The sequence below is a fragment of the Streptomyces sp. CC228A genome, assembly GCF_021390935.1.
Taxonomy (GTDB): Bacteria; Actinomycetota; Actinomycetes; order Streptomycetales; family Streptomycetaceae; genus Streptomyces.
Map to the genome: position 1 here is coordinate 1,199,656 of NZ_JAJPUI010000001.1, position 57,671 is coordinate 1,257,326.

Annotated in this window: 38 protein-coding genes and 7 pseudogenes (1 of these 45 running past the window's edge); 16 read left to right on the forward strand and 29 right to left on the reverse strand. The window is 74.1% G+C overall.

Translation table 11 applies throughout. The annotated features are described in order from the left end of the window. Window positions 1–66: 66 nt before the first annotated feature. From L6E17_RS31370 to L6E17_RS05275, 4 genes and pseudogenes are all read right to left on the reverse strand, one after another. Window positions 67–1,050 (reverse strand): annotated as a pseudogene (locus L6E17_RS31370) (ATP-binding cassette domain-containing protein); the annotation flags it as partial. 165 nt (window positions 1,051–1,215) lie between these two features. Then, window positions 1,216–1,986 carry an NUDIX domain-containing protein gene (locus tag L6E17_RS05265; protein ID WP_236239540.1) on the reverse strand — a complete coding sequence of 257 codons (771 nt, stop codon included), beginning with the start codon at window positions 1,984–1,986 and terminating at the stop codon, window positions 1,216–1,218. A gap of 74 nt (window positions 1,987–2,060) precedes the next feature. Next, window positions 2,061–3,954 (reverse strand): annotated as a pseudogene (locus L6E17_RS05270) (glycogen debranching N-terminal domain-containing protein). A gap of 352 nt (window positions 3,955–4,306) precedes the next feature. Further along, on the reverse strand, window positions 4,307–6,250 hold the full coding sequence (locus L6E17_RS05275) for a DUF4192 family protein (RefSeq protein ID WP_308315827.1): 1,944 nt from the start codon (window positions 6,248–6,250) through the stop codon (window positions 4,307–4,309). Window positions 6,251–6,420: 170 nt separating this feature from the next. Here L6E17_RS05275 and L6E17_RS05280 point away from each other — a divergent pair, with 170 nt between their 5' ends. Next, complete coding sequence (locus L6E17_RS05280; RefSeq protein ID WP_236239541.1) at window positions 6,421–8,592, forward strand: RecQ family ATP-dependent DNA helicase; 2,172 nt, start codon at window positions 6,421–6,423, stop codon at window positions 8,590–8,592. A 214-nt stretch (window positions 8,593–8,806) separates the two neighbouring features. Continuing rightward, window positions 8,807–9,436: a hypothetical protein gene (locus tag L6E17_RS05285; RefSeq protein ID WP_236239542.1), complete on the forward strand. Its 630-nt coding sequence runs from the start codon at window positions 8,807–8,809 to the stop codon at window positions 9,434–9,436. Window positions 9,437–9,867: 431 nt separating this feature from the next. Here the strand turns inward: L6E17_RS05285 and L6E17_RS05290 are convergent, their stop codons facing one another. The 4 genes from L6E17_RS05290 to L6E17_RS05305 all read right to left on the reverse strand — a co-directional run bounded on the left by L6E17_RS05290 (window position 9,868) and on the right by L6E17_RS05305 (window position 13,438). After that, window positions 9,868–10,476 (reverse strand): hypothetical protein, encoded by a 609-nt coding sequence (locus L6E17_RS05290; RefSeq protein WP_236239543.1) that lies wholly within the window; start codon window positions 10,474–10,476, stop codon window positions 9,868–9,870. Window positions 10,477–10,570: 94 nt separating this feature from the next. Further along, window positions 10,571–11,281 carry a ribonuclease HII gene (locus tag L6E17_RS05295; RefSeq protein ID WP_236239544.1) on the reverse strand — a complete coding sequence of 237 codons (711 nt, stop codon included), beginning with the start codon at window positions 11,279–11,281 and terminating at the stop codon, window positions 10,571–10,573. 236 nt (window positions 11,282–11,517) lie between these two features. Then, on the reverse strand, window positions 11,518–12,429 hold the full coding sequence (locus tag L6E17_RS05300) for an ADP-ribosylglycohydrolase family protein (protein WP_236239545.1): 912 nt from the start codon (window positions 12,427–12,429) through the stop codon (window positions 11,518–11,520). 403 nt (window positions 12,430–12,832) lie between these two features. Continuing rightward, on the reverse strand, window positions 12,833–13,438 hold the full coding sequence (locus tag L6E17_RS05305) for a YdbC family protein (protein ID WP_236239546.1): 606 nt from the start codon (window positions 13,436–13,438) through the stop codon (window positions 12,833–12,835). 284 nt (window positions 13,439–13,722) lie between these two features. Between L6E17_RS05305 and L6E17_RS05310 the strand changes: the two genes are divergently transcribed. Next, window positions 13,723–14,253 carry a TerD family protein gene (locus tag L6E17_RS05310; RefSeq protein WP_236239547.1) on the forward strand — a complete coding sequence of 177 codons (531 nt, stop codon included), beginning with the start codon at window positions 13,723–13,725 and terminating at the stop codon, window positions 14,251–14,253. A 239-nt stretch (window positions 14,254–14,492) separates the two neighbouring features. On the opposite strand, the gene L6E17_RS05315 is transcribed toward L6E17_RS05310, so the two are convergent. Beyond that, window positions 14,493–17,375 (reverse strand): vitamin B12-dependent ribonucleotide reductase, encoded by a 2,883-nt coding sequence (locus tag L6E17_RS05315; RefSeq protein WP_236239548.1) that lies wholly within the window; start codon window positions 17,373–17,375, stop codon window positions 14,493–14,495. A 169-nt stretch (window positions 17,376–17,544) separates the two neighbouring features. Continuing rightward, entirely contained in the window at window positions 17,545–18,057 is a 513-nt protein-coding gene (nrdR, locus tag L6E17_RS05320) for a transcriptional regulator NrdR (RefSeq protein ID WP_236239549.1), read from the reverse strand. Between the two features lie 570 nt (window positions 18,058–18,627). Between nrdR and lexA the strand changes: the two genes are divergently transcribed. Then, window positions 18,628–19,428: a transcriptional repressor LexA gene (gene lexA / locus L6E17_RS05325; RefSeq protein ID WP_236239550.1), complete on the forward strand. Its 801-nt coding sequence runs from the start codon at window positions 18,628–18,630 to the stop codon at window positions 19,426–19,428. A 418-nt stretch (window positions 19,429–19,846) separates the two neighbouring features. Here lexA and L6E17_RS05330 read toward each other — a convergent pair whose 3' ends face one another. Both L6E17_RS05330 and L6E17_RS05335 read right to left on the reverse strand, forming a co-directional pair. After that, the gene (locus tag L6E17_RS05330) at window positions 19,847–21,817 is read right to left on the reverse strand and encodes an ATP-dependent DNA helicase (RefSeq protein WP_236239551.1); all 1,971 of its coding nucleotides are present in this window, start codon (window positions 21,815–21,817) and stop codon (window positions 19,847–19,849) included. Window positions 21,818–21,854: 37 nt separating this feature from the next. Further along, window positions 21,855–23,113 (reverse strand): annotated as a pseudogene (locus tag L6E17_RS05335) (aminotransferase class III-fold pyridoxal phosphate-dependent enzyme). A gap of 239 nt (window positions 23,114–23,352) precedes the next feature. Here L6E17_RS05335 and L6E17_RS05340 point away from each other — a divergent pair. Continuing rightward, window positions 23,353–24,537: a serine protease gene (locus L6E17_RS05340; RefSeq protein WP_236239552.1), complete on the forward strand. Its 1,185-nt coding sequence runs from the start codon at window positions 23,353–23,355 to the stop codon at window positions 24,535–24,537. A 121-nt stretch (window positions 24,538–24,658) separates the two neighbouring features. Here the strand turns inward: L6E17_RS05340 and hflX are convergent, their stop codons facing one another. From hflX to miaA, 6 genes and pseudogenes are all read right to left on the reverse strand, one after another. After that, entirely contained in the window at window positions 24,659–26,164 is a 1,506-nt protein-coding gene (hflX, locus tag L6E17_RS05345) for a GTPase HflX (protein WP_236239553.1), read from the reverse strand. Between the two features lie 242 nt (window positions 26,165–26,406). Further along, window positions 26,407–27,888: a M1 family metallopeptidase gene (locus L6E17_RS05350; RefSeq protein WP_236239554.1), complete on the reverse strand. Its 1,482-nt coding sequence runs from the start codon at window positions 27,886–27,888 to the stop codon at window positions 26,407–26,409. A 311-nt stretch (window positions 27,889–28,199) separates the two neighbouring features. After that, a pseudogene (locus tag L6E17_RS05355) lies at window positions 28,200–30,292 on the reverse strand (bifunctional (p)ppGpp synthetase/guanosine-3',5'-bis(diphosphate) 3'-pyrophosphohydrolase). Between the two features lie 189 nt (window positions 30,293–30,481). Beyond that, window positions 30,482–31,378, reverse strand: a complete 897-nt coding sequence (dapF, locus tag L6E17_RS05360) for a diaminopimelate epimerase (protein ID WP_374108988.1) — start codon at window positions 31,376–31,378, stop codon at window positions 30,482–30,484. 313 nt (window positions 31,379–31,691) lie between these two features. Continuing rightward, entirely contained in the window at window positions 31,692–32,138 is a 447-nt protein-coding gene (locus L6E17_RS05365) for a hypothetical protein (RefSeq protein WP_374109003.1), read from the reverse strand. A 329-nt stretch (window positions 32,139–32,467) separates the two neighbouring features. Continuing rightward, window positions 32,468–33,406, reverse strand: coding sequence for a tRNA (adenosine(37)-N6)-dimethylallyltransferase MiaA (miaA, locus tag L6E17_RS05370; protein WP_236239556.1), 939 nt, complete (start codon window positions 33,404–33,406; stop codon window positions 32,468–32,470). Between the two features lie 181 nt (window positions 33,407–33,587). Between miaA and L6E17_RS05375 the strand changes: the two genes are divergently transcribed. Both L6E17_RS05375 and L6E17_RS05380 read left to right on the forward strand, forming a co-directional pair. Beyond that, window positions 33,588–33,962 (forward strand): hypothetical protein, encoded by a 375-nt coding sequence (locus tag L6E17_RS05375; RefSeq protein ID WP_236239557.1) that lies wholly within the window; start codon window positions 33,588–33,590, stop codon window positions 33,960–33,962. 45 nt (window positions 33,963–34,007) lie between these two features. Then, entirely contained in the window at window positions 34,008–34,256 is a 249-nt protein-coding gene (locus tag L6E17_RS05380) for an antitoxin (RefSeq protein ID WP_236239558.1), read from the forward strand. Window positions 34,257–34,362: 106 nt separating this feature from the next. On the opposite strand, the gene L6E17_RS05385 is transcribed toward L6E17_RS05380, so the two are convergent. Then, window positions 34,363–35,127 (reverse strand): class III extradiol dioxygenase subunit B-like domain-containing protein, encoded by a 765-nt coding sequence (locus L6E17_RS05385; RefSeq protein WP_236239559.1) that lies wholly within the window; start codon window positions 35,125–35,127, stop codon window positions 34,363–34,365. A 180-nt stretch (window positions 35,128–35,307) separates the two neighbouring features. Then, a complete protein-coding gene (gene miaB, locus L6E17_RS05390) occupies window positions 35,308–36,825 on the reverse strand; it encodes a tRNA (N6-isopentenyl adenosine(37)-C2)-methylthiotransferase MiaB (protein WP_236239560.1) in 1,518 nt (505 codons plus the stop codon). 153 nt (window positions 36,826–36,978) lie between these two features. Between miaB and L6E17_RS05395 the strand changes: the two genes are divergently transcribed. Further along, window positions 36,979–37,995 carry a TAXI family TRAP transporter solute-binding subunit gene (locus L6E17_RS05395; protein ID WP_236239561.1) on the forward strand — a complete coding sequence of 339 codons (1,017 nt, stop codon included), beginning with the start codon at window positions 36,979–36,981 and terminating at the stop codon, window positions 37,993–37,995. Window positions 37,996–38,316: 321 nt separating this feature from the next. Here L6E17_RS05395 and L6E17_RS05400 read toward each other — a convergent pair whose 3' ends face one another. Further along, entirely contained in the window at window positions 38,317–39,738 is a 1,422-nt protein-coding gene (locus tag L6E17_RS05400) for a HAMP domain-containing sensor histidine kinase (RefSeq protein ID WP_236239562.1), read from the reverse strand. An 83-nt stretch (window positions 39,739–39,821) separates the two neighbouring features. Beyond that, window positions 39,822–40,541 carry a response regulator transcription factor gene (locus tag L6E17_RS05405; protein ID WP_236239563.1) on the reverse strand — a complete coding sequence of 240 codons (720 nt, stop codon included), beginning with the start codon at window positions 40,539–40,541 and terminating at the stop codon, window positions 39,822–39,824. Between the two features lie 504 nt (window positions 40,542–41,045). Here L6E17_RS05405 and L6E17_RS05410 point away from each other — a divergent pair. The 6 genes and pseudogenes from L6E17_RS05410 to L6E17_RS31375 all read left to right on the forward strand — a co-directional run. Continuing rightward, window positions 41,046–41,831, forward strand: coding sequence for an amino acid ABC transporter ATP-binding protein (locus L6E17_RS05410; RefSeq protein WP_308315828.1), 786 nt, complete (start codon window positions 41,046–41,048; stop codon window positions 41,829–41,831). A gap of 145 nt (window positions 41,832–41,976) precedes the next feature. Then, window positions 41,977–42,807, forward strand: coding sequence for a glutamate ABC transporter substrate-binding protein (locus L6E17_RS05415; protein WP_236239671.1), 831 nt, complete (start codon window positions 41,977–41,979; stop codon window positions 42,805–42,807). Window positions 42,808–42,929: 122 nt separating this feature from the next. Further along, window positions 42,930–43,604 carry an amino acid ABC transporter permease gene (locus L6E17_RS05420; RefSeq protein ID WP_236239564.1) on the forward strand — a complete coding sequence of 225 codons (675 nt, stop codon included), beginning with the start codon at window positions 42,930–42,932 and terminating at the stop codon, window positions 43,602–43,604. Further along, complete coding sequence (locus L6E17_RS05425) at window positions 43,601–44,527, forward strand: amino acid ABC transporter permease (RefSeq protein ID WP_236239565.1); 927 nt, start codon at window positions 43,601–43,603, stop codon at window positions 44,525–44,527. The genes L6E17_RS05420 and L6E17_RS05425 overlap by 4 nt, the downstream gene beginning before the upstream one ends. A 192-nt stretch (window positions 44,528–44,719) precedes the next feature. Then, window positions 44,720–46,421: pseudogene (locus L6E17_RS05430) on the forward strand (FAD-dependent monooxygenase); the annotation flags it as partial. 226 nt (window positions 46,422–46,647) lie between these two features. Then, window positions 46,648–46,921 (forward strand): annotated as a pseudogene (locus tag L6E17_RS31375) (transposase); the annotation flags it as partial. 532 nt (window positions 46,922–47,453) lie between these two features. Here the strand turns inward: L6E17_RS31375 and recX are convergent. The 4 genes from recX to L6E17_RS05455 form a co-directional block, all read right to left on the reverse strand. Further along, window positions 47,454–48,023, reverse strand: a complete 570-nt coding sequence (gene recX, locus L6E17_RS05440) for a recombination regulator RecX (protein ID WP_236239566.1) — start codon at window positions 48,021–48,023, stop codon at window positions 47,454–47,456. Window positions 48,024–48,026: 3 nt separating this feature from the next. Next, window positions 48,027–49,166, reverse strand: coding sequence for a recombinase RecA (gene recA, locus L6E17_RS05445; protein WP_236239567.1), 1,140 nt, complete (start codon window positions 49,164–49,166; stop codon window positions 48,027–48,029). Window positions 49,167–49,419: 253 nt separating this feature from the next. Continuing rightward, window positions 49,420–50,682, reverse strand: coding sequence for an AI-2E family transporter (locus tag L6E17_RS05450; RefSeq protein WP_268984709.1), 1,263 nt, complete (start codon window positions 50,680–50,682; stop codon window positions 49,420–49,422). Between the two features lie 936 nt (window positions 50,683–51,618). Then, on the reverse strand, window positions 51,619–51,813 hold the full coding sequence (locus L6E17_RS05455; protein WP_236239569.1) for a DUF3046 domain-containing protein: 195 nt from the start codon (window positions 51,811–51,813) through the stop codon (window positions 51,619–51,621). A gap of 92 nt (window positions 51,814–51,905) precedes the next feature. Between L6E17_RS05455 and L6E17_RS05460 the strand changes: the two are divergent. Beyond that, window positions 51,906–52,865 (forward strand): annotated as a pseudogene (locus L6E17_RS05460) (hypothetical protein); the annotation flags it as partial. Window positions 52,866–52,897: 32 nt separating this feature from the next. Here the strand turns inward: L6E17_RS05460 and L6E17_RS05465 are convergent. Genes L6E17_RS05465 through L6E17_RS05475 form a run of 3 tightly spaced genes read right to left on the reverse strand, consistent with a single transcriptional unit; the run spans window position 52,898 to window position 54,871 of the window. Beyond that, the gene (locus L6E17_RS05465) at window positions 52,898–53,218 is read right to left on the reverse strand and encodes an AzlD domain-containing protein (RefSeq protein WP_236239570.1); all 321 of its coding nucleotides are present in this window, start codon (window positions 53,216–53,218) and stop codon (window positions 52,898–52,900) included. Next, complete coding sequence (locus L6E17_RS05470) at window positions 53,215–54,051, reverse strand: AzlC family ABC transporter permease (protein WP_374108989.1); 837 nt, start codon at window positions 54,049–54,051, stop codon at window positions 53,215–53,217. Before L6E17_RS05470 ends, L6E17_RS05465 begins: the two co-directional genes overlap by 4 nt. A 10-nt stretch (window positions 54,052–54,061) precedes the next feature. Further along, window positions 54,062–54,871: an AraC family transcriptional regulator gene (locus tag L6E17_RS05475; protein WP_236239673.1), complete on the reverse strand. Its 810-nt coding sequence runs from the start codon at window positions 54,869–54,871 to the stop codon at window positions 54,062–54,064. A 481-nt stretch (window positions 54,872–55,352) separates the two neighbouring features. Between L6E17_RS05475 and L6E17_RS05480 the strand changes: the two genes are divergently transcribed. Further along, a protein-coding gene (locus L6E17_RS05480) for an ATP-dependent helicase (RefSeq protein WP_236239571.1) crosses the window boundary here: on the forward strand, window positions 55,353–57,671 show its beginning. 2,346 nt of this gene lie beyond the right edge of the window; only the first 2,319 of its 4,665 coding nucleotides appear in the window; the start codon lies at window positions 55,353–55,355; its stop codon lies beyond the right edge, outside the window.

A 57,671-nucleotide genomic window follows, 5' to 3' on the forward strand; every position in this document is an offset into this window, starting at 1 on the left:
GGGCGTGGTGCCCAGTCCGCGAGTGGTCGCCCCCGGCCTCTGGGCCACCGAGGGCCGCCGCGGGGCCGGGGTGAGCCCGCCGCGCCGGTTCGCCGCGGAGGCGGGCGCCGTGTCCGCTTCCGACCGCGTGCCATCGCGGCGGGCGGCTTCGCCGTGCGGCACCTGTGCGACGGCCGCCGGGGCGGGGCCGGTCTCGTCGGCGAGGCGGTGCAGGAGGATCCCGTGCCGGAACGCCACCTCCCCCACGTCGGCGCAGCTGCCCCCGTACACGTGGAGCAGGTTGCCGGCCTCGGTGACGACCTCCAGGGCGCGGCGGGCGGCCCGGGCCTCCCGGCCGAGCAGTGCGGCGAGGCGGGCGGCGTGCGGGGTGTGGACGGCGACGCGGGGGCGCAACCGGGTGGCGGCGAAGGACCGCACGTCCTGGTCTGCGACCAGCCGCCCCGCGCTGACAGCGACGACGCGGTCAGCGATGCGCGCGGCCTCCCGGGGGTCGGAGGTGGTGAACAGGACGGTGCCCCCGTGGGCGGCGTGGGCCCGCAGCACTCCGCTCAGCCAGCCGGCCTCGCGCGGGGAGAGCCCGGCGGCGGGTTCGTCGAGGAGGAGGGTGTGGGGGTCGCCCAACAGGGCAGCGGCGATGCCGAGTCGGCGTTCCATCCCGAGGGAGAGGGTGCCGAGCCGCTGGTCGCGGAGTTCGGCGAGGCCCACCACGTCGAGGAGTTCGTCCGCGCGCTCGGCGGGGACTCCGGTGGCCGCGCAGAGCATCCGGAGCTGACCGCGGGCGGTGCGGGCCGGGTGGCCGGGCACGTCGCCGAGGAGGACGCCGACCTCGCGGAGCGGGTGGGCGATCCGGTGCAGGGGGCGGCCGCGGAAGTACGTGACGCCCCGGCCGCGTTCCAGGCCGAGCATCAGCCGCAGGGCTGTGGTCTTGCCCGCGCCGGGCGCGCCGAAGAGGGCGGTGACGCGGCCCGGCCGCGCCTCGAAGGTGAGGTCGTGCACGGCGGGCGGCCGGTTGCGGCGGGGGATGCTGGTAAGTCCGATGGCCTGGAGCATCGCTTCTCTCGCGGTAGATGAGACCGCTCGGCGGCAGGGCGGGTACCGCAGCACGATAACGCCACATTTCGGACTTTTTGCGCAGCGCGTCGGAAGCTCGGTCGGCGTCGGCGCACGGCCGGACGGCCGGAGGAAGGAGCCCGCGGCGGCCCGCGCCGACCGCCGTCACACCTCCGGGCGCAGCATCGGAGGGTTGAGGAGGGTCGCGCCGCCGGCGCGGAACAGCTGGGCGGGGCGCCCGCCCTGCCGTGTCGTGGTGCCCCCCGTGGGCACCAGGAAGCCAGGCGTGCCGGTGACCTTGCGGTGGAAGTTCCGCGGGTCGAGGGCGACGCCCCAGACCGCTTCGTACACCCGCCGCAGCTCTCCCACGGTGAACTCCGCCGGGCAGAACGCGGTGGCCAGCGAGGAGTACTCGATCTTGGACCGCGCCCGCTCCACACCGTCGGCCAGGATGCGCGCGTGGTCGAAGGCGAGCTGCCCCGCCTCCTCGCCGTTCCTGTCGGCACCGCTGTCGGGGCTGAGCAGCTCCTCCACAGCGGCCCAGCGGACACTGTTGGCGTCGCCGCCGGGCCGGGGCGCCGGCAGGTCGGGGGCGAGGGCGAGGTGGGCGACGCTGACCACGCGCATGCGGGGGTCGCGCCGGGGGTCGCCGTAGGTGGCGAGCTGCTCCAGGTGGGCCCCGGCTCCGGGCGCGGGTTCCGGATCGCCCGGCTCATGCACGCACAGCCCCGTCTCCTCGGCCAGCTCGCGGGCGGCGGCCGCGTCCAGGTCCTCGTCGGGCCGTACGAAGCCCCCGGGCAGCGCCCAGCGGCCCTGGAACGGCGGTTCCCCCCGTCGCACGACCAGCGCGCACAGGGCGTCACGGCGGACCGTGAGCACGACCAGGTCGACGGTCACAGCGAAGGGCGGGAAGGCCGAGGGGTCGTAGGGGGGCATGCCGCGATCATAGTCGTCTTCCTGACGATAAACACGCCCCCGGCGATCTTCCCGCGACACTGCGCGCACTGTGGTCACACCCCCAACTGGAGTCCGGCGGCCGCCTCCTCCACCATGCCGAGGCCCAGCCTGCTCACGCGCACGGCGAACGATTCCCCCGCAATGCGCAGCCCGGCGAGCCTGATCGCCCCCAGCGGAGCGCAGCGTACCGGCTGGAGGGCCACCGTGCGGGCCGGAGCGTCCGGCCGGATGCCCGCCAGCGCCACCAGCACGTGGACGGCGGCGGCCGCCGCGACGGCGGCCGGGCGGCAGGCGGACGGGTGCGGCACGGGCGCGCCTCCCGCGGTGCGCTGCTCCCCCGCGTACATCTCGGGGAGCCGGTACGCGAAGGCCTCGGCGGCGTCCAGCAGTCCTCGCAGCAGTCCGGCGGCCTCCTTCTCGTATCCCGCGGCTGCGAGCCCGGCGACGGCGACAGCGGTCTCATGGACCCGGACGGCTCCGGCGCGGTGCCCGAACGGGTTGTACGCGGCCTCCTTGGCGGCCAGCCCCCGCAGACCCCAGCCGCTGTCGCAGGAGGGGCTACCCAGCAGCCTCGCGAGCTGTTCCGTCTGGACCTTGTCCAACAGTCCGTCGGCCGGCCGCCCTCCGCCCAGCAGACCGGTGTCCAGCAGATGGGCCGCTCCACCGCCGAGCACCGGCACGGGCCGTCCGTCCGCGGTGAGCGCCGCCGCGGGCCGTCCGCCTGCGGGGTCGTCGCACCAGAAGTCCGCACCGAACCGGAGGCGCAGCGCCCGCGCCCAGTCCCGCCAGTCTTCGGCACCGGGCCGGTTGCACGCCTCCAGCAGGTCGGCGCCGAGCAGCGCCGCGCGGTGGGCGTGGGCCTGGGTCTCGGCGCGGCTGACCCCGGCGCCGGGCCCCGGCTCGGCGACGAACCCGTCCTCGCCGGCCGCGCCCCTCAGCCAGCTCAGGCAGCGCTCCGCAGTGGGCAGCAGCTCGGACAGGTCCTGCTCGGGGAGCCCCCACAACCGGGCCTCCGCGAGCACGGCGGGGAACGCCAGGGTCGCCTCGATGCCGGTGCACGCCGGCGGAAGGCAGGGCCCGGCGTCTCTCAGAGGCCCGGCCAGCCGCCCCTCCGATGCGCCCGCGCCGGTCTGCACGGCCCGAGCGGCGCTGCGCAGCGTGCCCGCCGCGAGCTGCGTCCCCAGGGGGAGCAGCATGCGCGCGGCCCACAGCGCCTCGGCGGGGGCCGGGCCGCAGCGCCACGGCACCCCGGCGGCGAGGTGGAGGTCCCCGGGTGTGCCGGGTCCCGCACCAGGAGGGCCCGCAGGTCGTCGAGGCAGGCCCGCAGCAACGGCTCCACGCGCGGGTCGTCGCCCTCGGCGACGCCCTCCAGAAGGGTCTGCCCCCACTGCGTGCGACCGGCCGGGCCGCCCGGCCCGTGTGGACGCCGAGCTCGATGGTGCGGCGCGCCCCGGGGCCGAGCCCCAGTTCCCAACGCAGTACCCCCGCGGAGGCCAGGGCGTCCTTCGGCGGCGGGTCGGCGGTGACGACGGTCTGCGCGCCGTCCGGTGCGGACCAGCGGAGTCCGGTGCCGTGGACGGAGGCGCGCAGCTCGGGACCCGCCCGGCCGGCCGCCACCGCACCGAGCGCGGCCAGGTCCGTCCCGAGGGCCAGCTCGACGGGAAGGCGCAGGGGGCGGCCCGTGGCGTTGCCGAACGTGATCCGCTCAGTTCCGTCCGCGTCCCTGGTGCGCTCGACGGTGACACCGGGGTCGGGCCCGGGGTCAGCGGGGGTGCGGACCACGCCGAGGAAGCGCACCCGGTCGGAGCCTGCCATGCGCCCCTGGAGGCTGAGCGGTTCCAGATCGAACACCCTGAGCCGACTGCGGGACAGCAGCCGGCGGCCCGACTGGTAGACCCCTTCGAGTGCGCGGCCGACGAGCTGGCCGTCCTCGGCGGAGAGGGCCATGTACGGGAGGGCGACGCAGACGAGGGAACCGTGCACGGATGGCGGTTCCCCGGCGCGAGCCGCCGGGAGCGGCACCCGGCCGGGGGCGGTCTGCCATCCACTTGGCGGGCGGGCCGCGACCACGCCGGGGCCGGGGCCGGGGCCGGGGCCGGCGGGAACGCCGGGCGGCACGGCCGGGGCACTGGGGGGACGGCCCGCGGACGCGCCGGCGGGACGGGTGGAGGGTGCGCGGACAGTGCGGTCCATGAGTCGTCTGCTGAGCCTTCTGTGCGCTCCGGACAGCCGCTGGAGGTACGGCGGCACGGGTCGGTCGACTCCGCCACAGACGTGAACGCCTCACGGCGCGCCCTGGTCACGCCCGCGCCCCCCGACCCGGGTCTCCCGGTGCCGCGTCGCCCCGGCCGCCCGCACCGCTTCCCTTCCGCGCCTGGGGCCGCGGGCTCTTCCCGGGGCCACCCGGAGCAGCGCCGCAGGGACCGCTCCGCACCTCGGCTTCAGCCGCGGCTCCGGCTCCGGCCACGGCCCCGACCGGGGCTCCGGTGCCGGTCGAGGGCGGGGTCGAGGGTGCGGTCCCTGCCGCGCTCGCCGTGCCGGTGTCCGGCCGCCCGGAGGCCCGGGGCGGGCTCGTCGCGGCCCGGCCGGTGCTGTCTGCCGGGCACGCGCCCGCGGGACCGGAGGGCCGGGCGGCTGCCGGGGTGGCGACGGCGTGCGGCGGGGCGGTGCGTCGCGGCTCCGCCCGGGACGGGCCCGGCCCCGGCCGCGCGCTGCCGGTGGGCCCGGGAGCGCCGGAGCCTCCGGCCGAGGCAGCCCGCGCCATGCGGGCGACCCGGGACGTGCGGGCGCGCGCCCTGCGCCGTGCGGCCGCGCCGGGCAGGCGCCCGCCGGGCCGCGCGGCACCGGGCGGGGTGCCAGCCGCGTCCCTGGCGGCGCGCTCGCCCCGAAGGCACTGTCGCAGCGACTCCGGGTCCACCTGCTCGTTGCACGCCTGGTGCAGGAGCCTGGCGAAGACGTACTCCGGGTCCGCCTCCAGGGCCAGCCCGAGCGCCACGCGCGCGGTGGGCTCGTCGCCCGTGGACCACGCCACCCAGCCGGCCAGCGAGAGGGGGGCCGCGGCATGCTCGCTGTAGGCACCGACGCAGCGCCGGGCCAGCGCCCGCCACAGCCGCAGTGCGGGCGCGGCGTCCGCACCTTCCATCCATTCGGCGGCCCGGTCCCTGGTCAGGCGGTCCTGGAGCCCGACGATCAGTGCTGCCGCCTCCTCGTGCGTGAGGAGCCGGTCGTCCGCGGAGTCGGCGTCCGCCGGGACCGGGGCCTCGGGCAGCTCCGCGAGACGCCGGATGAGCCGTCCCGCCCTCCGGATCGTCTCCTCGCGCACCCGCTCGCAGCCCTCGGCGCCCACCATCCGGTGCAGGAGCGCCGCACTCGCCGCGTCGAGCGCCCGGAGCTGCTCCGCCACGGCCCCGGTGCTCCAGGGCCGCAGACGCGACTCCATGTCGCGCAGCGAGCCCCGGAGGTGGATCCCCGCGTACGCGGCTGCCGCCGCCATCACCGACGTGCCGGGGGCGGCCAGCGCCCTCCCGCCCGACGGGCAGCAGTCGCTGTCGGGGCAGCAGTAGGACCAGAACCGGCCGCCGGAGATGCACAGCGCCTCGTACACCGGCACGTCGAGGGCGCCGCAGGCGGTGCGGAGCTTCTGGGCCAGGGGCCGCAGCCGCTCCATGACGCGCCGGCCGGTCTCCCCTTCACCGGGGTCCTGGCAGAGGAAGACCACGATGCCGTCGGGCTTCGCGCCCCTGCGCTCACTGCCGTCCACCAGGCACTCGGCGAGCTGCTCCGCGACGGGCGCCCACTCGCGTGAGGAGCGGGGGATGCCCAGCCTGAGCCGCCCGCCGAACCTGCCGCGCTCACCGTGCAGGGCCAGCAGCACCACGCTGTCGGTGGGGTGGAATCCGAACATGTACGGCAGAGCGTCGGCCAGCTCCGCGGGGCCCCGCAGGGTGAGTTGCGGCCCCTGTGCGAACAGGCTGCGGTCGGGCCCCTCCGCTTCCTGCCCGGCTCGGTCCGGCGGGCTCACCGGGCCCGCGGCGCCGCGGCCGTCACCCGCCCCGCCCGGCACGTCCGTCACCGCTGCCGTGCCGCGGTCGCCGGCCGGCCTGCCCGGAGTGCTCGCCGCGCCCTGTCCCGTCCCGCCCCGCATACCCGTCGCCTCCACCGTGCCGCAGTCGTCAGCCGTCCCTTCTCCGTCCGCCGGGGCGGTGTCGTCGGGACCCGTGATGTCGTCGTGTCGCTCGTTCATGGCATGACGGTCCCGCGTCCCCGACCGGCCGTCGACCCCTGTGGAAAACCCCTGCGGCCGCGGTGTGTCCGCTGTCCACAGGGCTTGACAGCGGACGGACGGGGGGTGGCCCGCGGCCCTGCGACCGGTCCGTTCGCCCGTTGTCAGTCCCGTGCTGTTCCATGTGAGGCATGGACCACACGCAGCAGGGAGATCTCCGCGCGACCGCCGATGCCGTGCTCGCCCGCCTGGTCGGTGACGCCACCGGCGCGGCCAGGCTGCGCGAGGACCAGTGGCGGGCGATCGAGGCGCTGGTCGCGCACGGCAGACGGGCCCTGGTGGTGCAGCGCACCGGTTGGGGCAAGTCGGCGGTGTACTTCGTCGCCACGGCGCTGCTGCGGGCGGCGGGCGCGGGCCCGACCGTCATCGTCTCGCCGCTGCTCGCGCTCATGCGCAACCAGGTGGAGTCGGCTGTCAGGGCCGGGATCCACGCACGGACGATCAACTCGTCGAACCCGGAGGAGTGGGAGGAGATCCAGGAGGAGATCGCAGGCGGCCGGGTCGACGTCCTGCTGGTGTCACCGGAGCGGCTCAACTCGCTGGGCTTCCGGGAGGAGGTGCTGCCCCGGCTCGCCGCGGCGGCCGGGCTGCTGGTGGTGGACGAGGCGCACTGCATCTCCGACTGGGGCCACGACTTCCGGCCCGACTACCGCCGGCTGCGCAGCATGCTGGCGGAGCTTCCCGCCGGTGTGCCGGTCCTCGCGACCACGGCGACGGCCAACGCGCGCGTGACGGCGGACGTCGCCGAGCAGCTCGGCACGGGCGCGGGCACCGACACACTGGTGCTGCGCGGCCCCCTCGACCGGGAAAGCCTCAGCCTGGGCGTGATCCGGCTGCCCGACGCGGCGCACCGCCTGGCCTGGCTCGCCGACCACCTCGGTGAGCTGCCGGGATCCGGGATCATCTACACCCTGACGGTCGCGGCGGCCGAGGAAGTCGCCGCCTACCTGCGCCAGTGCGGGCACACGGTCGCGTCGTACACGGGCCGGACGGAGGACGCGGACCGGCGCCAGGCCGAGGAGGACCTGCTGGCGAACCGCGTCAAGGCGCTGGTCGCCACCTCGGCGCTGGGCATGGGGTTCGACAAGCCGGACCTGGGGTTCGTCGTGCACGTCGGTTCCCCCTCTTCCCCCATCGCGTACTACCAGCAGGTGGGCCGGGCCGGGCGAGGGGTGGAGCACGCCGAGGTGCTGCTGCTGCCGGGCCCGGAGGACGAGGCCATCTGGCAGTACTTCGCGTCTGTCGCCTTCCCTCCCGAGGAGCAGGTGCGGCGCACCCTGGACGTGCTGGCGGGCGCCGGCCGGCCCCTGTCGCTGCCGGCCCTGGAGCCCCTGGTCGAGCTTCGGCGCACCCGACTGGAGACCATGCTCAAGGTCCTCGACGTGGACGGTGCGGTGCGCCGGGTCAAGGGCGGCTGGACCAGCACCGGACGCCCGTGGTCGTACGACGCGGAGCGGTACGAGCGGGTGGCGCGGCAGCGCGCCGCCGAACAGCAGGCGATGCGGGACTACGTCGCGGCGGCGGGGTGCCGCATGGAGTTCCTGCGGCGGCAGTTGGACGACGCGGAGGCGGCCCCGTGCGGCCGCTGCGACAACTGCGCGGGGCCCCGCTTCGACCCGAAGGTGTCGGCGGCCGCCCTGGACCTGGCGCGCGGTGAGCTGCGCAGGCCGGGTGTGGAGGTGGAGCCGCGGCGGATGTGGCCTACCGGGCTCGCGGCGGTCGGTGTGGACCTCAAGGGCCGCATCCCCGCCGGGGAGCAGGCGTTCGCCGGGCGGGCGCTGGGGCGGCTTTCGGACATCGGCTGGGGCAACCGGCTGCGGCCGCTGCTGGCGGAGCAGGCGGCGGACGGACCGGTGCCGGACGACGTGCTGGACGCGGTGGTGCAGGTGCTGGCCGACTGGGCGAAGGGGCCGGGCGGTTGGGCATCGGGCGCACCGGACGCGCCGCCCCGGCCCGCCGGGGTCGTGACCGTGCCGTCGCGCGGCCGCCCCGAGTTGGTGGGGTCGCTCGGCGCGCGGATCGCCGACGTGGGCCGGATGCCGCTGCTGGGTTCTCTCGCCTACGTACCGGAGGAGGCCGGTACGCGTGTCTCGCGGACGAACAGCGCGCAGCGGCTGTGCGGTCTGCACCGGGCCCTGACCGTGCCGCCCGCGCTCGCCGAGCGCCTGGTGGCGGCCGGTGGTCCGGTGCTGCTGGTCGACGACTTCGCGGACAGCGGCTGGACACTGGCGGTGGCTGCGCGGCTGCTGCGCCGGGAAGGCGCGCGCGGTGTGTTTCCCCTGGTCCTCGCGGTCACGGGCTGAGACCGGCGGTAACGAAATTCACCACGTCGGAATTGGGTCCCATACCATCCCATTCCCGTCAGGGGCCCCAATTGCTCGTTGCCGCCCGCCCGTGGCGCCCGCAAGAATTGGATTGAGCCCCCTACACGGCCATTCGCGGTCCGACAGGGCCGTGTGGCGGCGCGCCCCCACCCGTCCCTGCCCGCTCTGTGGGCGCGTATGCGAAGGGAGGACCGTGACCTTCGGATTCGCTCCGTCCGCAGCCGCTTCGTTGACCACGCCGACCGCCTCCGCCAACCGGCTCGCGCGCATTCTTGAACCGGACGAGTGGGCGGCCGCCGAAATTCCCTTGCTGCGCAATCCCCGTGAGGTGGTCACCGGATTGCACGCCCGGCATCGACCGACGCCGGGAACCGTCGTCGTCGCCGTGCTCGACCACGAGGAACGGCTGGCGGCCAGTGCCTCGTTCAGGCCCCTGCCCGCCGCAGCCGACGGGTGGGAGTTCCGCAACGCACTGCTCGCCCACCTTCGCCGGGTCGTCCCCCATGACCTGCGGCGGCGCGTCCCCGTCCGTACCGCCCTGCTGCTCCGCTGCCGGGAGGGCGACGAGCGGTGGACGGCTGAGGACGGCGCGTGGCTGTGGGGGCTGCGGGACGCCTGTACCCTGCACGGCCTGCGCTGCGGTGCGTACATCACGCTGACGCAGGGCGGCTGGCAGGTGCTGGGTGACGGGCGCGGGGGGCGGCACCCGCACTCCGCCTCGCCCGCCGGCGACCTGGCCGACGCCCTTGCGGGAGGGGACCAGGAGGCGCTGCGCAGTGCGGGCGGCGCCACCGGGCCCCTGCGGCGCACTGCCGCGCGCTGAGGCACGACCGCGGCCGCGGCGGCACCCGGCGTAGGCGCGGACGCCTTACCCACGGCGTCCGCACCGTGGCGCAGTCACCGTCACGCCGGCGCAGCCGCAGCCAAGCCGCGTGCTCGGCATGCGCCCATCGGCATGCGCCGTGCGGCATGGCGGCCCCCTGGCAAGGAAGGCGCGCGGCAACCGGCGTGCAGCCGCCCGCACCACAGGCATGGTGCGGTGCGGGCAAGCCCGCCGTCGCCCCGGCCGAACCGCTCAGCTGCCGGCACGGCGTGAACCACCGCACGCCGGCCGCCCGGCCGCGGCGGCGCACGCCGCACGAACCGACCGCAGCGCACGCGCCCCGCACCACCCCGGCACGGGCTCGGCACGCCCTGCGGGCCGCACGGCACGGCGTACCGCCGCCGCCCGCCGCGCCTGCGGGCGAGGTGCCGTCAGACGCCAGCGGCCAGCACGGCGTTGATGCGCTGGGGGTCGCCGCACACGATCAGCAGCGTGCCGGCGCGGTTGAGGGCCGCCGGCAGGGCGCGGGCCGCGGCGGTCTCGTCGCCGCCGTTGACCGCGACGACGACCACGGGCCGGTTCGAGGCGCGCTCCACGGCGGAGGCGTCCGCGAAGAAGACGTCCTCGCGGGCGTCGTGCTGCGCCCAGTACGACGCTTCGCCGAAGGACAGCTCGTGCGCGGCCCATGGGTGCTGCTCGCCCGTCGTGAGGACCAGGATGTCGCCGGGTGCACGGCCGCTCTCCAGCAGGAGGTCGACCGCCTCCTCCGCGGCGTCCACGGCGCCGTCCACCGGGGCGGGAACCAACTGGATCTGGGGTCGGGACGGTTGGGTACCGGAACGATTCTCCGTCGCCGGCTTCGGCCTCGCGGGCCCGGGAGCCGGGCTGCCCGGCCGGGGCGAGGCCGCGGAACGCGGTCCGGGTACGGGACGGGGTCCGGGTACGGGACGTGGGGTCGGCGCGGGGCGGCCGGCGGCCGGCGTGGCGCGGGGACCCTGGGCACTCTCGTGAATCTGAGGCTCCTCGGGGATGAGAGGCATAAATGCATATGTATCAAACGCCGCTGCGGAAGGCACCGGCGGGTCGTGCGCCCGGTCGCGGCCCGCCGACCGGGACCTGGCGGAGAGTCAGCGGTCAGAACTCGAAGCCGAGCTGGCCCCCGCTCTCCAGAGCGGCCGCGTCAGCGGAGACGCGGACCTTCTTGAGGTGCCGCCACTGCGGCAGCGCGTCCAGGTAGGCCCAGGACAGCCGGTGGAGCGGGGTGGGACCCTGCTCCGCCAGCGCGGCCTTGTGCGTGGGCGACGGGTAGCCCGCGTTGGCGCCGAACCCGAAGGGCACGTACACGGAGGACTGCTCCTCCAGCGCGGCCATGTAGGCGTCCCGCCGCACCTTCGCGATCACGGAGGCAGCGGCCACCGCGACGCAGGACTGGTCGCCCTTGACCACCGTGCGCACCCGCCAGGGGCCGCCGAGGTAGTCGTGCTTGCCGTCGAGGATCACCGCGTCCGGCCGCACCGGCAGGGCGTCGAGCGCACGGACGGCCGCGAGCCGCAGCGCCGCCGTCATCCCGAGTTCGTCGATCTCCTCGGGGGACGCCGAACCCAGGGCGTGGGCGGTGACCCACTGTTCGAGCTCCGCGGCCAGTTCGCCGCGCCGCTTGGCGGTGAGGAGCTTGGAGTCGGTGAGTCCGGTCGGCGGTCGGCGCAGTCCGGTGACGGCCGCGCACACCGTGACGGGTCCCGCCCACGCCCCGCGTCCGACTTCGTCGACTCCGGCGATGACTTTGGCGCCGGTGGTCGCCCGGATCGAGCGCTCGACGGTGTGGGTGGGGGGTTCGTACGGCATGGCGACTGACAGGTTACGCCGCCCGTCCCCGGCCGCAACACCCGGATGGCGTTTCCGCGCCGTACCGGTGCCGTGCCGCGTGGCCGGTACCGCTCCGGTGCCGTGCCGCGTGGCCGGTACCGCTGCGGACCGGCCGCCGCACGGAAAGCGGGGCGACGGCGGCGGGACGGCCTTCACCACCGCCGCACGCCACCATCGTAGGCCCGTCGCGCCACGGACGGACCGGGGCGCCGGGGTCAGTACGCCGGCCCGGCCGGGAGCCAGCCCGGCAGCGCCTCGGTCCGGTCCCGCCAGGCCTCCGGCGGCGCCCCGGCCGGAGCGGACGCGACGACCCCGCCGACGATGGCGCAGGTCGTGTCCATGTCCCCGCCCACCTGCGCCGTGGTCCAGAAGCCCTGCTCGTAGTCGCCCAGGGCCCGGGCAGCCGACCACAGGGCGAACGGCACGGTGTCGTGCGCACTGGTGCGCCTCCCGCACCCGAGGACGGCGGCGACGGTCTGCGGGTCGCCGTAGTCCAGCATGTCCCGTGCGCGCCGCAGCCCGGCACCGACGGCGCTGCGCGGTACGAGGGCGATCACCGCGTCCAGGAAGTCCGTGGCCTTGGGCGGGCCGCCGGGGGCGGCGGCCAGAGCCGCCGCGGCCGCCACCGCCATGCAGCCGACGACGGCCTCACGGTGCTGGTGCGTGGTGTACGAGGAGATCTCCGCCTGGTGGGTGGCCTGCTCGGGATCGTCGGCGTACCAGGCGCCGAGCGGCGCGATACGCATGGCGGCGCCGTTGCCCCAGGAGCCCTGTCCCTGGAACAGACCGGCGGCGATCTCCCGCCAGTCGCCGCCCTCGCGGATCAGCCGCAGCATCCTGTCGACGGCGGACCCGTAGCCGCGGTCGACATCGTGGTGCTCGGCGAAGGAGCGGGCGAGGGAGTCCTGGTCGATGCGGCCGTGTGCGGCGAGGACGGCGACGACGGAGCAGGCCATCTCCGTGTCGTCGGTCCACTGCCAGGTGCCGGGGGGCAGCTCGCGGCGCTTCAGCAGGGGGTAGTGGGCGGGCACGAAGAACTGGGAGCCCAGAGCGTCGCCCACGGCCAGCCCCCGCAGGCTGGCCAGGGCGCGCCGGAAGCGCTGGGCGGAAGCGGAGTCAGCGGTCATCGCCCGGCCACTCTATCCGGTGGGAGGGCACCGGCCAGGGTGACGCCGTGCACACCGGCGCCGCCGGAGCGACCACCGTCGGGCGGAGCCCGCACGAACCGCACCCGGGACCCCTGCCCCTCTGCTCCTGCCCCTGCCCCTGCCCCTGCCCCTGCCCCTGCGGACTGGACCTCGCTGCTGCCGTGCGGGCCGCGTTCCCGTCCCGGCGGCCTGCCGCCCCGGCTCCTGCCGTCCCGCTGCCTGCGCCCCGTTCCCTCGGATCCGGCCCGCCCCTTCGGATCCGGAGCTTCCGGTTCCACGACAGCTCTCCGTCCCAGTGACTCTCCGCCGCAGCGACTCTCCGCCGCAGCGACTCACCGCTCCGGCGACTCACCGCTCCGGCAGCTCTCCGTGCCGGCGGCCCTCAGACGGTCCAGGCCGCGTCGAGGTCCACGACGTCCCCCGCCAGTGCCACCACGTCGACGGCGAGCTGGGCGCGCAGCGCGAGCCGTTCCACCCGCTCGGTGCGGTACTTGCCGTGCTCGGCGGCGGAGCGCCACATGGAGAGGACGACGAACTCGTTCCCGGGAGCTTCGCCGAAGAGGCCGCGCAGCATGCCGGGTGATCCGGCCATGGCCGGGTTCCACACCTTCTCCTGCATGAGGGCGTAGTGCTCGACCCGGTCCTCCCGGATCCGGCTGTGTGCGACGCGCACGACGTCAGCGTCGGTGAACCGCGGTTCGAAGCCCGTCTTCACGTCGAAGCGGTGGTCGAACAACCGCACCTGCATGTCCGTGTACGTGCCGGTCTGCGCGGCGGCCAGCCGGTCGTGGGAGCGGGCCATGAAGGAGTCGTAGAAGGCCCGGCTCTCCCAGAAGGAGAACACGTGCGCCACACCGGGGCGCAGCCGGCTCCATCCGCCGCCCTGCCCGCGGAACCCCGGCTCCCCCGGCAACCCCGCCCATTTCCGCTGCCCCCTCTCGAACCCCCGGCGGTCCACGACGGTGCAGCGCATCCACTTGACCAGCACCGCGCCATCGTACGGCGCGCGGAGCCGCCGGGTCCCGGCCATGGCGGACCCCGCCCCCGCGCGCGGAGGCGTACCGCGAGCGGTGTGGCGAGCGTGGCGGCAGTCGTCGAACCGGATCCGGGAACGAGGGGCGCCCGCGTGCCCGATGGCGCCGATCAGGGGTGGCCGGGCGGCGGCCACCGCACGGCGTGCCGCACTGACGCTCCGTGACACCATGGGCAAGGAGACAAGTGCGGGCGGCAGTTGGCCGTGCCGCACGGACCGGCAGCAGAGAGGGGGAGCCGATGAGCAACCTCAACAAGGGGATCGCCAAGGCCGAGGTGGACCTCAAGTGGGACCCGAACACGGGCGGCGGGCCCGTGCACGACCTGGACATCATCGCCGCGGTGTACCGGGCGGAGGACCCGTACGGGGAGCCCGCCTACCTGGTGCACTTCGACAGCCGCTCACCGGACGGCACGATCACGCTGAGCCGGGACAGCCGGACGGGGCAGGGCCTGGGCGTCGACGAGTCGATGGTCCTGGAGCTTGACCGGCTGTCCGACGCCTACGGGCGCGTGATGGTGGGGGTCGCCGTCCAGCAGAGCGGCGGCCCGGTCGTCTTCGGGCAGGTGGCGCGCACGCGGCTGGTGATGAGGGAGGGCTACGAGGAGCTGATGGCGGTCGACTTCAGCGGCCTGCGGGACGCCACGGCGGCGACCGTCGTGGAGTTCACGCGCGAGGGCGGCGGCCCCTGGCGGATGCGCCCCCTCGTGCGCGGCTTCGACGGCGACCCGCAGTCCTTCGTCCGCGACATGGGCGCCCGCGTGCCCTGACCTTGTCGTTCAAACGTCCGGCGTCGGACGACAAGCTGAGCCTGCGTGCCGCGAGCACCGTGGCGGGGCCGTACGGGACGGCCCGTACCAGCGGCGCCTCAGGGCCCGCCGGGGGCGTTCCGGTGCCCGGGACACCCGCGACGGCATGACGAAGGGGACCGGCGGTCGGCCGGTCCCCTTCGTCAGCGGCGGTCCGGGAGCGCGTCAGCCACTACGGGCGACGCGTCCCGCGCCCGGTGTCAGCTGCAGCCGCTGGTGGAGCCGCAGCCCTCGCAGATGTAGCAGGAGCCGGCGCGCTGCATCTTCGTGCCGCAGGAGAAGCACAGCGGGGCGTCGGCCTGGATGCCGAGCTGCATCTCGACGAGCTCCGCGGAGGTGTGCGCCTGCTGCGGGGCCGGGGCCTCGGCCTTCGCCGCCGGGGCGGCCGGCTTCGGGACCTCTGTGGCCCGCGGGGCGGACTGGGCGAGGCCCTCCACGTCGACGTCCTCGTCGACGGGCTCGTACGAACCGGTCTCCAGGTGGCGCTGGCGCTCCTCGGCGGAGTGGATGCCGAGCGCCGAGCGGGTCTCGAAGGGCAGGAAGTCCAGCGCCAGGCGGCGGAAGATGTAGTCGACGATCGACTGGGCCATCCGCACGTCCGGGTCGTCGGTCATACCGGCCGGCTCGAACCGCATGTTGGTGAACTTCGAGACGTACGTCTCCAGGGGCACGCCGTACTGGAGGCCGACGGAGACCGCGATGGAGAAGGCGTCCATCATGCCCGCGAGGGTGGAGCCCTGCTTGGACATCTTGAGGAAGACCTCGCCGAGGCCGTCGTCCGGGTAGGAGTTGGCGGTCATGTAGCCCTCGGCGCCGCCCACCGTGAAGGAGGTGGTGATGCCGGGACGGCCCTTGGGCAGGCGCTTGCGGACCGGGCGGTACTCGACGACCTTCTCGACCTTGGCGGGCACCACCGCCGCCTCGGGCTCGGCCTGCTTCTCCTCCTCCTTCTTCTTGGCGGAGAGGGGCTGGCCGACCTTGCAGTTGTCGCGGTAGATCGCCAGGGCCTTGATGCCCAGCTTCCACGCCTCGAAGTAGATCTCCTCGACCTCTTCGACGGTCGCCGACTCCGGCATGTTGACCGTCTTGGAGATGGCGCCGGAGATCCACGGCTGGATGGCCGCCATCATGCGGACGTGGCCCATCGGGGAGATGGCCCGCTCGCCCATGGCGCAGTCGAAGACCTCGTAGTGCTCCTGCTTCAGGCCGGGGGCGTCGATCACGTTGCCGTGCTCGGCGATGTGGGCGACGATCGCCTCGATCTGCTCCTCCTGGTAGCCCAGGCGGCGCAGGGCCTGCGGGACGGTGCCGTTGACGATCTGCATCGAGCCGCCGCCGACCAGCTTCTTGAACTTGACCAGCGCCAGGTCCGGCTCGACACCGGTGGTGTCGCAGGACATGGCGAGGCCGATGGTGCCGGTGGGGGCGAGCACGGACGCCTGCGAGTTGCGGAAGCCGTTCTTCTCGCCGAGGCGCAGCACGTCCTGCCACGCCTCGGTGGCGGCGGCCCAGACCGGGGTGTCCAGGTCGTCCATGCGGAGGGCGGTGCCGTTGGCGTCGGCGTGCTGCTTCATGACGCGCTGGTGCGCCTCGGCGTTGCGAGCGTAGCCGTCGTACGGGCCGACGACGGCGGCCAGCTCGGCGGAGCGCCGGTAGGCGGTGCCGGTCATCAGGGAGGTGATGGCACCGGCCAGGGCGCGGCCGCCGTCGGAGTCGTACGCGTGGCCCGTCGCCATCAGCAGGGCGCCGAGGTTGGCGTAGCCGATGCCGAGCTGGCGGAAGGCGCGGGTGTTCTCGCCGATCTTCTGGGTCGGGAAGTCCGCGAAGCAGATGGAGATGTCCATCGCCGTGATGACCAGCTCGACGACCTTCTGGAAGCGCTCGGCGTCGAAGGACTGGTTGCCCTTACTGTCGTCCTTGAGGAACTTCATCAGGTTCAGCGAGGCCAGGTTGCACGAGGTGTTGTCCAGGTGCATGTACTCGCTGCACGGGTTCGAACCGTTGATGCGGCCGGACTCGGGGCAGGTGTGCCAGTGGTTGATGGTGTCGTCGTACTGGATGCCGGGGTCGGCGCAGGCCCAGGCGGCCTCGGCCATCTTGCGGAAGAGCGACTTGGCGTCGATCTCCTCGATGACCTCGCCGGTCATGCGGGCGCGCAGGCCGAACCGGCCGCCGGTCTCCACGGCCTTCATGAACTCGTCGTTCACCCGGACCGAGTTGTTGGCGTTCTGGTACTGGACGGACGTGATGTCGTCGCCGCCCAGGTCCATGTCGAAGCCCGCGTCGCGCAGCGCGCGGATCTTCTCCTCTTCCTTGACCTTGGTCTCGATGAAGTCCTCGACGTCCGGGTGGTCGACGTCCAGGATGACCATCTTGGCGGCGCGGCGGGTGGCACCGCCGGACTTGATCGTTCCTGCGGAGGCGTCGGCGCCGCGCATGAAGGAGACCGGGCCGGAGGCGTTGCCGCCGGAGGACAGCAGCTCCTTGGAGGAGCGGATGCGGGAGAGGTTCAGGCCGGCACCGGAGCCGCCCTTGAAGATCATGCCCTCTTCCTTGTACCAGTCGAGGATCGATTCCATGGAGTCGTCGACGGACAGGATGAAGCAGGCGGAGACCTGCTGGGGCTGCGGCGTGCCGACGTTGAACCACACCGGCGAGTTGAAGCTGAAGATCTGGTGCAGGAGGGCGTAGGCGAGCTCGTGCTCGAAGATCTCGGCGTCGGCGGGGGACGCGAAGTAGCCGTGGTCCTCGCCGGCCTTGCGGTACGTCTTGACGATGCGGTCGATGAGCTGCTTGAGGCCCGTCTCGCGCTGGGGCGTGCCGACGGCGCCCCGGAAGTACTTGCTGGTGACGATGTTGACCGCGTTCACCGACCAGAAGTCGGGGAACTCGACGCCACGCTGCTCGAAGTTCACCGAGCCGTCGCGCCAGTTGGTCATGACGACGTCACGGCGCTCCCAGACGACCTCGTCGTACGGGTGCACGCCGGGGGTCGTGTGGACGCGCTCGATACGCATGCCCTTGCTCGCCTTCGTCCCCTTGGAGCGTGAGCCTCGCGCCGGGCCGCTCGCCGTCTCTGTCATGCCGCCTCCCATATATGGGCAAAAACACCCTGATGTGCCCAGATCTTCCCAAGGCACGGTCTCTGTCTGTTGTGATGAGCGCCTGACCAGGCGCCCATCACAGGTCTTGTGGCCGCCGCGACGCGGCCTGTCGTCGGCCGGTCCCGCAGCGGGGCGGCCGGTCAGCCGGTCAGTCGGCGGCGCCCGCGGGCGCCGGGACCTCCTGGGCCCCGCCCGCGCCGCGCTCCCCCGGCGCGGGCCCCCGCTCGCGCAGCTCCGCGATGGCGGCCTCGAAGTCGTCAAGCGTGTCGAACGCCCGGTAGACGGACGCGAACCGCAGGTAGGCGACCAGGTCGAGCTCCCGAAGCGGGCCGAGTATGGCCAGCCCCACGTCGTGAGTGGTGAGCTCCGCGCTGCCGGTGGCACGCACGGCCTCCTCGACCCGCTGACCGAGCTGGGCGAGGGCGTCCTCGGTGACCGGCCGGCCCTGGCACGCCTTGCGGACGCCGTTGATGACCTTGGTCCGGCTGAAGGGCTCGGTCACTCCGCTGCGCTTCACGACCATGAGCGAGCAGGTCTCCACCGTGGTGAACCGGCGGGAGCAGTCGGGGCACTGGCGGCGGCGTCTGATGGACGTGCCGTCGTCGGTGGTGCGACTGTCGACGACGCGGCTGTCGGGGTGCCTGCAGAAGGGGCAGTGCATGGATCCCAACCCTCCTTCACAAGCACGACTGAACAGCCCGGCAACCCCTCGCGGGCCTCCCGAAGCAGCCACCAGCATAGGCGATCGCCGCGCTCCCGACCGACGGGGGCACCACAACTTGTGGGCGGCGCGCCCCATGCAACCACTACATGTGGTGTCTGGCCGCTCATTCACCGTGTAGCGCGTGTCGCGCTGAGCAACCGGCGCGAGGCGCGGCACGAGCCTACGGCACGGCGGTCTCGCGGCCGCTTCCCGCACGGGCGGGCAACCGGCGAAAGGGTGCGCGGGAGCGGCGGGCCGGCACTCCGCGCGCCCCCGGCGACCCGGAATCCCGGCAGGGAGGCTACCGTAATGGCCGGAATTCGCTCACCGGACGACGGCGGGCGAAAACGCCCCCGGGCCCGATCGGCGAGCGGGCGCGACGGAGCCGGCGGAGAGGCTCGCACATACACCTCTCCTCACGCACACGTAAGCGTTTCCGGCTTTTTTCACTCGAACGTGTGTTTGGCGCAACCTTTCGAAAGCAACTACCGTTGTGCCAGCCAGGGAGACCATTCGAGAGGGGCCGACGTGACCACCACAGCAGACAGTGCCACCATCACCGCCCAGGACCGCTCCCAGGGCCGATTCGACCCGGTACACGCCATGAACGTGAAAAAGGCGAACGAGGTGACCGCGACACCCGAGCCGCCCAAGCCGGCGCGCGCGCTGCCCGGTCGACCTCCCGGCATCCGAGCCGACAGCTCGGGGCTCACCGACCGGCAGCGCCGGGTCATCGAGGTGATCAGGGACTCCGTGCAGCGCAGGGGCTACCCACCGTCGATGCGCGAGATCGGCCAGGCCGTCGGCCTCTCCAGCACCTCCTCCGTGGCACACCAGCTGATGGCACTGGAGCGCAAGGGCTTCCTGCGCCGCGACCCGCACCGCCCGCGTGCGTACGAGGTCCGCGGTTCCGACCAGCCGAGCACACAGCCCGCGGACACCTCCGGCAAGCCCGCCGCCTCCTACGTGCCGCTGGTCGGCCGGATCGCCGCCGGTGGGCCGATCCTGGCGGAGGAGTCCGTCGAGGACGTCTTCCCGCTGCCCCGGCAGCTCGTCGGCGACGGTGAGCTGTTCGTCCTCAAGGTCGTCGGCGACTCGATGATCGAAGCCGCCATCTGCGACGGAGACTGGGTGACGGTGCGCCGTCAGCCGGTCGCGGAGAACGGCGACATCGTGGCGGCCATGCTCGACGGCGAGGCCACGGTGAAGCGCTTCAAGCGGGAGGACGGCCATGTGTGGCTGCTTCCGCACAACGCCGCCTATCAGCCGATCCCTGGCGACGAGGCCACCATCCTCGGCAAGGTTGTGGCGGTTCTGCGGCGGGTGTGACCCATCCGTCGGCTCCGACCAGCCCCGGGACCTCTGCGCCGGTCCCGGGGCTGCTTTCTGCCCACCCGCCCTATGCCTGCACGGCTCCGCCGAGCGTGCACGGGAGACAACCGGCTCCCACCGCGGCCCACCCCCGACGTGCCGGGCACATGCCCCGCAGCCGCCCCGACGTGCCGCGCACACGCCCCGCGGTACACCGGGCGGCGCCACGCCCGGCGGTACACCTGACGGTGCCCGCACAAGCCCCGCGGCCCATGCGACGCACACCGCACCATGCGCGGCTTGAGCGATGCCGTCCGTACGAGGGCACGGCCGGCGTATGCGGCCCCCGACACCCCCGCAGGGAGCCGCGGACCGCGGGACGCGCCCCACAGTGGCGCCAGGACGAAGCCCGGACCAGGCGCCGCGGCCCCGCGGCCTACGCGGGGGCGGCCTTCGCCGCGGCGTCGATCGCGGCCAGCGAGCGGCGGACCTGGTTGCGGTCCGTCGTGTACCAGAAGTCCGGCATGGACGTACGGAGAAACCCTCCGTAGCGGGCGTTCGCCAGCCGCGGGTCGAGGACCGCGACCACCCCCCGGTCGCCCGTCGCCCGCACCAGGCGGCCGGCCCCCTGCGCCATCAGCAGTGCCGCATGGGTCGCGGCCACCGCCATGAAGCCGTTGCCGCCCGCCTCCTCCACGGCCTTCTGCCGGGCGCTCATCAGCGGATCGTCGGGGCGGGGGAACGGGATCCGGTCCATGACGACCAGCTGGCAGTTCGGCCCCGGCACGTCCACGCCCTGCCACAGCGACAGCGTCCCGAAGAGGCACGTCCCGGGGTCGGCCGCGAAAGTCTTGATCAGCTCCCCGAGGGTGTCCTCGCCCTGCAGCAGGATCGGCCGGCCCAGCCTGCCCCGGAGCTCCTCCGCCGCGGCCTGCGCCGCGCGCATGGAGGAGAAGAGCCCGAGCGTACGGCCGCCGGCGGCCTCCACCAGCTCGGCCAGTTCGTCGAGCATGTCGGACCGCCCGGCCTCCCGTCCCGGGGTCGCCAGGTGCCGGGCGACGTAGAGGATGCCCTGCTTGCGGTAATCGAACGGGGAGCCGACGTCGAGGCCCTTCCACACGGGCAGGTCGTCGCCCTCCACGCCCTCCGGTGCGAGCCCGAGGGAGGCGCCCACGCCGTTGAAGTCGCCGCCGAGCTTCAGCGTGGCCGAGGCCAGGACCACCGAGCGGTCGGTGAAGAGCTTCTCCCGCAGCAGGCCGGACACCGACATCGGGGCGACCCGCAGGGACGCTCCGAAGCGGTCGTGCCGCTCGTACCAGACCACGTCGTACTCATTGCCGCCCAGGATGCGCTCCGCGACGGCGTGCACGTTCTCCACGGAGGCGAGGGCCTGCTTCCGGACGGCGTCCTCGTCCTGCACGGACCGGTCGCGGGTGGCGCCGAGCGCCGACACCACGTTCCGCCCGGCGTCCCGCAGCGCCATCAGCGCGTACGCGAGGTCCTCCGGGATCTCCTCCAGCCTCCCCGGCAGGGCCAGCTCCATCAGCCGCTCGAAGCCCTCCGCGGCAGTCTGCAGCTGGTCGGCCGCCTTCTCGTCCACCAGCTTGGCGGCGCGCCGCACCGCCCGGTTGACCTGTCCCGGCGTGAGCTCGCCCGTGGCGACGCCCGTCACCCGCGACACCAGCTCGTGCGCCTCGTCGACGATCAGCACCTCGTGCTGCGGCAGCACGGGGGCGCCCTCGATGGCGTCGATGGCGAGCAGCGCGTGGTTGGTGACGACGACCTCCGCCAGCTTGGCCCGCTCACGGGCGGCCTCCGCGAAGCACTCGGCGCCGTACGCGCACTTGGTGGCGCCCAGGCACTCCCGGGAGGTGACGGAGACCTGCGACCAGGCACGATCGGAGACCCCCGGTGTCAGGTCGTCCCGGTCACCGGTCTCCGTCTCGTCGGCCCAGTCCCGCAGCCGCAGCAGGTCCTTGCCGAGCTTGCTGGCGGGGGCGGCCGCCTCGAAGGGGTCGAAGAGCCCGTCCTCCTCTTCCTGCGGGACGCCCTCGTGGACCCGGTGCAGGCACAGGTAGTTCGACCGGCCCTTCAGCATCGCGAACTCGGGCCTGCGGCGCAGTAGCGGGTGCAGGGCCTCGACCGTGCGCGGCAGGTCCCGCTCCACGAGCTGCCGCTGCAGGGCCAGGGTCGCGGTGGCCACCACCACGCGGTCGCCGTGGGCCAGGGCGGGCACGAGGTACCCCAGGGACTTGCCCGTACCGGTGCCGGCCTGGACGAGCAGGTGCGAGCCGTCGTCGATGGCCTGGCCGACGGCCTCGGCCATGGTGACCTGGCCGGGCCTCTCCTTACCGCCGACGGCGGTGACGGCGGCGTGGAGGAGATCGCGGAGGGATGGCTTCGTCATAACCCGTCCACCCTACGGGGCGGCGCTGACAGTCGGATCACGCGTGCCCGGCCGCGGCCGCTGCCCGGCCGGATCCCGCGCGGTCCACCGCGGCGAGGGCTTCGGCGAAGCGTTCGAGCACGGCGTCCGCCTGCTCCCCGGTGAGCGTGAGCGGCGGCAGCAGCCGTACGGCTCCCGGCGTGCGGGCATCCGCGTCCACGATCAGCCCGCGCTGGAGGCACTCCTGCCGCACGGCCACCGCGAGCGCCGGCGCCGAGGGGCCGGAGAGTCCGAGGCCGATCATGAGTCCGCGCCCGTGCACCCCCGCACCCAGGGGAGCGCGCCGGTGTCCGCGCGCAACTGTGCGAGCATCCGTGCGCCCAGTGCCGCCGCGTGGCCGGCGAGCCGGTTCCGGCGGACGTACGCCAGGGTGGCGGCGCCGGCCGCCATGGCGAGCTGGTTGCCCTGGGACGGGCCGACCGGGCGGTCGAGCGCCGCGCGGTAGACGATCACCGCGAGGGGCAGCGAGCCGCCGATGGCTTTGGCCATGACCATCACGTCCGGGACCACACCGCTGTGCTCGACTGCCCAGAAGGCGCCGGTGCGGCCGACGCCGGTGTGGGTCTCGTCCGCGATCAGCGGGACGGAGCCGCTCCGCGTCGCCGCGCGCATCCCACGCAGCCAGTCGTCCGGTGCCGGGAGCACCCCGTCCTCGTACCGCACCGTCTCCACGAGCACTCCCGCGGCCGCGGTCAGGTCCTCCCGGCCGCCGTCGCCGACCGGATGCCGGTCGGCTCGGGGGAACGGGAGCCGCGTGAGGTCCGGTGCCGGGCGGGCGGGATCGGGCCCGCCGCCCGTGTAGGCGAGGATCTCCGTACGTCCGGTGGCGGCGCGGGCGAGTGCGAGCGCGGCGCCGACGGCGTCCGGAGCGGCCGGGCCGCAGAACCGGATGCGGGCGTCGCGTGCGAACTCCTCGGGCAGCGTGGCGAACAGCTCGGTGGTGAAGGCGTCCCTGACCGGCGACGCGAGGTCGGGCGCGTGGAGCGGCGCTTCGGAGTCGATCACGCGCTTGACGGCCTCCAGCACGACCGGGTGGTTGTGCCCCAGGACCAGCGTCCCGGCGCCCGAGGCGCAGTCCAGGTAGCGCCGCCCGTCCGCGCATTCGATCGTCAGCCCGCGGGCGCGTACGGGGACGACGGGCAGCGAGCGGGCGTACGTACGCGCCGCGGGTTCCCGAAGCCACTGGCGCCGGAGGACGCCCTCCGTCCTGGCGGTGGCGGTGGGCGGTGCGAGTGGAGCTGTCTCGATGGCGGCCACGTCCTTCGGTCCTCCCGGTGTACCCGTGCGTCCCCCGCAGGGGGTAACGACCGGGGCACCGGCGGATCACGGCCGTGGCGAAGGTCCTCACGGCACGGAACCGCGCCCCTGCCGCATGCCGTCCCCCACTGCACCGGCATAGTGGGGGCCGCACGCCGGCGCGTCCGCGTGTCCGGCACGCGCCCGAACACACCTGCTCCGGTACGTCCTTGACATGAAGTCCCAGGGGGATCAGACACATGCGCACGATTCGTCCGCTGTTCGCCACGGCTGCCGTCGCGGCGGTGCTGGCGCTGACGGCCACCGGCTGCGGCCCGAGCGAGGACGTGGCGGGCGGCACGCCCACCGCCTCCGCCGGCACGGCCGCCACGCCCGACGGGAAGATCACGATCCCGGACGACCTGAAGGACCGGCTCAAGGAGCACGGGATCGACCTCGACAGGTGGCGCGGCGGCGAGTGGCGGAACTGGGACAAGGACACGTGGCTGCGTGAGGCGAAGGACTTCGTCAACCCGATCATCGAGGACCTCTGGGACCCGGACCGCATGCGGGAGGCGGAGGAGCCCGGCAAGGAGCCCGTGGAGGAGGGCGAGCTGCCCGGCGGCGAGGGCGTGACCGATCCGACTCCGAAGCGGGTGGAGGCGGCACCGGTCAGGACTCCGTACCACGCGAGCGTCCCGGAGGCCGGCAAGCTGCTGTTCGACGGGCCGAAGGGTTCGATGGTGTGCTCGGCCACGGTGGTGAAGGACCCGGCGAACCCCGGCAAGTCGAACCTCGTGTGGACGGCCGGCCACTGCGTCCACGCGGGCAAGGACGGCGGCTGGTACCGGAACATCGCCTTCGTGCCCTCGTACAACGACAGCGGCATGTCCACCGCCCAGCTGGAGAAGGCGAAGCGCGAGGACGTCGCGCCGCACGGGGTGTGGTGGGCCGACTGGGCGCAGACGTCGGAGCAGTGGATCGCCGAGGGCGGCCCGGTGGGCGGCCAGGGGGCGCCGTACGACTTCGCAGTGATCCACGTGACGCCCGAGAAGGGCGGCGGGGGCAGGTCGCTGGAGGAGACGGTGGGCTCCGCGCTGCCGGTCGACTTCGCGGCGCCGGCCGCGGCGCAGATCGCGAGCATGGAGGCCACCGGCTACCCGGCGGCGCCGCCGTACGACGGCCAGAAGCTCTACCAGTGCGCGGGCAAGCCGGGCCGGCTGTCCGTGAAGGCCGGTCAGCCCACGATGCACCGCATCGGGTGCAGCATGACCGCCGGGTCGTCGGGCGGCGGCTGGGTGCACACCGGCAAGGACGGCAAGCCCGCGCTGGTGTCGAACACCTCCATCGGTCCGGTGACGTCCGGCTGGCTCGCCGGGCCGCGGCTCGGCAAGGAGGCCGAGGGCGTCTACACGGCGGTCAGCGAGCGCTTCGCACGCCGCTGACCCGGCCGGCTGCGGCGAGGCCGCCCGGGAGGGTTGGCGCCACGACGAGGGGAGGGCCCCCGGCCGTTCGGCCGGGGGCCCTCCCCTCGTGTGTTCGTGCTGCGGCGCCGCGCAGGGGCCGTCAGGCCGCCGCGGGAACGAACGGCGCGAGAAGCCCCGCCAGTTCCTCGTGGACCCGAGCCTTGAGGAGCGTGCCCTCCGGGGTGTGCTCCTCGGACAGCACCTCGCCGTCGGCGTGGATGCGGGAGACCAGCTCGCCCCGCGTGTACGGCACGAGCGCCTGGATCTCCACCTCCGGCCGGGGCAGTTCGGCGTCGATCAGGGCGAGCAGCTCGTCCAGGCCCTGGCCGGTGCGGGCCGACACCGCGATGGCGTGCTTCTCGACCCGGAGCAGCCGCTGGAGCACCAGCGGATCTGCGGCGTCCGCCTTGTTGACGACCACGATCTCGGGCACGTTCACCGCGCCCACGTCGCGGATCACCTCGCGGACGGCCGCGAGCTGCTCCTCGGGCGCCGGGTGCGAGCCGTCGACCACGTGCAGGACGAGGTCGGCGTCCCCCACCTCCTCCATGGTGGAGCGGAACGCCTCCACCAGGTGGTGCGGCAGGTGCCTGACGAAGCCGACCGTGTCGGCCAGGGTGTAGAGGCGGCCGCTCGGCGTCTCGGCCCGGCGCACGGTCGGGTCGAGGGTGGCGAACAGCGCGTTCTCCACCAGCACTCCCGCGCCGGTGAGCCGGTTCAGCAGCGACGACTTGCCCGCGTTGGTGTAGCCGGCGATCGCGACGGACGGCACCCTGTTGCGCCGCCGCTCCTGCCGCTTGATGTCGCGGCCGGTCTTCATGTCCGCGATCTCCCGGCGCAGCTTCGCCATCTTCTCGCGGATCCGCCGCCGGTCCGTCTCGATCTTGGTCTCACCGGGGCCGCGGGTGGCCATGCCGCCGCCCGACGAGCCGGAGCCGCCACCGCCCATCTGGCGGGACAGCGACTGACCCCAGCCGCGCAGCCGCGGCAGCATGTACTGCATCTGCGCCAGCGAGACCTGCGCCTTGCCCTCGCGGGACTTGGCGTGCTGGGCGAAGATGTCGAGGATCAGGGCGGTACGGTCGACCACCTTCACCTTGACGACGTCTTCGAGGTGGATGAGCTGGCCGGGGCTGAGCTCACCGTCGCACACGACGGTGTCGGCGCCGGTCTCCAGGACGATGTCCCGCAGCTCCTCGGCCTTGCCGGAGCCGATGTAGGTGGCCGGGTCCGGCTTGTCGCGGCGCTGGATGACTCCGTCGAGGACGACCGCGCCGGCCGTCTCGGCAAGGGCGGCCAGCTCGGCGAGCGAGTTGTCCGCGTCCTGGACCGTGCCCGTGGTCCAGACGCCGACGAGCACCACGCGTTCGAGGCGCAGCTGCCGGTACTCGACCTCGGTGACGTCCTGGAGTTCGGTGGAGAGGCCCGCCACCCGGCGCAGAGCGGCACGGTCCGCGCGGTCCAGCTGGTCGCCGTCCCGCTCTCCGTCGATCTCGTGGCTCCAGGCGACGTCCTCTTCCATCAGGGCGTCGGCCCGAAGGCTCTCCGTGCGGCTCTGCTCGCTGAGGCGCTGCGCGTCCTGGGAAAAGGAAGAAGAGGAGGTCATTGGATCCTTACGTCGAAGAAAAATCGGATGTGACAGTGACAACGCCCGAGCGTGCCGGAAGATTCCCCGCCCGCCGGCGGCGCTGCTGACACCTCGATGGTCCCACGGCCCGGTGCTGACCGTCACCCTGGTTTCGCCGCCCCGCCCCGGGTCGCGGGCACCGGGCCGGGTGTGCCCGGTGCCCAGGCGGCCGGTGCTCAGGCCGCCGGTGCTCAGGCGGCCGGTGCTCAGGCGGCCGGTGCTCAGGCCGCCGTCCCGGCCGGGCCGGCGGCCGGGCTCTTCACCGGGTCCGCACTGCGCCAGTCCGGGTGTCCGGGCATGGGCGGGGTCTTCTCGCCGTACAGCCATCCGTGCAGGAACGGCGTGAGGTCGCGGCCCGCGACCTCGGAGGCCAGGCGGACGAAGTCGGACGTGCCCGCGACGCCGTGCACGTGCTCCGCCACCCAGCGCCGCTCAAGCTGCCGGAAGGCGTCGTCGCCGATCTCCTGGCGCAGCGCGTAGAGGATCAGTGCGCTGCCGTCGTAGACGACCGGCCGGAAGAGGCTGATCTTGTGCCCGGGCGCGGGGGGCCTGGGTGCGGCCGGAGGTCCGCCCGCCGCCCGCCAGCGGTCGGACGCGGAGTACGCGTCGCGCATGCGCCGCTCCAGCGGATAGTGGCCGGCCTGGTCGGCCCACAGGGCCTCGTACCAGGTCGCGTGGCCTTCGTTCAGCCACAGGTCCGACCAGGTGCGGGGGGTGACGCTGTTGCCGAACCAGTGGTGCGCCAGCTCGTGCACCATGATCCCCTCGACGTACCAGGCGGGCAGCTTGGGGTGGGTGAACAGGCGCCTCTCGAAGAGGGAGAGGGTCTGCGTCTCCAGCTCGAAGCCGGTGCTGGCGTCGGCGACGAGCACGCCGTACGTCTCGAAGGGGTAGCGGCCGACGTGCTGCTCCATCCACTCCATGTGTCCGGGCGTCTTGCGCAGCCAGGGCTCCATGCGCTCGCGGTCGCGGACCGGGACGACGTCCCGCAGGGGCAGTCCGTGCGGTCCCGTGCGGTGGACGACGGCGGAGCGGCCGATGGAGACCTGGGCGAGCTCCGTGGCCATGGGGTGCATGCCCCGGTACACCCAGGTGGCGTGCTGCCCGGAGACGGAGCGGCCCAGGGAGGTGCCGTTCGCGACGGCCGTGAGGTCCTTGGGGACGGTCACGCGGAAGGTGAAGTACGCCTTGTCGGCCGGGTGGTCGTTGCAGGGGAAGACGCGGTGGGCGGCGTCCGCCTGGTTGGCCATGGCGAGTCCGTCGGAGGTGCGGAGCCAGCCGCCGACGGCCTTGGGGGCGGCCGGATCGCTGGTGTGGCGTACGGCGATGCGCATCCGCGTGCCCGCCGGGACCGGCTGCTCGGGGGTGACGACCAGGTCCTCCCCGGTGCGGGCGTGGGCGGCGGGGCGGCCGTTGACCCGGACGTCGCGGACGGTGCCGTGCGCGAAGTCGAGGTTCACCATGGGCAGGTCCTGGGTGGCCAGGGCGTCGATCTTGGTGAGGGCGTCCAGCGGTTTGGTGTTGTCGCCGCTGTAGGCGAAGGCGATGTCGTACGCGCGGACGTCGTACCCGGGGTTGCCGAGGTGGGGGAAGAGCGGGTCGCCGATGCCCAGGGGCTGGGGCGGGGGTACTGCGGCGGCGAGGAGGCCGGTGGACGCGGCGGCGAGGAGCACGGCGCGCAGTCGGCGGGAGGTGAGGCGCATGCACCACCGCTTACCAGCGCGTCGGCCGCGGACCCGGGCGGCACGCACCGGGGCCACCCGAACGAGCGGGGCGGGGCCCTTCCGGCGCGGGCGGCGGCGGTGGCGGCGGGACCCGGTGGGGGGAGCGCCGGGGGCGGATCAGCAGGCAGGGGCGGATCCGCAGGGTGCGGCGGGGGTGCGGCCGACGGCGCGGAGGGAGTGCGGCCGACGGCGGCGCCCGGCCGGGGCGAGGCCGAAGAGCCGGGGTGCGGCCGAAGAGCCGGGGTGCGGCCCGCGGGGGCGCCCGGCGGGGCGGCCGGCGGGGCGGGGCGTCAGCGGGGTGGGGCGGGGTGCTGGGCGCGGCTGACGTCGTAGACGCCGGGCACGTCGCGCATCGCGCGCATGAGGGCGGGCAGCTCGGCGGCGTCGGGGAGGTGAAGGGTGTAGGTGTGGCGGACCCGCTGCTCGGTGGGGGGCTCGACGGTGGCGGACACGATCTCCGCGCCCGCGGTCGCGATGGCCTCGGTGAGGTCGGCGAGCAGCCGGGGGCGGCCGAACGATTCGGCGACCAGGGTGACGCGGCAGGCGGCCTCGCCGCCCCAGCGGACGGCGACGGGGGCGCGGCCGAGGTTCCGCATGCGGTGTACGGCGGGGCATTCGGCGCGGTGGACGGTGACGGCGCCGCCGCGTACGGCGAAGCCCGTGACGGTGTCGGGCGGCACCGGCGTGCAGCAGCCGGCGAGTCGGACGGCGGAGTGCGGGGCGTCGACGACGGCGTTGGCGGTGCGTCGGCGGTCGGCGACGACGGAGGCGGCCGGGCGGGGCCCGGCGGCGGGCACGGCCGCGGCGGCCTGCGGGGGTGCGCGGTGAGCCAGCGGTTGATGGCGATGCGCGCGGTGGGGGTGCGGGCGTGCTCCAGCCAGTCGGGGGAAGGACCCGACCCGGCGTCCTCGGCGAGCAGGGGCTGCACGGTGTCCCCGTCGCGCAGGACGGTCCCGAGGGTGGCGAGTCGGCCGTTGACGCGGGCGCCGACGCAGGCGTGGGCGGCGGCGCCGTGCTGCTCGTAGGCGGCGTCGAGGCAGGTGGCGCCGGCGGGCAGGGCGAGGGTGCCGCCGTCGGGGCGGAAGACGGTGATCTCGGTGTCCTGGGCGAGGTCGGCGCGCAGGGAGGTCCAGAAGGTGTCGGGGTCGGGGGCGAAGCGCTGCCAGTCGAGCAGCCGGGACAGCCAGCCGGGCCGTGTCGGGTCGACGCGCTCGCCGTCCCTGGCGTCCTGGGGATCGTCGGTGTCGTACGGGTTGCCCAGGGCGATGACGCCGGCCTCCGCGACCTTGTGCATCTGGTGGGTGCGGATGAGGATCTCGGCGACGGCGCCTTCCGCGGTGACGACGGCGGTGTGCAGGGACTGGTACAGGTTGAACTTGGGCGCGGCGATGAAGTCCTTGAACTCGGAGACCACCGGCGTGAAGCAGGTGTGGAGCTCCCCGAGGACGGCGTAGCAGTCGGCGTCCTCCGCGACGAGGACGAGGAGGCGGCCGAAGTCGGTGCCGCGCAGTTCCCCGCGTTTGAGGCTGATGCGGTGCACGGACACGAAGTGGCGGGGCCGGACGAGGACGTCGGCGGTGATGCCGGCGTCCCGCAGGACGGTGCGCACGGCGTCGGCGACGCCACCGAGGGCGTCCCCTTCGGCGGCGCTCGCGGCGATGCGGGCGCGGGTGCGCTCGTATGCGACGGGGTGGAGGATGGCGAAGACCAGGTCTTCCAGCTCCGTCTTGAGGGCCTGGACGCCGAGGCGTTCGGCGAGGGGGATGAGCACGTCGCGGGTGACCTTGGCGATGCGGGCCTGCTTCTCGGGGCGCATCACGCCGAGGGTGCGCATGTTGTGCAGCCGGTCGGCGAGTTTGATCGACATGACGCGCACGTCGTTGCCGGTGGCGAGCAGCATCTTGCGGAAGGTCTCGGGCTCTGCCGCGGTGCCGTAGTCCACCTTCTCCAGTTTGGTGACGCCGTCCACGAGGTACGCCACCTCGTCGCCGAACAGCTCCCGCACCTGCTCCAGGGTGACGTCGGTGTCCTCGACCGTGTCGTGGAGGAGGGAGGCGGTGAGGGTGGTGGTCTCCGCGCCGAGTTCGGCGAGGATGAGGGTGACGGCGAGCGGATGCGTGATGTAGGGCTCGCCGCTCTTGCGGAACTGCCCGCGGTGGGAGAGCTCGGCGAGGGCGTACGCCCGGTGCAGGAGGGTCAGGTCCGCGTCCGGGTGGTGGGCGCGGTGGGCTTCGGCGACGTGGCCGAGGGCGTCGGGCAGCCGGTCGCGGCCGGTGGGGCCGAGGAGGGCGGCGCGGCCGAGTCTGCGCAGGTCGATTCTGGGGCGCCCGCGCCTGCGGCTGGGGACGGCGGGGGCACTGGGGTTGGTGGCCTCTGCGCTCATGGGGCACCTCCGGCGGCGTCGACCGGCGGTGGGCGGGCAAGGCGTGCACGCCCGGCCGGTGCTTGATGTTACCGAGCCCACCACGCGGCGCTGTCCCGCTCTCGCCCAGCGTGAAGGGGATCACCCATTCGAGCGAGGTTTTCGGCGGTGTGGTTTCGCTGTGTGACAGGTGGGGGCGCGGTGTGCCGCTTACGCGGGGGTGCCCAGCCAGGAGGGCTCGACGGTGCCCTCGGCGACGATGACGGCGGGCCCGGTCATCTCGATCTCGCCGTCGGGGTGCTCGGTGATGGTGAGGGTGCCGCCGAGGACGTCGACGGTGTACGTGACCGGGGTGCCGGTCTCGGCGGGGTCGACGCCGTCGCGGCGGGCCGCGGCGACGGCGACGGCGCAGGCGCCGGTGCCGCAGGATCGGGTCTCGGCGGCGCCGCGCTCGTGGACGCGCATGGCCACGTGGCGGGGGCCGCGGTCGGTGACGAACTCGATGTTGACGCCGTCCGGGTAGACGTCCTCCGGGCTGTACGGCGGCTCGGCGGACAGGTCGCCGGCGTGGGAGAGGTCCTCGACGAAGGCGACGGCGTGCGGGTTGCCCATGTTGACGTTGCGGGCGGGCCAGCTGCGGCCGTCGACGGTGACGGTGACCCCGTCGGGGGGCAGCACCGCGCGGCCCATGGAGACGGTCACGTCGCCGTTCTTGGCGAGGTGGACCTGCTTGACGCCGCCGCGGGTGGCCACGGCGACATCGCCCGCGGTGACGTGCCCGGCGTGCTCCAGGTACCGGGCGAAGACCCGTACGCCGTTGCCGCACATCTCCGCGACGGAGCCGTCGGCGTTGCGGTAGTCCATGAACCACTCGGCCTCGTCGGCCATGTGCCGCGCCTCGGGGTGCGCGGCGGACCGCACCACGTGCAGCACCCCGTCGCCGCCGATGCCGGCCCGGCGGTCGCAGAGCCGGGCGACGAGGGCCGCGGACAGCTCGGTGGCGTTGTCCGGGTCGGGCACGATCACGAAGTCGTTCTCCGTGCCGTGGCCCTTGAGGAACGCGAGGCGGGGGGTGGCGGCGATGGGTGCGGTGCTCACGCGTCCCATCGTACGGGGAGGGTACGACGGCGGGCCTGCCCGTCCGGCGGCTGGACCGGGGCGTCGGTACGCGGTGGAACGGGCCGTTGCCACCGGTCGGCGGGACAGCGGCGGGAAGCAGACGGCGGGCGGATCCGGCCCGGGACGGCACGCCGCGCACGCGGGGCAGCTGTGCGGGCCGCACGCGGGCTGCGGGGCGGCGGGCGCGCCGGGTACGGGATGCGGAGCAGAGGTCGCGCCGCGCGCAGTAGGCCGGTCGGCGGACGCGGGGCGGGCTCGCAGGGCAGCGGGGCAGCTGTGCGGGCCGCACGCGGGCTGCGGGTCAGCGGAGGCGGGCCACGCGCCAGACGGCGAGGGTCACGAGGACGGTCACCACGGCGACGTACAGGGCTATGACCCGCCAGTCCGGGCGCTCGTCGGAGCCGCGGGCCGGGAGGCCGGGCCACGTGTAGCCGACGCGGCGGGCGGCCATCATGCCCCAGCCGGCCGCGCAGCCGCTCAGCAGCAGGCCCAGCATGGCGAGGACGGCGCCCCCGTCGCCCGAACCGAACGCGAGCGGGAAGGCGAACATCAGGGAACCCAGGGCGCCGAGACCGACGATGGGCGCCAATTGCCACACCCTGAGCCGCCCCTGCGGGCGCAGTTCGACCTCGACCTCGTCGGGGGTGGTCTCCTGCGTGCCGTCCTCGTTGAGCTCGGGGCCGTCCGGGCTCAGCTGCGGGGCCCGGTGCACGCGGGACACCGCGGAGACCTCGGGCGTGTCCGCCACTCCGAAACCTCCCGATGTGCCGGGTGCCGCTGACGCCTCGGGCGCGTCGGCCCCTGCGGCGGGCTCCGGCGGCGCCGCCGCCTCCGCCGCCTCACGCGGCTCCGACGCCTCGGAGCCCTCCGACCGCGCAGGCGTGTCCGACGCCTCGTGCGCGTGCTCCTCGGACGTGGTCACGCTGTCCGGTGTGTCCCGCCGTTCTCTGTCGCGAGGGCCGGCCTCCATCGCCACGCGCCCTCCCAACGTCGGATTCACTGGTCGATCGATGCTCGATGATGGCATGACCACGGGCGTCGATCTGACGGCCGGAGCGTCCCGATGCCATCACGTGATCAGGCTGTAACCGCTCGTTCGACCAACGTGAGGGCACGGTCCGGGAGTTCCCCTCGGTCCGCGGCGCCTCCGCTGAGCCACCGGACCCGCGGGTCGCGGCGGAACCAGGAGTCCTGGCGGCGGGCGAAGCGCTTGGTCGCGCGGACGGTCTCGTCGCGGGCCTCCTGCTCGCTGCACTCCCCCGCCAGCGCGGCGAGGACCTGCTGGTAGCCGAGCGCCCGGGAAGCGGTGCGGCCCTCGCGCAGCCCGCGGGCCTCCAGGGCGCGGACCTCGTCGACGAGGCCGTCCTCCCACATGCGGTCCACGCGCGCGGCGATGCGGGCGTCCAGTTCCGGCCGCTCGACGTCGACGCCGATCTGCACCGTCTCGTACACCGGGTCCGGGCCGGGGAGGTTCGCGGTGAAGGGCCGGCCGGTGATCTCGATGACCTCCAGGGCGCGGACGATGCGGCGGCCGTTGCTCGGCAGGATCGCGCGCGCCGCGTCCGGGTCGAGGCCGGCGAGCCGGGCGTGCAGGACGCCGGAGCCCCGCTCGGCCAGTTCGGCCTCCAGTCCGGCCCGTACGCCGGGGTCGGTGCCGGGGAACTCCAGGGCGTCGATGGCCCCGCGTACGTAGAGGCCGGACCCGCCGACGAGCACGGGGGTGCGCCCCTCGGCGAGGAGCCGGTCGATCTCCGCCCTGGCGAGCCGCTGGTACTCGGCGACGCTCGCGGTCTCGGTGACGTCCCAGATGTCCAGCAGGCGGTGCGGGACGCCGCCGCGCTCCTCGCCGGTCAACTTGGCGGTGCCGATGTCCATCCCCCGGTACAGCTGCATGGAGTCGGCGTTGACGACCTCGCCGCCGAGCCGCTGGGCCAGGTGGACTCCCAGGTCGGACTTTCCTGCGGCGGTGGGGCCGACGACGGCGATGACGCGCGGGGCGGGGGTTGCGGTGCTCACCGGCCCAGTCTCCCAAACCTCGCGGCATTACCCGAACGAGCGACGTGACACCACGAGGGGCTTGTCGTTGCCAGTTGCGAGGTTCCGACCGCCGGTTCTCGGACCGGCCCCACCGGGCGCAGCAAGGGGACGCTCCGGCCAGCGCGGGATTTCGCCCACACGAGTACGCTATGGAGTAGATATGGGCGTTTTTGGATGGTTTCGCCGGAAGGATGAGAAGGGCGAGCAGTCGGCCGCGGCCGGTGACGCGGCCGGGGCGGCGGCGGACACCGCGGAACCCGCGCCGACGGACGGCGGGGACGGGGCGGCGGCGACCGCCGGGGCGACGGGCGAGGACGCGCAGGCCCAGCCGGAGCCCGTCTCGGGTGCACTTGAGGAGCGTGCGGAGCCCGCGACGTCCGCCGGCACCGGGGACGAGGCCGCGGCCTGCGGTGAGTCCTCATCGGCCGAGCGGTCGGAGGCCGTGTCCACCGCGGCTGAGTCCGCGGGTATCCCCAAGCAGCAGTCCGCCGAGAAGGCGGCGGACAGCGAAGCCGGAGACAGCGCCCGCAGGTAGACCCGCGCGGTGACCTCCCGCAGGTCGTTTCGAGGAAGGTGGGCCATGGGCATCGTGGATTCGCTGAAGGCCAGGATGGGTCCGGCCAAGGAGAAGGTCGCCGGGTTCGCCCGGCAGCACGGCGACCGGATCGACCACGGCATCGACAAGGCCGCGCAGGCCGTCGACCGGAAGACCAAGGGCAAGTACAGCGACAAGATCGAGTCAGGCACCGGCAAGGCCAGGCACGCGCTGGACCGGCTGTCCCACCGCAACGACGGCAGCACGCCACCGCAGCCGCCGCCCGCCGCCTGAACCGGGCCTGCCGACGACGGCGGGCGGCCGTGGAGCACCTGGCTCCGCGGCCGCCCGCCGTGGTCGTTCCCGCCCTCCGAGCCGCCCCGACCGAGCCGTGCCCGGTTCACGACCAGGCGGCCACCAGGTAGCCGACGCCGTAGGGCGCGTCGTCGTACAGGAGCCGGCCGGCCAGGTCCGCCTGCCCGGCCGCCCCGGCCAGCACCTGCCAGGGGGCGCGGCCGGCCGCCTTCAGTACGGACGCCAGTCCGGCGTCGAGCGCCGCCAGCGCGGCCGTGTCCGCCGCGGCCAGCGCGCGCGCCGCGTCCGCGTCGAATCCGGCGGCCCGCTCGTCGAGGTAGCCGGGGGCCTTGACCGTGCGGCAGGCGCTGCCGTCGCCCATGACCAGCAGCGCGACGCGCGGGGCGCGGGCGGCGACCTCCCGGCCCCGTGCGGCGCAGAGTTCCGGGGCGAGCCGCTCGTCCACTCCCAGCCCTTCCACGGGCGCGTCCGACCAGTCGGCGCGCCCGAGGAGCCATGCGCCGACGGCGAGGGAGTCGGGCAGGGGCGGGCCGGCGACGGGACCGGCCGGCGGCTGCGCGGGCTCCACGGCCGTCCCGCCGGGGCCGAGCATGACGTCCAGGTCCACGCCGAAGCCCTGGAAACCGCCCGCGGTGCCTTCCGGGTACGTCACCGCGCCTCCGGCGCCCTCCTCGGCGGCGGCCCGTGGATCCGTGCCGACCACGACGAGCCGGTCGGGTCGCGAGGCGGCCAGCACCCCGAGGGCGTCCAGGCAGGCGACGCGCGCGTCGTCCAGCTCGGGCGCGGCGCCCGCGGCGACCTCGGGAACGAGCAGGGGCGGGCAGGGGCACACGGCGGCGGCGACAAGCATGATCCGCAGCGTAGCCAACGCGGTCGGCGCCTCCCCGCCCGATGGGCCGAACGGCCCGCGGAAGAAGCGGCCCCTCACCACGGGAGCAGGGCTGGGGGCAGGCGGGGTGGGCAGGCTCCTGAGGCGGGTGAACGGCCCAGCCGGGGCCCGGCTCCCGGTGAGTCCGGTCGCGGGGCCGGGTCAGTTGACGGCGCAGCCGGAGGCCGCCGGCGGGAGCGGGGCCGGGATGCCGACCTGGGGCAGGCCGAGCATGACGCCCGCAGGCTTGGCCACCTCCGCCGCGTTCCGCTTCTCCCAGGCGTCGCCCGCGCGGGTCCGGCGGACACCGGCCACGGGGCCCTCGGCCAGCAGGTGGTGCGGCGCCGCGTACGTGATCCCGACGGTCACGACGTCGCCGGGGCGCACTTCCTGGTCGGGCTTCGTGAAGTGCACCAGGCGGTTGTCCGCGGCGCGGCCGGACAGGCGCTGCGTGGCGTCGTCCTTGCGGCCCTCGCCCTCCGCGACCATCACCTCGACGGTCCGGCCGACCTGCTTCTTGTTCTCCTCCCAGGAGATCTCCTCCTGGAGGGCGACCAGCCGCTCGTAGCGCGCCTGCACGACCGCCTTCGGGATCTGGTCGTCCATCTCGGCGGCCGGGGTGCCGGGGCGCTTGGAGTACTGGAAGGTGAAGGCCTGGGCGAACCGCGCCTCGCGGACCACGTGCAGGGTCTGCTCGAAGTCCTCTTCGGTCTCGCCGGGGAAGCCCACGATGATGTCCGTGGAGATCGCCGCGTCCGGGATGGACTCCCGCACCTTCCGGATGATGCCGAGGAAGCGCTCCTGGCGGTACGAGCGGCGCATCGCCTTCAGGACCGTGTCCGAGCCGGACTGGAGCGGCATGTGCAGCTGCGGCATCACGTTCGGCGTCTCGGCCATCGCCGCGATGACGTCGTCGGTGAAGTCCCGGGGGTGCGGGGAGGTGAAGCGGACCCGCTCCAGGCCCTCGATCCGGCCGCACGCCCGCAGGAGCTTGCTGAACGCCTCGCGGTCGCCGATGTCGGAGCCGTACGCGTTGACGTTCTGGCCGAGCAGGGTGATCTCGGAGACGCCCTCGCCGACGAGGGCTTCGATCTCGGCGAGGATGTCGCCGGGACGGCGGTCCTTCTCCTTGCCGCGCAGGGCGGGCACGATGCAGAAGGTGCAGGTGTTGTTGCACCCGACGGAGATCGACACCCAGGCCGCGTACGCCGACTCGCGGCGGGTGGGAAGGGTGGACGGGAACGCCTCCAGGGACTCGGCGATCTCGACCTGCGCCTCCTCCTGCACCCGGGCGCGCTCCAGCAGGACCGGCAGCTTGCCGATGTTGTGCGTGCCGAAGACGACGTCCACCCACGGCGCCTTCTTCACGATGGTGTCGCGGTCCTTCTGCGCCAGGCAGCCGCCGACGGCGATCTGCATCCCCGGCTTGCGGGCCTTCACCGGCGCGAGGCGGCCCAGGTTGCCGTACAGCTTGTTGTCGGCGTTCTCACGGACCGCGCAGGTGTTGAAGACGACGACGTCGGCCTCGCCCTCGGCGTCCTCCGGAGCCCGTACGTATCCGGCCTCCTCCAGCAGGCCGGAGAGGCGCTCGGAGTCGTGGACGTTCATCTGGCACCCGTAGGTGCGTACTGCGTAGGTTCGTGTGACGTCCACTGCCTGGCTCCGGTCGCTGCTGGTCATGGGACAAGGGTAGGCGGTCGCACCGACACCCCCGGACCCGAGCAGCACCCTACCTGTGGCGTGCGTCACAGGCAGGGTGCGGGGGGTCGTGGGCCGGGCCCGCGTGACCCCGCCGAGGTTCCCCTACGGCGGGCCGACTGGCAGGATCGCGCCATGCCTGCCGTCCCTCACCCCCTCCATCGGCTTGCCCGCGTCGGCCGCCGCCGGGCCTTCCAGGTCCCCGCCGTGCTGCTGGTGGTGCTGGCCGTGCTCCTGTGGTGGTGGGTGCCGGACCGCGAGCCGCGGCCCGAGGGGCGGATCACCTTCAGCACCGGGGTGCCGTCGGGCGTCTACCAGCGGTACGGGGAGCTGCTGCAGGAGGCGCTGCGGCGGAACCTGCCCGATGTGGCGACGGGACTCAGCGACAGCGAGGGGTCCCAGCAGAACCTGGCCCGCCTGGCCTCCGGCGAGGCGGACTTCACCATCGCCACGGCCGACGCCGTCGCCACGTACCTGTCCGAGGGCCGCCCGGGCGCCTCCCGGCTGCGGGGCTGCGCCCGGCTGTACGACGACTACGTGCAGCTCGTCGTGCCGAAGGACTCGCCGGTGCGGTCCACGCGGGAGCTGCGGGGCCTGCGCGTGGGCGTCGGCCAGGAGGGGTCCGGGGTGCGGCTCCTGGCGGACCGGCTGCTGCTCGCCGCCGGGCTGGACCCGGCCGTCGACGTGCAGTCCGTCTCCGCCGGGATCGACACGATGCCGGCGCTGATGGAGCAGCAGCGGCTGGACGCGTTCTTCTGGTCGGGCGGCCTGCCGACGAACGCGGTGCTGCGGCTCTCCGAGCGCTACCCGGTGCGACTGGTGCCGCTGGAGGAGGACGTGATCGAGGCGGCCCGCAGGAGCGGCGGACCGAGCCGCCACTTCCGTACGGCCACGATCCCGGCCGACGCGTACCCCGCCGCACAGGGCGGCGAGCCCGTGGAGACGGTGGCGGTGCCGAACCTGCTGGTCACCACGGAGGAGATGGACCCCGCCCTCGCCGAGGGCGTCACGCGGACCGTGATACGGAGCCGGGACCGGATCGGCCACGAGGTGCACCCGGCGCAGCTGGTGGACCTGCGCACCGCGATCTACACCGATCCGCTGCCGCTGCACGAGGGGGCGCGGCGCTACTACCGCTCGGTGAAGCCGTGAACCTTCCGTCTCCGGCCGGGCCCGTTCGCGCGGTCCGCGGAGCCCGGTACGCCTGCCGCGGCCGCGGCCGCCGCTGAACCGGCCGCGCGCCGAGGGCGCAGCCCGCGATGCCCGAGGCGCCCCCGCCGGCGTTCCAGGTCTCCCCGAGGGCCCGGCACGGCACAGGCGCCGAGGACCCGGCACAGGCGCCGCCGGGGCGTGCGCCTTGCGGGGCGGTGGCAGGTGGCCGCCGGATCCCGGCGCCGGACCGCCTCAGGCGGCCGTCAGGTCCCGGCGCCGGTCCGCGGCAGGCAGCCGTCAGCCGCCGGCGCCGGACGGCCGTCAGATCCTGGCGGGGGCCGCGGGCGTCTCGGCCGGTGCGGTGCGGGGCACGGCGACGGTCACGCGCAGCCCGCGCGGCTCGTTGTGCGCGTACGTCATCGAGCCGCCGCCCGCGGCCAGCAGGGTGCGGCATATGGAGAGGCCCAGTCCGGAGCCCTTGACGTTCTGGTGCCGGCCGCTGCGCCAGAAGCGGTCGCCGATCCGTTCGAGCTCCTCGTCGGTGAGGCCCGGACCGTGGTCGGCGACGACGATGGTGGACGTGTCACCGCGCGCCGCGACCGCGACGGTGACCTCCTCCCCCTCCGGGGTGAACTTCAGCGCGTTGTCGATGACCGCGTCCAGAGCGCTGGACAGGGCCACCGGATCGGCCCAGGCGGTGACGGCCGAGGCGCCGCAGCCGGTGAGGCGGACGCCCTTCTCCTCCGCGAGCGGGCGCCATGCGGCCACCCTCTCGGCGGCCAGTCGCCCGATGTCGGTCAGCTGCAGGTCGGCGGAGGCGTGTTCGGCGAGGGCCAGGTCCAGCAGGTCGTCCAGGACCTGCGCAAGGCGCTTCCCCTCGGTCCGGACGGACGCGATCTCCTCGTTGCCCTCGGGCAGTTCCAGCGCGAGGAGTTCGATGCGCAGCAGCAGGGCGGCGAGCGGGTTGCGCAGTTGGTGGGAGGCGTCCGCCACGAAGGCGCGCTGCTGCTCCAGGACCTCTTCGACGTGGTCGGCCATCTCGTTGAACGACCTTGCCAGCCGCCGGAGTTCGGGCGGGCCCCCGGCGGGGGCGACCCGTGAGTTGAGCCGTCCGGTGGCGATGCCGTGGGTGGCCGCGTCCAGGACGCGCACCGGCTTCAGCACCCAGCCGGTGAGGCGGAAGGCCGCGCCGACGGCGAGCAGCATGGCGGCGCACTCCCCCGCCGCCAGCAGCAGCCAGCCGTGCAGGATGCGGGAGCGCAGCGGCCCCGTGGGCGAGTCGGTGACCACGACGGCGACGACGTCCCCGTCCCGTACGACGGGTGAGGCGACGGACAGCCGCGCGTCGGGTTGCCAGGGCCACACCTGGGGCGGGTCGTGGAAGCGGCGGCCGAGGAGGGCCTCGCCGAACGCACGGCGCACCTCTCCCTCGGCCGGTATGCGCCAGCCGTGCGGGGCGGCGACCATGGCGTTGCCGTCGCGGTCGAAGACGCCGGCCTCGATGCCGTACACCTCGTGGTACCGGTTGAGTTCGGCCTGGAGGGTCGCGCGGCGCTCGCCGGTGCCGGGGCCGGTCTCGTTGACGTACTGGGCGAGGGCCGCGAAGCGGGCGGTGTCGTCGATGCGGTCGACGACGACGCCCTGCTGGTGGGCCGCGGCCAGGCTGCCGGCGAGCGGGAAGCCGAGGGCGAGCAGGACACCGGCCATCAGGACGATGAGCAGCGGGAGGAGACGCGTACGCACGGGTCGCTGGTCGTTTCGTTGTCTGGGGTCCGGTGTGGGGGCCGGTGGCGGCACGGGTGTCCGCCGGTCCGGCTGCTGCCACCCTACGGGGCGACCAGCCGGTAGCCCACGCCGCGCACGGTCTCGATGAGCGCGGGCGTGCCCAGCTTGGCACGCAGGGAGGCGACATGGACCTCCAGGGTGCGGCCGGTGCCCTCCCAGCTGGTGCGCCAGACCTCGCTGATGATCTGCTCCCGGCGGAAGACCACCCCCGGCCGCTGGGCGAGCAGCGCCAGCAGGTCGAACTCCTTGCGGGTGAGCTGGACGACCGCGCCCTGCACGCTGACCCGGCGGGTCGGCAGCTCCACCTCGACGGCGCCGAGCCGGAGCGGCGCGGCGGCGCCCCCGGGCAGGGGCGTGGATCCGGTGTCCTCAGGGTCCGTGCCGCCGGCGGCGCGCCGGCTGACGGCGTGGATCCGGGCGAGCAGCTCCCCCGTGTCGTACGGCTTGACGACGTAGTCGTCCGCGCCGAGGTTGAGTCCGTGGATGCGGGAGCGGACGTCGCTGCGCGCGGTGACCATGATCACGGGGGTGCTGGTGAGCTTCCGCAGCTTGCCGCAGACCTGGTAGCCGTCCTGGTCCGGGAGGCCGAGGTCGAGCAGGACGACGCCGAACGGCGCCCGCCCTGCGTCCCCGGTCGGCAGGACCGCCTTCAGGGCCTCCTCGCCGTTCCTGGCGTGCGTCACCGCGAAGCCGTGGCGGGTGAGGATCGCGGTCAGGGCCGCGGCGACGTGGTCGTCGTCCTCGACAAGCAGCAGTCTCATCTGGCCCCCTCCGAAGGTGGATCGCGTTCGCGTACAGCGCCCGGCACGGGCCGGTGCCGCCCGGCCCCTGCCGCCCCCTACCGCCCGGCGGGGTCCGTGCGGCTCCGCACCGCCGAGCCGGCGGTGCGGGCGTGTCCGTACCGCTGCGGGGCGGGTCCGTCCGGTTCCGTACCGCTCGTCGGCTGCGCGGTGGCGGCGGGCGGCACGCGCGTGGTCAGGGTGCGTGGCGCCGGCCGCGGTCGGTGCGGGGAGGTGCTGCGGGGCATGGCTGTACCCAGGCATGAACCCCGATGCCGGGGCTCCCAGTCAAGGGGCGCTCCGCCGCGTCGCGGAATCCGTTATGCAGCCGGTACGCGGGGCCGTTTCGGCACACTTCCCCCTGCACGCGGAGTGTCCGGTTGCAGCCGGATCGTTATGCTCAATTTCCGCTCAGATGTGATGACGCTGCTGGCGGGCCGTGCTTAATGTCCTCTGCAACCCGAGCAGGACGGAAGCGAGAGGCCGATGAGCGGAGTGTCAGTGACCAAGGGCGCGGAGGGCACCGCAGCCACGGCCGGCGACCTGGTGGTGCTGAGCAATGTCAACAAGCACTTCGGCGCGCTGCACGTGCTGCAGGACATCGACCTGACCATCGCCCGGGGCGAGGTCGTGGTGGTGATCGGGCCCTCCGGGTCCGGCAAGTCCACCCTGTGCCGCACCATCAACCGGCTGGAGACGATCGACTCGGGAACGATCACGATCGACGGCAAGCCGCTGCCCGACGAGGGCAGGGAGCTGGCCAGGCTCCGGGCCGATGTCGGCATGGTCTTCCAGTCGTTCAACCTGTTCGCCCACAAGACGGTCCTGGAGAACGTCATGCTGGGCCAGGTGAAGGTCCGCAAGACGGACAAGAAGGCGGCCGAGGAGAAGGGACGGGCCCTGCTGGACCGCGTGGGCGTCGGCACCCAGGCCGACAAGTACCCCGCGCAGCTCTCCGGCGGCCAGCAGCAGCGCGTCGCCATCGCGCGGGCGCTGGCGATGGACCCGAAGGTGATGCTCTTCGACGAGCCGACGTCGGCGCTCGACCCGGAGATGATCAACGAGGTCCTGGAGGTCATGCAGCAGCTCGCCAGCGAGGGCATGACGATGGTCGTCGTGACCCACGAGATGGGCTTCGCCCGCTCGGCCGCCAACCGCGTGGTCTTCATGGCCGACGGCCGCATCGTCGAAGAGGCGGCGCCCGACCAGTTCTTCAGCAACCCGCGCAGCGACCGCGCGAAGGACTTCCTGTCGAAGATCCTGCACCACTGAGGGAAGGCCCTCCACCACTGAGCGGCGCCGGCAAGCCCGTCCCGGGCGTCGGCACCGCACCGGTCACCCCCATCACGCCGGTCACCCCCACCCGAGGCCCCGGACACCGGACCACGGCCGATCCACGACACAAGGGATGTTCACCATGCAGCTCCGCAAGACCAGTGCGGCCCTCGCCGCGGTGCTGACCCTCTCGCTCACGGCGACCGCCTGTGGCTCCGGCAGCGGCTCCGACGGCGGCTCCGACGGCGACAAGATCACCATCGGCATCAAGTTCGACCAGCCCGGATGGGGCCTGAAGACCCCGGACGGCAAGTACACCGGCTTCGACGTCGACGTCGCCACGTACGTCGCGAAGGAGCTGGGCTACGACGCCGACCAGATCGAGTGGAAGCAGGCGCCGAGCGCCGAGCGCGAGAACCTGATCAAGAACGGCGACGTCAAGTTCATCGCCGCGACCTACACGATCAACGAGAAGCGCAAGGCGGTCGTCGACTTCGCCGGCCCGTACTTCCTGGCTCACCAGGACCTGCTCGTCCGTGCCGATGAGGCCTCGGTCACCAAGGCCGAGGACCTCAACAGCAAGAAGCTCTGCTCGGTCAAGGGCTCGACCTCGGCACAGAACGTCAAGGAGAAGCTGGCGCCGGACGCGCAGCTGAAGCAGTACGGCGGCTACTCCGAGTGCCTGACCGGACTGGAGAACAAGGCCGTCGACGCACTCACCACAGACGACTCCATCCTGGCCGGCTACGCGGCGCAGAAGGAGCACACGGGCAAGTTCAAGCTCGCTGGTCTGAAGTTGAGCGACGAGCCCTACGGTATCGGCCTGAAGAAGGGCGACGCCGAGCTCCGCGGCAAGATCAACGCGGCGCTGGAGAAGATGAAGTCGGACGGCTCCTGGACCAAGTTCGTCGAGAAGAACCTCGGCCCGGCCAACTACAAGGCCGAGCCCGCTCCGGCGATCACCGAGAAGTGAGCTGAGGCCGCGGCTCATACAGCGGCGGACGAGCAGAACCAGCAGCCAGGGTAAGACGCCGCCGGCCCCTGCCGGGCCGGCGGCGTCCCCCACGATCCGACCAGGGGAGAGCGCGGGTCAACGTGTTCGACTTTCTAGACAATCCGCAGTACGACCTGCTCGGAGCCTTCTGGGTGACGGTCCAGCTGACCTTCTACTCAGCGATCGGGTCCCTGATCTGGGGAACGCTGCTGGCAGGGATGCGCGTGAGCCCTATCCCGCTGATGCGGAGCTTCGGCACCCTTTACGTCAACGTGGTCCGCAACACGCCGTTGACGATCATCATCGTGGCGTGTTCTCTCGCGCTGAACCAGACGCTCGGCGCCACTCTGTGGGGCGGGACCTTCGAGGAGATCGACTTTCGGCTGGCCGTTCTCGGGTTGGTCGCCTACACCGGCACCTTCGTGTGCGAAGCCCTTCGCTCAGGCATCAACACGGTTCCGGTGGGACAGGCGGAGGCGGCCCGCGCCCTGGGACTCAGCTTTCTCCAGGTGCTGAGCATCGTCGTACTGCCGCAGGCATTCCGCGCGGTGGTCGCCCCGCTGGCGAACGTTCTGATCGCCTTGACGAAGAACACCACGGTCGCGGCCGCCATCGGTGTCGCGGAGGCGGCCCTGCTGATGAGTGCAATGATCGAGAACGAGGCCCAGGCTCTGTTCGCCGTCTTCGGTGTCTTCGCCTTCGGATTCGTCGTTCTCACCCTTCCCACCGGCCTGCTTCTGGGCTGGACGGCCAAGCGCGTGGCGGTGAAGCGATGAGCTCCGTTCTGTACGACACTCCCGGCCCGAAGGCCAAGCAGCGGAACGTCATCTACACGGTGCTGTTCGTCGCCGCACTGGCTTCGGCGGCCTGGTGGGCCCTGTCGGTTATGGCTGACAAGGGGCAGCTGGCAGCGGAGAAGTGGAGTCCGTTCCTTACAGACCCCCGAGTGTGGACCACCTACCTGCTGCCCGGGCTCGGCGAGACGCTGAAGGCCGCAGCGTTCGCCCTGATAATGGCCCTGCCACTGGGAGCACTCCTGGGTATCGCCCGACTTTCCGATCACGCCTGGGTACGGGTGCCGGTGGGCGCGGCCGTGGAGTTCTTCCGCGCCATCCCGGTCCTGTTGATGATGATCTTTGCGAACGCGCTGTTCGCACAGTTCACCACCGTCAGCTCGGAAGTGCGGCCGCTGTACGCGGTCGTCACGGGCCTGGTGCTGTACAACGCATCCGTCATCGCGGAGATCGTCCGGGCGGGCATCCTGTCCCTGCCCTCTGGCCAGACCGACGCCGCCAAGGGAATCGGCATGCGCAAGGGGCAGATCATGAGATATGTGCTGCTGCCGCAGGCCGTGACGGCGATGCTGCCCGCGCTGGTCAGCCAGTTGGTCGTCATCGTCAAGGACACGGCGCTCGGCGGCGCGGTCCTGGGCCTTCCCGAACTCCTCTACCAAGTGCGCCCCATCACGGCGAACTATGGTGCCAATACGATCGCCGCGTTCACCGTGGTCGCCGTCATCTTCATCGTGGTGAACACGGCGCTCACCCAGTTCGCGAGCTGGCTGGAAGGCGCGCTCCGGCGCGGGAAGAGGACCGCCGGCGCGACCGTCGACATCACCGAGGTCGACACCGACATGGGCGGCGGCGTCGCCGCGGAGGTGGCCGAGGACGAGCGCGGGGGCCGGGGCGGGCGCACCTGAGGCGCACCCGGCGCAGGACGCGTGGGCACGGAGGAGCGGCGGCCGGACGGTCGCCGCTCCTCCGTGCGTACGCGCGCCGCTGCCCTGTCACTTGACGCAAGCACGGGCAGTGGGTTGCATACGTTCTGTGATCACATATCGGACCACAGCCGCCCTTCGCCGTCCGCTCCGACCGGCTCCAGGAGTCACGCCGTGGATCCGGTGATCATCGTCGGCGCCGGCCCGGTCGGGCTCGCGCTCGGCCTGGCGCTCGGCGCCCAGGAGGTCCCGTCGGTCGTGCTCGACGAGGGCGACGGCCAGGACGAGCACCGCCCGGCCCGCACGGCGGTGCTGCGCCCCGACACGGTGGCGTTCGTGGAGGGCCTGGGCTGCGCGCCGGCCGTACGGGACGCGGGGGCCCGCTGGGCGGCCTGGCGGTCGCTGCGGCGCAGGCAGTCGCTGCGCAGGGAGCCGTTCGCGGAGGCGGGCGGACCCGCCTCGGACGGCGGCTCCCCGGCCGGCGGCTTCCCGGCCGGCGGCTACCAGAGCGCCGAGGAACCGGCCGTCCCGGGCTCCGGGCACCCGGAGCCCCCCGAGTCGCCGCTGCACATCGCCCAGCACCTGCTCACAGGGGCGCTGCGCGACGCGATCGCCTCGGCCCCGGCCGGTGCGTTCGTCCGGCTGGTCACGGGCAGCCGGCTCGACGCCCTCGAACAGGACGCCTTCGGGGTCACCGCGCACGTACGCGGGTCCCGGACCGCCCGGTGGCGCGGTTCCTATCTGGTGGGGTGCGACGGGGCGCGGTCGACGGTACGGAAGCTGCTGGACGTCCGTTTCCCTGGGCGTACGGCGGTGGAACGCCACGCCGTGGCCGTGCTCCGCACCGAACTCCCCTGGCCCGCCGAGAGCGTGCTGCACCGTCAGCCGCCGTGGCGCGGCGTCGGCGAGGAGCTGACGGCGCGTCCGCTGCCGGACGACGCCTGGCGGCTGGACTGGCTGCTGCCGCCGCGCGGGGAGCTCGTCACCCCGGACGCCCTGGTGTGGCGGATCAGGGAGACCCTGTCCGGCTGGTGCGGGGGCACGGCACCGGCCGACCTGCTCCCTGCGGGGGCACGGCGACACGGCGTACGACCTGCTCGACACGGGCGTCCACACCGTGCACCACCGGCTCGCCCGGCGCTGGCGCGTCGAGCGGGCGTTCCTCGCGGGGGACGCCGCGCACCTGGTGGGCGCCGTGGGGACGCAGGGGCTCGACGAGGGGCTGCGGGACGTGCGGAACCTGTCGTGGAAACTGGCGCAGGTCTGGCACGGCGGTCCGTCGGACGTGCTGCTGGACAGCTACCAGGCGGAGCGGCGCACCGCTGTGGCCGCCCGGCTGCGGGCCGCGGACCAGGCGCTTCCCGCGCTGCGCGGCGGAGGCGGGCTGCGCACCTACCTGCGGACGGGTCTGGGGGCCATGAGGGCCTGCTGGCCGACGGGCACCTGGGGCGGGGCCCCTCGGGGCGCCCCCGCGTACCCGCTGTCGCCGCTCGCGCCGTCCCCCGACGAGGCGCACGTGGACGTGGGGACGCAACCGGGCGCCCTGGTCGCGGACGTGCCGGTGACCTCACCGGACGGCACGGCAGGGCGGCTGCGCGACCGGCTCGGCAGGGGCCTGCTGGTGGTGCTGGTCGCGCCGGGTACGGGTGTGTGGGACCGGCGGCACTGGGTCAGGGCCGGTGTGATGCCCCGCCTGGCGGAGGCGGTACGGGCCCTGCCGATGCGGGCCGAGCTGCTGGTGACGGAGGCGTATCCCGGGGCGCCGGCTCATGCCGTCCTGCTGGTGCGGCCCGACGGGCACCTGGCGGCCGCGCTGGGCGGCGTGCGGGTACCGGCGCTGCATGCCGCCGCCGCGGCGGTATGCGGAGGCACCCCGCGCCCGAGCCGCCCGGACACCGACGCGCCGGCCGCAGGCCCTGGAGGAGGGAAACCCGAGGGCACGAGCCGACGGGGCACGGGCCGGCCGGGCCGAAAGCTCGATGACACGGGGGGACCGCGGGGAGCGGGGCCGGTGCATGCAGGGCCGGTGGATTCAGGGCCGGTGGATTCAGGGCCGGTGGATGCGGGGCCGGTGGATGCGGGGCCGGTGCGTGTCGATTCGGCGGTTGCGGACCCGTACCCCGTGGCGGGATCTGCCGGAACACTGCGGGCCGTGGCAGACGGTCTGTAAGCGGTTCGCCCGCTGGGAAGCGGACGGTACCCGGGCCCGCCCACTGGAGCAGGCCCGGATCCGCGATGACTCTGTCGGGGCCCGGAGGGGCCGGTGCGGGTCGAGTCCGCGATCAACCGAGCCCACCAGCACCCGGCCGGAGCCGGCCCGAAGGGACGACGGCGGGCGCACGGGAAGAGCCGGCACGCGAGGCGGCCGGCCAGGCCCGGGCCGGCCCCGCCGGCCTTGCGGCGGCGGACGACGAGCATGGTGCCGGCCCGAAACCACCGGAGCGAAGCAGCCGTCCCGCGGGGCCGAGTCGATGCCGCAGGGCGGTGAGCGGGACGCTGATCCGCTCCCCCAGCCTGGCGGCCGGCGCCTGCGCCTCGGCCGTCAGCGTGCTGAGGAGGAGGGGCCTGTGGGGCTGATGACGAGGGCTTGCGGGGCTGATGGCGAGGGGCCTGTGGGGGCTGAGGAACCGATGGCGTGCCAGGGAAGAGAAGTCGGGCCAAGGCATCCGACCCGCACCGCGCAGCTCCCGGTGTCCGGCCCTCCGGCTGCCCGAGCGGCCTACCGCAGCAGCGCCCTGGCCGTCCGGCGCGGTTCACCGATCGACGGGCCGGGGATACGTGACGCAGCCGTTCTTGATCACCGTCTCACGTGCCCCCTCGCCGACTTTGCGGGAGCAGCCCCCGTGGTGCCGCCCGTGGTGCCGAGGCCGCGGCGGTCACCTGACCGCCGCGCCCGCGCACTGCCCGGTCAGAAGGGGTCGGCGTGCAGGTCGTCGACCTCTTCGCCTTCTTCCTCCAGGGCCTGTCTGACCACCCGCAGGGCCAGCCCCTCGGGGTAGCCCTTGCGGGCGAGCATGCCGGCGAGGCGCCGCAGCCGGCGGTCCCGTTCCAGCCCCCGGGTGGAGCGGAGCTTGCGGTCCACCAGGGCGCGGGCGGTCGCCTCCTCCTGCTCGGGGTCCAGCCGGGCCACGGCCTCGTCGATCAGCGCCGAGTCGACGCCCTTGGTACGCAGTTCCCGGGCCAGGGCGCGGCGCGCCAGACCGCGGCCGTGGTGCCGGGAGTCGACCCAGGCCCCGGCGAAGGCCGCGTCGTCGATGAGGCCGACGTCCTCGAAGCGCGAGAGCACGTCCTCGGCGACGTCGTCGGGGATGCCCCGCTGGTGCAGGGCGTCCGCGAGCTGCTTGCGGGTGCGGGGCATCCCGGTGAGCAGGCGCAGGCAGACGGCCCGCGCCCGCTCGGCCGGGTCCTGGGGCGGCGGCTCCTTGCCGGCCCTCGACGGGTCGGAGCCGCCGCCCGGCCATTCGCTGCGCCGGGCCATGGGCTAGCCCTTGGCCGCGGCGGCCTTGGTCGCCTTGACGGGCTTGGCGGCCGGTGCCGGGACCGCCTTCGCCGCGTCGGTACCCGCCGCGGGCGCCGGGACCGTGCCCACCGGGTCCGTGCCGGGTTCGGCCGCGGGAGCGTCGGGGCGGACGCCCACGCCCAGCTTCTCCTTGATCTTCTTCTCGATCTCGTTGGCGAGGTCGGGGTTGTCCTTGAGGAAGTTGCGGGCGTTCTCCTTGCCCTGGCCGAGCTGGTCGCCCTCGTACGTGTACCAGGCGCCGGCCTTGCGGATGAAGCCGTGCTCCACGCCCATGTCGATGAGGCCGCCCTCGCGGCTGATGCCCTCGCCGTAGAGGATGTCGAACTCGGCCTGCTTGAACGGCGGCGCGACCTTGTTCTTGACGACCTTGCAGCGGGTGCGGTTGCCGACCGCCTCCGTGCCGTCCTTGAGGGTCTCGATACGGCGGATGTCGATCCGCACCGAGGCGTAGAACTTCAGCGCGCGGCCACCGGTCGTGGTCTCCGGCGAGCCGAACATGACGCCGATCTTCTCGCGGAGCTGGTTGATGAAGATCGCCGTGGTCTTGGACTGGTTCAGGGCGCTGGTGATCTTCCGGAGGGCCTGGCTCATGAGCCGGGCCTGGAGGCCGACGTGCGAGTCGCCCATCTCGCCCTCGATCTCGGCCTTGGGCACGAGCGCGGCGACCGAGTCGATGACGATCAGGTCGAGGGCGCCGGAGCGGACGAGCATGTCGACGATCTCCAGGGCCTGCTCGCCGTTGTCCGGCTGGGACAGGATCAGGTTGTCGACGTCGACGCCGAGCTTCCGGGCGTACTCGGGGTCGAGGGCGTGCTCGGCGTCGACGAACGCGACCTGGCCGCCGGCCTTCTGCGCGTTGGCCACGGCGTGCAGGGTCAGGGTCGTCTTACCCGAGGACTCGGGGCCGTAGATCTCCACGACGCGGCCGCGCGGCAGACCGCCGACGCCGAGGGCGACGTCGAGGGCCGTCGAGCCGGTCGGGATGATCTCGATGGGCTCCCTCGTCCGCTCGCCCATGCGCATCACGGCGCCCTTGCCGAATTGCCGTTCAATCTGTGCGAGCGCGGCGTCGAGCGCCTTCTCGCGGTCGCTTGCTGCCATGGGTTCCACCCGGGTTGCTTGAGTCGATCGCTTCACGTCAAAGACGCTAACCCCTGCCACTGACAATGCGCCTCGACGTGCCTCCGACCTGTGGATAACTCCGGAGCGTCACGACCTGTCACGGGTGCCGCGAGGCCGCTGCGCGAGCCCGGGGTCCAGGCCGTCCACCTCATAAGAATGGATGTTCGATTTTAGTGTCAAGCAGGGCGCGCCGGGGTGGGGCCCATCCGTCGCGGGGGCTGCGGCCAGGGGATCAGGTGCCGCCGCCGCGCCCGCGGTCCGGTGCCGGAGCCGGGCCCTCCGCTGCCGCCGTGCCCGCGGCAGCCGCGCCGGGGCCGGGGCTGCCGGCAGCAGGGCCCACGGTACTGCGGCCTCCTGCGGTGCTGCGGCCGTCGGCGGCAAGGGCGGCGGCGTTCGCGCGCAGGGCGCGCTGGAGCCGGGCCAGGACCATCTCGCCGTGTCGGCGGTGGCCGTGCACCCGCGGGTCCTCCGTCACGTCGTACCGCTTCACGTACGCCCCCAGGAACGCCTGCAGCGTGGCGACGGCCGGAATGGCGATCAGCGCGCCCACGGCTCCGAGCAGTGCGGTGCCGGCGACGACCGAGCCGAAGGCGACGGCGGGGTGGATGTCCACCGTCTTCGCGGTGAGCTTGGGCTGCAGGACGTAGTTCTCGAACTGCTGGTACACGACGACGAAGCCCAGGACCCACAGGGCGTACCAGGGGTTGACCGTGAACGCGAGCAGCATGGGCAGCGCACCGGCCATGTACGTGCCGATGGTCGGGATGAACTGGGACACCAGGCCCACCCAGACGGCCAGCGCCGGGGCGTACGGCACATCGAGGAACTGCAGCAGCACGTAGTGCGCGACGCCTGAGATCAGCGCCATGAGGCCGCGCGAGTAGAGGTAGCCGCCGGTCTTGTCCACGGCGATCTCCCAGGCCCGCAGCACCTCGGCCTGCCGGTGCGGCGGCAGGACGGAGCACAGGGCGCGGCGCAGCCGGGGCCCGTCGGCAGCGAAGTAGAACGAGAACAGGAAGATCGTCAGAAGCCGGAAGAGTCCGCCGAGGACCGTGGCCGAGACGTCCAGGACTCCGCTCGCGCTGTTCTCGACGTAATCCCGCAGCCAGTCGGAGCGCAGCAGCCCCTGCTGGACCTCGACGCGGGAGAGTTCCGTGTGGAAGGTGTGGTTGATCCAGGCGATGACGGAGTCGATGTACTTCGGGAACTCCTCGACCATGTCCACGATCTGGGTCGCGAGCATGGACCCGAGCAGCACGACGAAGCCGACGCTGCTGATGAGCACCACGAGGAAGACCAGGAAGGTGGCCAGCCCCCTGCGCATCCCGCGGGCGGCCATCCACCCGACCGCCGGCTCGACGGCGAGGGCCAGGAAGAAGGCGATCAGGATGTTGATCAGCAGCCCGATGACCTGGTGGAAGGCCCAGCTCCCGAGCTGGAAGCAGGCGTAGAGCGCCAGCGCGAGGACTATGGCCCGCGGCAGCCACCTCGGCATGCGCGCGGGCACACCGGGGCCCGCGGCCCCCGCCCCGCCCGGGGGCACGGAGGGCCCGGCGCCTGTCGGCGCCCCGGACGACGGGTCGGACGCCGCCTGCCCTGCCTGCGGCTCGGGCGCCGGTGCGGCGCCGGGCGCGGTCTGCGGTCCGGAGGGGTCGCCAGGTCGGTCCCGGCCGCCGGAGCAGCCGGCCCCGGGCCCGCTGCGGCCGCCCCGTCCCCGGCCCGGGCGGCGCCCCCTCCACCGGCTTGCGGGGCGCCTGGTCCACCGGTCTGCGCGGTACGGGAGCCGCCCTCCGGCGCGGCGGCGTCGGGCACACCGGCGGAGGCCGCCGGTCCGGGGCGGCCCTCCGGGCCCCGCACCGTCTGCCCGGACGCGGTCGGCACGGGTGCGGGCGGCGGGGTGTCCGGGGTGCCGGACGCCCCGCCCGCCGGCGCGCCGCTCCCTGGCTCGCCGGTCGTTCCGGAGTCTTCGGTGGTCGTCTTCGGGGTCTCGTCAGTCGGGGCCACGAGCCAAGTGTGGCGTACGCCCGTGACACCCCCGTCCCGAACGGTGCGGAGACCGCCCCGCCGCCGGGCGGCGGGGCCGACGGCGGCCGAGCACGGGTGGACACGGACAGGCGCGGGGAGCACGCACGGGGGCAGCGGGCACGTACAGCCGCGGTGAGCACGCCTGGGGCGGTGAGCACGCACAGCCGCCGTGGGCACGCATGGGGGCCGTGGGCACGCACGGGGGCGGTGGCCGCTTCACCGAGGGGAGCCGGAGCCTGCCGGCGAGGAACGGACGCCGCTCCCGCCCGGTACCGTCAGCCTCACCGAGGACCAGCCGACGCCCCGCCGGGCGCCGTCACCACCAGCGAGGACCGCCCGTCGCCGGCCGGAGACCGGCGGCCTCCGCCTTGGTCACGCGCCGGAGACCGTCACGCGCCGGACGCCGTCAGCGCTTGTCGGCGGGTACGTCGACGGCCGCGCACACGGCCCGCCACACGTCCTTGGCCTCCCAGCCCGCCTCCAGCGCCCCGTACACGGTCCGACCCCCCAGTTCGGACATCACGTGGTCGCGGGCGAAGCTCTCCGCGTACACCGCACCGAAGTGCTCTGCCATCCGCTCCCAGAAAATCGTCAACCGCATGGACCCAGTATCCCGCCCCTGAGGGTGCAGCCGGGGCCCTCCGGCTTCCCGAAAGGCCTTTCCGCCCTACGGTCGGGCGCATGGGTCCGCACATGGCTGGAGCTCCTCCCCTCGCCCCGACTCCCCTCGCACGTGCCGAGCAGTTCGTCTGGCTGTCGGCGCGCGTCCTCGAACAAAGGAGGTTCGCCTACCACTTCCTGGGCGGTGACGCGGAGGCCGTGGAGGCCGCCCTCGCCGCCTACGCCAACGAGGACGGCGGCTACGGGCACGCCCTGGAACCGGATGTGCGGGGGCCTGCGAGCCAGCCCCTGCACACCGCGCACGCGCTGCGCGTCCTGGACTCGATCGGCCGCTGCGGCGGGACGCAGGCCGAGCGCGTCTGCCGGTACCTGACGGAGGCCTCCACCCGGGACGGCGCCCTGCCAGTGGTCCACCCCTCCGCTCGCGGCTACCCGGTGGCGCCGTTCGTGGCGGTCGTCGACGCCCCTCCCCCAGCCTCGAACGGCCTCGGCCGGGGGGACCCCCGCAGCTCCCTGCTGGCCACCGGCCCCGTGGTGGGGCTGCTGCACCGCAACCGGGTGTGGCACGCGTGGCTGTTCCGCGCCACCGACTTCTGCTGGGCGGCCGTGGACGCGATCGGGCAGGGGATGCGGCCCACGCACCCGTACGAGGTCGAAGCCGCCGTCGCCTTCCTGGACGGCGTGCCGGACCGGGCGCGGGCCGAGGCGGCGGCCGACCGGTTGGGCCGCCTCGTACGGGAGCGGCGCCTGGTGGTGCTGGAGCCCGCGAAGGCGGCGCGGCAGCCGGTGGCGCCCGGCTATGCCCCGGGGGAGCACCACTTCGCGTACGACTACGCGCGTGTGCCGGAGTCGCTGGCCCGGCGCTGGTTCACGGACGAGGAGATGGCGCTGGCCCTGGACCACCTGGCGGCGGCGCAGCAGGAGGACGGCGGCTGGCCGATCACCTGGCGCCGGTGGGCGCCCGGCCCGGCCTTGGAGGCCCGCCCCCTGGTGACGCTGGAAGCGCTGCGCACCCTGCGCGCCCACGGCCGCCCCTGCGCTGACCGGGCTCCCCAGGCGGCCGGTCAGCCGCCGAGGGCGCGGACGCCTGCCGTCACCGCCACCGCGGCGGCGACCACCACGAGGAACGGCGCCCTCAGCAGCAGCGCCACCGCGGCCGCCCCCAGCCCGGCCGCGCGGGCGTCGACGACGAGCGTGCCGCCCGTGCTGAAGGTCTGCTGGGCGATCAGCGCGGCCAGCAGGGCGACCGGCAGCAGTGCGGCGAGCCGCCGTACCAGGGGTCGTTCCAGAGCGTGGGCGGGCACCAGGAGGCCGCCGAGCTTGAGCAGGTAGCAGCCGGCGGCGGTGAGGCCGACGGCCAGCCAGATGGACGTCGTCGCGGTCATCGCGGGCCGTCCTTCCCGGTCCGGCGGCCCCGGGCCCAGAGCACGGCGGGCGCGGTGAGGGCCGCGGCGAGCACCGGCACGCCCGCGGGGAGCACCGGCAGCAGGCCGAGGCCCACGACCACGGCGAGGCCGGCCACGGCGCGCTCGGTGGCGGTGCGGAGCATCGGGGCGAGCAGGGCGAGGAACGCCGCCGGCCCCGCGGCGTCCAGGCCCCACGCGCCGGTGTCGCCGAGGGCCTCGGCCCCCAGGCCGCCGAGGAGGGTGGTGAGGTTCCACAGGACGTAGAGGGTGAGGCCGGTCACGGTGAAGCCGAGCCGGGCGGTGCGCCGGTCCGGCTGTGCCAGGGCGACCGCCGTCGTCTCGTCGATGACCCAGTGCGCGGCGACGGGGCGGACGGCCCGCGGCAGGGCGAGGAGCTGGGAGAGGCGCAGCCCGTAGAAGGCGTTGCGGGTGCCGAGGAAGAAGGCGCCCGCGGCGGCGGTGAAGGGGTTGCCTCCTGCGGCGAGTGCGCCGACGAGTGCGAACTGCGAGGCGCCCGTGAAGACGAGCAGGCTGAGCAGGCACGTCTGGAGCAGGTCGAGCCCCGCGCCGACGGAGGTCATGCCGAAGGCGAAGCCGGAGAGGCCGACGGCCAGACCGACGCCGAGGGAGTCCCGTATGACGGCCGCGTCGGACGGGCTCGCGGCGGGGATGCCGGGCGGGGCGCCCGCCGCCGGCCCCGGGGGCCCGGTGTGCCCGGCGCCCGCCGGGGGCTCGGCGCAGGTGCGGGGCCGGGCGGGCGCGGCCGGCCGCTGGGCTCGGGGGGTTCCTGGTGGTGCTGTCTGTTCTGCCACGCCGGGGACGCTACGGGCGGCGCACCGTTCCGGTCTTGTACGTTCTTGCGCGCTCCCGCTGGTACGCACCGGGTGGAACGCCCACGATCCGGGTGAAGTGCCGGTTGAGGTGCGGCTGGTCGGTGAAGCCCACGGTGACGGCGGCCTCGGCGGGGGCCGTCCCGGTGTCGAGGAGACGGCGGGCGGCGCGGACGCGCGCGTCGGTGAGCCACGTGTGGGGCGGCATCCCGTAGGCCGCCTTGAAGGCGCGCAGCAGCGCGAAGGGGCTGCTGCCGAGCTCGCGGGCGAGCTGCTCCAGGGACGGCGGGTCGGTCATGCGCTCCAGGAGCACGTCCCGCGCGGCGGCGGCCGCACGGGCGCCGGCGGCCGACGGGGCGCGGGCGGGCTGCGTCCGGCCGTGCCGCCGCAGGAGCCGTGCGACGACGATGCGCAGCAGGCTGTCGGCGGCCAGCGCGTTGCCCTCCTCCGCGGCGCGGTGGACGGCGCGCACCAGCCGGGCGCTGTCTTCGTCGGTGACGATCGCCTCCTTGAAGCCGACCGTGCCGCGCAGGGTCGTCTCCTCCTGCGCGATGCCGGCGACGAGCTCGCTGGAGGGGTAGAGCGTGGCGTACGCCCAGCCTTCGGGGACCCCGGCGTGGGCGGAGTGCGGGACCTCCGGGTTGATCATGACGACGGTGCCCGGGTGGGCCTGGATGGTGCCGTGCGGCAGGACCACGTCCTCGATTCCGCGGCGGACCGCTCCGAGGACGAAGCCCTCGTGGGCGTGGCGGGTGAAGGAGTGGCGTATGTAGCGGGCGCGCAGCAGGTCGAGGCCGGGCACGCCGGGGTAGTGCCAGTGCCGTGCCCACTCCGCGGTGTCCGCCGACGTGCCCGCGTGGGCCTCCGCCGCCGTGTCGGGGGCATCCGCCGCAGCGTCGGGGGCGGCGGCGCCCTGCGGTGCCGCGGCGGGCCGCGCCCGCACCACCGTCGGTGCCGCGGTTCGCGCGGGGACCCGCGCCTGCGCCGCCACCGGAGCCGCAGCTTCCGCATACGCCTGCACCGCCCCCGGAGCCCCAGCCTCCGCCGCCCCCGGGGCCGCGGTTCCCGCATGCGCCTCCGCCGTCGTCCGCCGCCTCTCCGACTTGCTCGCCATGCACCCATTCTGCGCCCGCGGCACCCGCGCTGACCTGCGTGTCCGCTGCGCGGACCGCCGTGGGGCAACGCGGGGACAGCCCAGCAGGGCGTCAGTCAGTGCCCCAGCCACGCCCACCGGAACCCGCGTATCGGCATCAATGTCAGTGCCGGGGTGCACGATGGGTGGCATGGCCGGGACCGCACTCGACGACTTCTCCCCCGCGACACGCAACTGGTTCACGGGGGCGTTCCGCGCGCCCACCGCCGCCCAGGAGGGCGCGTGGCGGGCCATCGGGGCGGGTTCCGACGTGCTGGTGGTGGCTCCGACCGGGTCGGGCAAGACGCTGGCGGCGTTCCTGTCCGCACTGGACCGCCTGGCGTCGTCGCCGGCCCCGGCGGATGCGAAAAAGCGCTGCCGGGTGCTGTACGTGTCGCCGCTGAAGGCGCTCGCCGTGGACGTGGAGCGCAATCTGCGCAGTCCCCTGACGGGCATCCGGCAGGAGTCGGTGCGGCTGGGCCTGCCGGAGCCCGAGGTGCGGGTCGGGATCCGCTCCGGGGACACCCCGGCCGCCGAGCGCCGCTCGCTGGCCGCCCGGCCGCCGGACATCCTGATCACCACCCCCGAGTCGCTGTTCCTGATGCTCACCTCGGCCGCCAGGGAGGCGCTCTCGGGTGTGGAGACGGTGATCCTCGACGAGGTGCACGCCGTCGCCGGTACGAAGCGGGGCGCCCACCTGGCGCTGTCCCTGGAACGGCTCGACGAGCTGCTTGTGCGGCCGGCGCGCCGCATCGGCCTGTCGGCGACGGTCCGGCCGGTGGACGAGGTGGCCAGGTTCCTCTCGCCGCGGCGGAGGGTGGAAGTGGTGCAGCCGCCGTCCGGCAAGGAGTTCGACCTGTCGGTCGTGGTGCCCGTGGAGGACATGGGCGAGCTGGGGGGCTCGCCCGCCGCGGACGCGGCGGGGGCCGACGGCGGCGACAGGCCGTCGATCTGGCCGCACGTGGAGGAGCGGATCGCGGATCTCGTCCAGGACCACCGGTCGACGATCGTGTTCGCCAACTCGCGGCGCCTCGCGGAGCGACTCTGCAACCGGCTGAACGAAATCGCGTACGAGCGGGCCACCGGCGAGACCCTCCCCGAGGACGCCCCGCCGGCCGAGATCATGGCGCAGTCAGGCGCGGGCAAGGGGGCTCCGCCGCTGCTGGCCAGGGCGCACCACGGCTCGGTCTCCAAGGAGCAGCGGGCCCTGGTCGAGGAGGACCTGAAGGCGGGGCGCCTGCCGGCCGTGGTGGCGACGTCGAGCCTGGAGCTCGGCATCGACATGGGCGCGGTCGACCTGGTCGTACAGGTGGAGTCGCCGCCGTCGGTGGCGTCTGGACTCCAGCGGGTGGGCCGGGCCGGGCACCAGGTGGGGGCGGTGTCCCGCGGCGTGGTGTTCCCCAAGTACCGGGGCGACCTGGTGCAGGCGGCCGTGGTGACCGAGCGGATGAGGCAGGGCGCCATCGAGTCGCTGCGCGTGCCCGCCAATCCGCTGGACGTGCTGGCGCAGCAGCTGGTCGCCATGGTGTCGATGGACACCTGGCAGTACGACGACCTGCTGGCCCTGGTGCGGCGGGCGGCGCCGTTCGCGTCGCTGCCGGAGTCGGCGTTCACCGCGGTGCTGGACATGCTGGCCGGGCGCTACCCGTCGGACGCGTTCGCCGAGCTGCGGCCGCGCGTCGTGTGGGACCGGGTCACTGGGGCGGTCACGGGGCGCCCCGGTGCCCAGCGGCTCGCCGTCACGTCGGGTGGCACGATCCCGGACCGCGGCCTGTTCGGGGTGTTCCTGGCGGGCGCCGACCCGAAGAAGGGCGGGGGCCGGGTCGGAGAGCTCGACGAGGAGATGGTGTACGAGTCCCGGGTGGGCGACGTGTTCACTCTGGGCACGTCGTCCTGGCGGATCGAGGACATCACGCGCGACCGCGTGCTGGTGTCGCCCGCTCCCGGGGTGCCGGGGCGGCTGCCTTTCTGGAAGGGCGACCAGCTGGGCCGCCCGCTCGAACTGGGCCGGGCGGTGGGCGCGTTCCTCCGGGAGGTGGGGTCGCTGTCGCCGGACGACGCGCGGCTGCGGCTCGTCTCGGCGGGACTGGACGCGTGGGCGGCCGGCAACGTCCTCGCGTACCTGGACGAGCAGCGCCGGGCCTGCGGGCACGTGCCGGACGACCGGACGATCCTGGTGGAGCGGTTCCGCGACGAGCTGGGCGACTGGCGGGTGGTGGTGCACTCCCCGTTCGGGGCGCAGGTGCACGCCCCGTGGGCGCTGGCGCTCGGCGCCCGCCTCGCGGAGCGGTACGGCATGGACGCGCAGGTCATGCACGCCGACGACGGGATCGTGCTGCGGCTGCCCGATGCCGACCTGATGGGCCTCGACCTGCTGGACCAGGAGCCGGCCGGTCCTGCGGGGCCGGAGTTCGACAGCGAGCAGGCTCCGGTCGGAGCCGCCGACGTGCTCTTCGACAAGGGCGAGGTC

Excerpts from the sequence above, each read along its gene's own strand:
- L6E17_RS05265 (WP_236239540.1), bottom strand. The coding sequence starts at position 1,986 with ATGCCCCCCTACGACCCCTCGGCCTTCCCGCCCTTCGCTGTGACCGTC.
- L6E17_RS05275 (WP_308315827.1), bottom strand. The coding sequence starts at position 6,250 with ATGAACGAGCGACACGACGACATCACGGGTCCCGACGACACCGCCCCG.
- L6E17_RS05280 (WP_236239541.1), top strand. The coding sequence starts at position 6,421 with ATGGACCACACGCAGCAGGGAGATCTCCGCGCGACCGCCGATGCCGTG.
- L6E17_RS05290 (WP_236239543.1), bottom strand. The coding sequence starts at position 10,476 with ATGCCTCTCATCCCCGAGGAGCCTCAGATTCACGAGAGTGCCCAGGGT.
- L6E17_RS05295 (WP_236239544.1), bottom strand. The coding sequence starts at position 11,281 with ATGCCGTACGAACCCCCCACCCACACCGTCGAGCGCTCGATCCGGGCG.
- L6E17_RS05300 (WP_236239545.1), bottom strand. The coding sequence starts at position 12,429 with ATGACCGCTGACTCCGCTTCCGCCCAGCGCTTCCGGCGCGCCCTGGCC.
- L6E17_RS05310 (WP_236239547.1), top strand. The coding sequence starts at position 13,723 with ATGAGCAACCTCAACAAGGGGATCGCCAAGGCCGAGGTGGACCTCAAG.
- L6E17_RS05315 (WP_236239548.1), bottom strand. The coding sequence starts at position 17,375 with ATGACAGAGACGGCGAGCGGCCCGGCGCGAGGCTCACGCTCCAAGGGG.
- nrdR (WP_236239549.1), bottom strand. The coding sequence starts at position 18,057 with ATGCACTGCCCCTTCTGCAGGCACCCCGACAGCCGCGTCGTCGACAGT.
- L6E17_RS05330 (WP_236239551.1), bottom strand. The coding sequence starts at position 21,817 with ATGACGAAGCCATCCCTCCGCGATCTCCTCCACGCCGCCGTCACCGCC.
- L6E17_RS05340 (WP_236239552.1), top strand. The coding sequence starts at position 23,353 with ATGCGCACGATTCGTCCGCTGTTCGCCACGGCTGCCGTCGCGGCGGTG.
- hflX (WP_236239553.1), bottom strand. The coding sequence starts at position 26,164 with ATGACCTCCTCTTCTTCCTTTTCCCAGGACGCGCAGCGCCTCAGCGAG.
- L6E17_RS05350 (WP_236239554.1), bottom strand. The coding sequence starts at position 27,888 with ATGCGCCTCACCTCCCGCCGACTGCGCGCCGTGCTCCTCGCCGCCGCG.
- dapF (WP_374108988.1), bottom strand. The coding sequence starts at position 31,378 with ATGGGACGCGTGAGCACCGCACCCATCGCCGCCACCCCCCGCCTCGCG.
- L6E17_RS05375 (WP_236239557.1), top strand. The coding sequence starts at position 33,588 with ATGGGCGTTTTTGGATGGTTTCGCCGGAAGGATGAGAAGGGCGAGCAG.
- L6E17_RS05380 (WP_236239558.1), top strand. The coding sequence starts at position 34,008 with ATGGGCATCGTGGATTCGCTGAAGGCCAGGATGGGTCCGGCCAAGGAG.
- L6E17_RS05385 (WP_236239559.1), bottom strand. The coding sequence starts at position 35,127 with ATGCTTGTCGCCGCCGCCGTGTGCCCCTGCCCGCCCCTGCTCGTTCCC.
- miaB (WP_236239560.1), bottom strand. The coding sequence starts at position 36,825 with ATGACCAGCAGCGACCGGAGCCAGGCAGTGGACGTCACACGAACCTAC.
- L6E17_RS05395 (WP_236239561.1), top strand. The coding sequence starts at position 36,979 with ATGCCTGCCGTCCCTCACCCCCTCCATCGGCTTGCCCGCGTCGGCCGC.
- L6E17_RS05405 (WP_236239563.1), bottom strand. The coding sequence starts at position 40,541 with ATGAGACTGCTGCTTGTCGAGGACGACGACCACGTCGCCGCGGCCCTG.
- L6E17_RS05410 (WP_308315828.1), top strand. The coding sequence starts at position 41,046 with ATGAGCGGAGTGTCAGTGACCAAGGGCGCGGAGGGCACCGCAGCCACG.
- L6E17_RS05415 (WP_236239671.1), top strand. The coding sequence starts at position 41,977 with ATGCAGCTCCGCAAGACCAGTGCGGCCCTCGCCGCGGTGCTGACCCTC.
- L6E17_RS05425 (WP_236239565.1), top strand. The coding sequence starts at position 43,601 with ATGAGCTCCGTTCTGTACGACACTCCCGGCCCGAAGGCCAAGCAGCGG.
- recX (WP_236239566.1), bottom strand. The coding sequence starts at position 48,023 with ATGGCCCGGCGCAGCGAATGGCCGGGCGGCGGCTCCGACCCGTCGAGG.
- recA (WP_236239567.1), bottom strand. The coding sequence starts at position 49,166 with ATGGCAGCAAGCGACCGCGAGAAGGCGCTCGACGCCGCGCTCGCACAG.
- L6E17_RS05450 (WP_268984709.1), bottom strand. The coding sequence starts at position 50,682 with ATGCCGAGGTGGCTGCCGCGGGCCATAGTCCTCGCGCTGGCGCTCTAC.
- L6E17_RS05455 (WP_236239569.1), bottom strand. The coding sequence starts at position 51,813 with ATGCGGTTGACGATTTTCTGGGAGCGGATGGCAGAGCACTTCGGTGCG.
- L6E17_RS05465 (WP_236239570.1), bottom strand. The coding sequence starts at position 53,218 with ATGACCGCGACGACGTCCATCTGGCTGGCCGTCGGCCTCACCGCCGCC.